37 protein-coding genes are annotated in these 45,673 nt (G+C 74.8%); 8 read left to right on the forward strand and 29 right to left on the reverse strand.

Annotated features, from left to right (window positions below; translation table 11 throughout):
- Positions 1–64: 64 nt before the first annotated feature.
- Positions 65–1,204, reverse strand: a complete 1,140-nt coding sequence (locus tag PSD17_RS21380) for an 8-amino-7-oxononanoate synthase (RefSeq protein ID WP_103382735.1) — start codon at positions 1,202–1,204, stop codon at positions 65–67.
- Between the two features lie 120 nt (positions 1,205–1,324).
- On the opposite strand from PSD17_RS21380, the gene PSD17_RS21385 reads away from it, so the two are divergent.
- Positions 1,325–2,104 carry a class I SAM-dependent methyltransferase gene (locus PSD17_RS21385; RefSeq protein WP_013674960.1) on the forward strand — a complete coding sequence of 260 codons (780 nt, stop codon included), beginning with the start codon at positions 1,325–1,327 and terminating at the stop codon, positions 2,102–2,104.
- A 105-nt stretch (positions 2,105–2,209) separates the two neighbouring features.
- Here the strand turns inward: PSD17_RS21385 and PSD17_RS21390 are convergent, their stop codons facing one another.
- A complete protein-coding gene (locus tag PSD17_RS21390) occupies positions 2,210–3,523 on the reverse strand; it encodes an adenosylmethionine--8-amino-7-oxononanoate transaminase (RefSeq protein ID WP_339124279.1) in 1,314 nt (437 codons plus the stop codon).
- Between the two features lie 53 nt (positions 3,524–3,576).
- On the opposite strand from PSD17_RS21390, the gene PSD17_RS21395 reads away from it, so the two are divergent.
- Positions 3,577–4,440, forward strand: coding sequence for a PaaX family transcriptional regulator (locus tag PSD17_RS21395; protein WP_041761226.1), 864 nt, complete (start codon positions 3,577–3,579; stop codon positions 4,438–4,440).
- Between the two features lie 131 nt (positions 4,441–4,571).
- Entirely contained in the window at positions 4,572–5,918 is a 1,347-nt protein-coding gene (locus PSD17_RS21400) for an MFS transporter (protein ID WP_339124280.1), read from the forward strand.
- A 68-nt stretch (positions 5,919–5,986) separates the two neighbouring features.
- Here PSD17_RS21400 and dnaE read toward each other — a convergent pair whose 3' ends face one another.
- From dnaE to PSD17_RS21440, 8 genes are all read right to left on the reverse strand, one after another.
- The gene (dnaE, locus tag PSD17_RS21405; RefSeq protein ID WP_013674955.1) at positions 5,987–9,544 is read right to left on the reverse strand and encodes a DNA polymerase III subunit alpha; all 3,558 of its coding nucleotides are present in this window, start codon (positions 9,542–9,544) and stop codon (positions 5,987–5,989) included.
- Positions 9,545–9,829: 285 nt separating this feature from the next.
- Positions 9,830–11,011, reverse strand: a complete 1,182-nt coding sequence (locus tag PSD17_RS21410) for a glycosyltransferase (RefSeq protein ID WP_339124282.1) — start codon at positions 11,009–11,011, stop codon at positions 9,830–9,832.
- A gap of 61 nt (positions 11,012–11,072) precedes the next feature.
- Positions 11,073–12,026: a hypothetical protein gene (locus tag PSD17_RS21415; protein ID WP_013674953.1), complete on the reverse strand. Its 954-nt coding sequence runs from the start codon at positions 12,024–12,026 to the stop codon at positions 11,073–11,075.
- Positions 12,023–12,742 (reverse strand): DUF998 domain-containing protein, encoded by a 720-nt coding sequence (locus tag PSD17_RS21420; RefSeq protein WP_339124283.1) that lies wholly within the window; start codon positions 12,740–12,742, stop codon positions 12,023–12,025. The genes PSD17_RS21415 and PSD17_RS21420 overlap by 4 nt, the downstream gene beginning before the upstream one ends.
- Positions 12,743–12,838: 96 nt before the next feature.
- A complete protein-coding gene (locus PSD17_RS21425; protein WP_103383164.1) occupies positions 12,839–13,519 on the reverse strand; it encodes a hypothetical protein in 681 nt (226 codons plus the stop codon).
- Between the two features lie 10 nt (positions 13,520–13,529).
- Complete coding sequence (locus PSD17_RS21430; protein WP_049803676.1) at positions 13,530–14,417, reverse strand: RluA family pseudouridine synthase; 888 nt, start codon at positions 14,415–14,417, stop codon at positions 13,530–13,532.
- Positions 14,418–14,586: 169 nt separating this feature from the next.
- Positions 14,587–16,104, reverse strand: a complete 1,518-nt coding sequence (locus PSD17_RS21435) for a potassium/proton antiporter (protein ID WP_013674949.1) — start codon at positions 16,102–16,104, stop codon at positions 14,587–14,589.
- 98 nt (positions 16,105–16,202) lie between these two features.
- Entirely contained in the window at positions 16,203–17,381 is a 1,179-nt protein-coding gene (locus PSD17_RS21440) for an acyltransferase family protein (protein WP_013674948.1), read from the reverse strand.
- A 71-nt stretch (positions 17,382–17,452) separates the two neighbouring features.
- Between PSD17_RS21440 and PSD17_RS21445 the strand changes: the two genes are divergently transcribed.
- From PSD17_RS21445 to PSD17_RS21460, 4 genes are all read left to right on the forward strand, one after another.
- Positions 17,453–18,187: a CPBP family glutamic-type intramembrane protease gene (locus tag PSD17_RS21445; protein ID WP_103383162.1), complete on the forward strand. Its 735-nt coding sequence runs from the start codon at positions 17,453–17,455 to the stop codon at positions 18,185–18,187.
- A gap of 247 nt (positions 18,188–18,434) precedes the next feature.
- Positions 18,435–19,742, forward strand: coding sequence for a sensor histidine kinase (locus PSD17_RS21450; protein ID WP_339124286.1), 1,308 nt, complete (start codon positions 18,435–18,437; stop codon positions 19,740–19,742).
- Entirely contained in the window at positions 19,739–20,413 is a 675-nt protein-coding gene (locus PSD17_RS21455; protein WP_013674945.1) for a response regulator, read from the forward strand. The genes PSD17_RS21450 and PSD17_RS21455 overlap by 4 nt, the downstream gene beginning before the upstream one ends.
- On the forward strand, positions 20,413–21,234 hold the full coding sequence (locus tag PSD17_RS21460; protein WP_339124287.1) for a DUF4097 family beta strand repeat-containing protein: 822 nt from the start codon (positions 20,413–20,415) through the stop codon (positions 21,232–21,234). Before PSD17_RS21455 ends, PSD17_RS21460 begins: the two co-directional genes overlap by 1 nt.
- Before the next feature lie 6 nt (positions 21,235–21,240).
- Here PSD17_RS21460 and PSD17_RS21465 read toward each other — a convergent pair whose 3' ends face one another.
- The gene (locus tag PSD17_RS21465; RefSeq protein ID WP_339124288.1) at positions 21,241–21,999 is read right to left on the reverse strand and encodes a class I SAM-dependent methyltransferase; all 759 of its coding nucleotides are present in this window, start codon (positions 21,997–21,999) and stop codon (positions 21,241–21,243) included.
- On the reverse strand, positions 21,996–22,808 hold the full coding sequence (locus PSD17_RS21470) for an ABC transporter permease (protein WP_013674942.1): 813 nt from the start codon (positions 22,806–22,808) through the stop codon (positions 21,996–21,998). Before PSD17_RS21470 ends, PSD17_RS21465 begins: the two co-directional genes overlap by 4 nt.
- A gap of 152 nt (positions 22,809–22,960) precedes the next feature.
- Between PSD17_RS21470 and PSD17_RS21475 the strand changes: the two genes are divergently transcribed.
- Entirely contained in the window at positions 22,961–23,590 is a 630-nt protein-coding gene (locus PSD17_RS21475; RefSeq protein ID WP_013674941.1) for a DedA family protein, read from the forward strand.
- Positions 23,591–23,789: 199 nt separating this feature from the next.
- On the opposite strand, the gene ileS is transcribed toward PSD17_RS21475, so the two are convergent.
- From ileS to PSD17_RS21560, 17 genes are all read right to left on the reverse strand, one after another.
- A complete protein-coding gene (gene ileS / locus PSD17_RS21480; RefSeq protein WP_013674940.1) occupies positions 23,790–27,080 on the reverse strand; it encodes an isoleucine--tRNA ligase in 3,291 nt (1,096 codons plus the stop codon).
- 362 nt (positions 27,081–27,442) lie between these two features.
- Positions 27,443–29,158: a hypothetical protein gene (locus PSD17_RS21485; protein WP_339124289.1), complete on the reverse strand. Its 1,716-nt coding sequence runs from the start codon at positions 29,156–29,158 to the stop codon at positions 27,443–27,445.
- A gap of 64 nt (positions 29,159–29,222) precedes the next feature.
- Entirely contained in the window at positions 29,223–30,083 is an 861-nt protein-coding gene (wag31, locus tag PSD17_RS21490) for a DivIVA-like cell division protein Wag31 (protein WP_013674938.1), read from the reverse strand.
- 46 nt (positions 30,084–30,129) lie between these two features.
- On the reverse strand, positions 30,130–30,417 hold the full coding sequence (locus PSD17_RS21495; RefSeq protein WP_013674937.1) for a YggT family protein: 288 nt from the start codon (positions 30,415–30,417) through the stop codon (positions 30,130–30,132).
- A 3-nt stretch (positions 30,418–30,420) separates the two neighbouring features.
- Entirely contained in the window at positions 30,421–31,167 is a 747-nt protein-coding gene (locus PSD17_RS21500; RefSeq protein WP_013674936.1) for a cell division protein SepF, read from the reverse strand.
- Between the two features lie 54 nt (positions 31,168–31,221).
- The gene (locus tag PSD17_RS21505; RefSeq protein WP_013674935.1) at positions 31,222–31,962 is read right to left on the reverse strand and encodes a YggS family pyridoxal phosphate-dependent enzyme; all 741 of its coding nucleotides are present in this window, start codon (positions 31,960–31,962) and stop codon (positions 31,222–31,224) included.
- 358 nt (positions 31,963–32,320) lie between these two features.
- Positions 32,321–33,040 (reverse strand): peptidoglycan editing factor PgeF, encoded by a 720-nt coding sequence (gene pgeF / locus PSD17_RS21510; RefSeq protein ID WP_339124291.1) that lies wholly within the window; start codon positions 33,038–33,040, stop codon positions 32,321–32,323.
- Positions 33,041–33,061: 21 nt separating this feature from the next.
- The gene (gene ftsZ, locus PSD17_RS21515; RefSeq protein WP_339124292.1) at positions 33,062–34,510 is read right to left on the reverse strand and encodes a cell division protein FtsZ; all 1,449 of its coding nucleotides are present in this window, start codon (positions 34,508–34,510) and stop codon (positions 33,062–33,064) included.
- 172 nt (positions 34,511–34,682) lie between these two features.
- Positions 34,683–36,065, reverse strand: a complete 1,383-nt coding sequence (locus PSD17_RS21520) for a cell division protein FtsQ/DivIB (protein ID WP_339124293.1) — start codon at positions 36,063–36,065, stop codon at positions 34,683–34,685.
- Positions 36,062–37,492: a UDP-N-acetylmuramate--L-alanine ligase gene (gene murC, locus PSD17_RS21525; RefSeq protein WP_013674931.1), complete on the reverse strand. Its 1,431-nt coding sequence runs from the start codon at positions 37,490–37,492 to the stop codon at positions 36,062–36,064. The genes PSD17_RS21520 and murC overlap by 4 nt, the downstream gene beginning before the upstream one ends.
- Positions 37,489–38,574, reverse strand: a complete 1,086-nt coding sequence (gene murG, locus PSD17_RS21530) for an undecaprenyldiphospho-muramoylpentapeptide beta-N-acetylglucosaminyltransferase (RefSeq protein WP_013674930.1) — start codon at positions 38,572–38,574, stop codon at positions 37,489–37,491. The genes murC and murG overlap by 4 nt, the downstream gene beginning before the upstream one ends.
- Positions 38,571–39,944, reverse strand: coding sequence for a putative lipid II flippase FtsW (ftsW, locus tag PSD17_RS21535; RefSeq protein WP_013674929.1), 1,374 nt, complete (start codon positions 39,942–39,944; stop codon positions 38,571–38,573). The genes murG and ftsW overlap by 4 nt, the downstream gene beginning before the upstream one ends.
- The gene (gene murD, locus PSD17_RS21540; RefSeq protein WP_339124294.1) at positions 39,941–41,338 is read right to left on the reverse strand and encodes a UDP-N-acetylmuramoyl-L-alanine--D-glutamate ligase; all 1,398 of its coding nucleotides are present in this window, start codon (positions 41,336–41,338) and stop codon (positions 39,941–39,943) included. The genes ftsW and murD overlap by 4 nt, the downstream gene beginning before the upstream one ends.
- Positions 41,338–42,408 carry a phospho-N-acetylmuramoyl-pentapeptide-transferase gene (gene mraY / locus PSD17_RS21545; protein ID WP_013674927.1) on the reverse strand — a complete coding sequence of 357 codons (1,071 nt, stop codon included), beginning with the start codon at positions 42,406–42,408 and terminating at the stop codon, positions 41,338–41,340. The genes murD and mraY overlap by 1 nt, the downstream gene beginning before the upstream one ends.
- Positions 42,405–43,871, reverse strand: coding sequence for a UDP-N-acetylmuramoyl-tripeptide--D-alanyl-D-alanine ligase (locus PSD17_RS21550; protein WP_339124295.1), 1,467 nt, complete (start codon positions 43,869–43,871; stop codon positions 42,405–42,407). Before PSD17_RS21550 ends, mraY begins: the two co-directional genes overlap by 4 nt.
- Positions 43,868–45,424 (reverse strand): UDP-N-acetylmuramoyl-L-alanyl-D-glutamate--2,6-diaminopimelate ligase, encoded by a 1,557-nt coding sequence (locus tag PSD17_RS21555; protein ID WP_339124296.1) that lies wholly within the window; start codon positions 45,422–45,424, stop codon positions 43,868–43,870. Before PSD17_RS21555 ends, PSD17_RS21550 begins: the two co-directional genes overlap by 4 nt.
- Positions 45,425–45,435: 11 nt before the next feature.
- Positions 45,436–45,673: hypothetical protein (locus PSD17_RS21560; RefSeq protein WP_339124297.1), on the reverse strand; the 238-nt coding region annotated here is incomplete at its 5' end.

Below are 45,673 nucleotides of genomic sequence, written 5' to 3' on the forward strand. Positions count from 1 at the left end.
GCGACCGCGGCGGTGACGACGGTCTTGCCGACGTCGGTCCCGGTCCCGCTGACGACCAGGACGCTCACGAGGCCGCCAGCACCTGCACCAGCACCCGGCGGGCGAGGTCGAGGTCGGCGTCGGTGAGGTCGGCGCGCGCGGTCAGCCGCAACCGGCTCGTCCCCGCGGGCACCGACGGTGGCCGGAAGCACCCGACCCGTACCCCGAGCTCGGCGCAGCGCTGCGCGGCGGCGAACGCACGCTCGGGCTCCCCCAGCACCACCGGCACGACGGCCGACGGCGGGGCCGCCACCCCCGCGGCGTCGGCGAGCGCGGCCGCGGCGGCGAGGACGGCGGCGGGCAGGCCCGGCTCGTCCTGCAGCACCTGCAGGGCCGCCAGCGCGGCGCCGACGGCCGCGGGCGCCAGACCCGTGTCGAAGATCATCGTGCGGGCGGCGTCGACGAGGTGCTCGACGACCCGGCGCGGCCCGAGCACCGCCCCGCCCTGGCTGCCGAGTGCCTTGGACAGGGTCACCGTGAGCACGACGTCGTCGGCGCCCGCGAGACCCTGCTCGGCGGCCAGCCCGCGGCCCCCGGCCCCGCGCACTCCGAGGCCGTGCGCCTCGTCGACGACGAGCACCGCCCCTCGCGCCCGGCACACCGCATGCAGCTCCGCGAGCGGGCAGAGGGTGCCGTCGGCCGAGGTCACGGCGTCGGTGACGACGAGCGCCCGCGGTTCGGCGCGGGCGGCGAGGGCGGCGTCGACGGCTGCGACGTCGGCGTGCGGGGTCACCACGACCCGGGCCCGGGAGAGCCGGCAGGCGTCGACGATCGAGGCGTGGTTCGCTCCGTCGGACACGACGAGCGAGCCCGCGCCCGACAGCGCCGTCACGACCCCGATGTTCGCCGCGTAGCCCGAGGAGAAGACGAGCCCGGCCTGGGTCCCGACGAACGCGGCCAGCGCGTCCTCCAGCTGCGCGTGCAACGTCGTGCTCCCGGTGACCAGGCGCGAGCCCGTGGAACCGGCACCCCACGTGCGCAGCGCGGCGACCCCGGCGTCGACGACGCGCTTGTCGCGGGAGAGCCCGAGGTAGTCGTTGCCCGCGAGGTCGAGCAGGGGTTCCTCGGCCGGGCGGTGGCGCAGCGCGCGGCGCAGGCCGGCCGTGCGCCGCCGCGTCGCGGCCTCGTCCAGCCAGTCCAGCGGGTGCTCCGGTGCGGCGTCCACGTCGGCGACCCTATGTGCCCGCCGCCGCCTGGCGCATGTGACGTCCGAGGCGTTCGGGTGGGAGTCATACTCACCGGGTGATCGCCCGCGGGCGGGCCCGGGCGGCGGCGAAGGAGCGCGATGAGCTGGCAGATGGTCGACGAGGGCTGGGGCCGCAGGGCCGTCGACTGGGCGACGCTGGCCGAGCCGCACGCCGTGCGGGAGTACGTGTTCGTGCACCGGCTGCTCGACGTCCGCCCCGGCGTGGACCTGCTCGACGTCGCCTGCGGCGCGGGGCTCGCCCTGGAGCTGGCCGGGATCGCGGGGGCGCGGTGCGCGGGCATCGACGCGTCCCCGCGCCTCGTCGAGGTCGCGCGGCTGCGCAACCCGGGCTGCGACATCCGCGTCGGCGACATGGCCGACTCCGGGTTCGCCGACGCCTCGTTCGACATGGTCACGAGCTTCCGCGGCATCTGGGGTACGACCCCTGGCGCGATCGCCGAGGTCGCCAGGGTGCTGCGCCCCGGCGGCACCGTGGCGCTGACGTTCTGGGGCGACATGGCCGCGACGCCGGGTGGCCGGCTGCTGGCCCCGTTCCGGCTCGCGACGCAGGAGCAGGTCGGTCACCAGTCGGCGATGGTCGCGCTCAAGCAGCCCGGCGCCGCCGCCGCGTTCCTCTCGTCCGCCGGGTTGGAGCCCGGTGAGCTGTTCGAGGTCCCGTTCGTCATGGAGTACGCCGACCCCGAGCACTACATCCGCGGGCTCACCGCCAGCGGCCCGGCCTACGAGGCGATCCAGACCGCGGGCGAGGAGGCCTTCCGGGCCGCCTGTCTGGAGGCGGTGCAGCCGTTCGTGCGCGACGGCTTGCCGATCCGGGCGACGGTCCGGCTCTTCGGGATCGTCGGGACCAAGCCGGCCTGATCCCCCGCGCCGTCGCGCCGATGAGGTCCGGCGCTGACGTCCGCCACTCACCGGACCGGGACTCGCGCAGGTTCGGGCAGGCGGCCGTCGGGCCGTGGCCCCGACTCACCCCGCCGCGGCGGCGGCGCACACGCCCGCGGCGATCGTCGCGATCTCGGCGGGGGTGCAGACGTAGGGCGGCATCGTGTAGACGAGGTCGCGGAACGGGCGCAGCCACACCCCGGCGCCGACCGCCGCGGCCGTGGCGGCGGCCACGTCGACCTCGTGGTCGAGCTGGACGACGCCGATCGCGCCCAGTACGCGCACGTCACGCACTCCCGGCAGGGACCGCGCGGGCGCGAGCCCGGCACGCAGGCCGTCGGCGATGGCGCGCACGCGCCCGCGCCAGTCGCCCTGGCGCAGCAGGTCGACCGACGCCTTCGCCACCGAGCACGCCAGCGGGTTGCCCATGAACGTCGGGCCGTGCATCAGGACGCCGGCCTCGCCGTCGGAGATGCCGCGCGCGACCTCGGGGGTGCACAGCGTCGCCGCCAGGCTGAGGTACCCGCCGGTCAGCGCCTTGCCGACGCACATCACGTCGGGCGCGACGCCCGCGTGCTCGGCGGCGAACAGCTCACCGGTGCGGCCGAACCCGGTCGCGATCTCGTCGAAGACGAGCAGCACGTCGTTGGCCAGGCACAGCTCGCGCAGCACGTGCAGGTACCGCGGATCGTGGAAGCGCATCCCGCCCGCGCCCTGCACGACCGGCTCGACGACGACCGCGGCCAGCTCGTCGGCGTGCGTCTCGACGAGCCGGGCCAACTCGGCGACGTAGCCGGTCTCGAACGCGACCGGCGGCGCCGGGGCGAAGACCTGCTGCGGCAGCACGTCGCGCCACAAGGAGTGCATCCCGCCGTCGGGGTCGCAGACGCTCATGGCACCGAAGGTGTCGCCGTGGTAGCCGCCGCGCCAGGTCATGAGCCGGTGCTTGGCGGGTCGCCCGCGCGAACGCTGGTACTGCAGGCACATCTTGATCGCGACCTCGACCGACACCGAGCCGGAGTCGGAGAAGAACACGTGGGCCAGCTCGCCGGGGGCGATCTCGACGAGTGTGCGCGCGAGCGCGACGGCCGGCGCGTGGGTCAGGCCCCCGAACATGACGTGGCTCATCGTGCCCAGCTGGGCGGTGACGGCGGCGTCGAGCGCGGGGTGGCGGTAGCCGTGGATCGCGGCCCACCACGACGACATCCCGTCGACGACCTCGACCGGCCCACCGGCGGTCGCGAGCCGCAGCCGCACCCCGGTGGCCGACTCGACGACGAGCGGCGCCACCGTCGCCGGCATGGGCGCGTAGGGGTGCCACACGAGGTCCCGGTCGACGGTCGAGAGGTCGAGGGCAGAGGGGGCGACGGGGCCGGTGCCGACGTCGTGAGAGGTCACGGCACACGAGCCTAGTGAGCGACGCGGGCGGGGCCGACTACCCTGCACGGACCATGTCCGTCGCAGCCGAGGAGTCGTCCGGAACCCGTCCGGCGTTGTCCCGTCGTCGTGAGCTGGGTGCGGCGAGCGCGCGGTCGATGCTCCTCACCGTGCTCGGCGAGTTCGTGTTGCCGCGCGAGGAGCCGGTCTGGACGCAGGTGCTGGTCGACGTGCTCGGCCGGCTGGGCATCGAGCAGAAGTCGGCACGGCAGGCGTTGGCGCGCACGGCCGCCGAGGGCCTGCTGACCTCCGACCGCGCGGGCCGCCGGGTCCGCTGGTCGCTGTCCGCGGCGGGCCGCAGGCTGCTCACCGACGGCGCCGCGCGCATCTACGGCTTCGGCACCCCCGGTCCGGAGTGGGACGGGCGCTGGCTCGTACTGCTGGTCAGCGTGCCCGAGTCGCGCCGGCAGCTGCGGCACCGGCTGCGCACGCGGCTGGCCTGGGCCGGGATGGGCTCGCCGTCGGCGGGCGTGTGGATCTCCCCCGACCCCGGCAAGCAGGACGAGGTCGCCGAGGTCGTCCGTGATCTGGGGCTCGACGAGGTGACCAGCTCGTTCGTCGGGCCGTTCGGCGCGATCGGCGAGCAGGCCGCGATGGTCGCCCAGGCGTGGGACCTCGCCGAGCTCGAGTCCGCCTACGAGGAGTTCATCGCCGACTTCGGCGACGACGGCCCGGCGGACCCCGACGCGATCATGGTCCGGCAGATCCAGCTCGTGCACGCGTGGCGCCGCTTCCCGTTCCTCGACCCCAAGCTGCCCGGCGAGCTGCTCCCCCGGGCCTGGGCGGGGGCCAGGGCGGCGGAGCTCTTCGAGTCGCTGCACTCACGCTGGGACGGGCCCGCGACCCGGCACTGGCAGCAGCTCTCGGCACTCGACTGACGCGTTTCGTCCGGAAAGCACGTTTCGCCCGACCTTCCGTTTGACACTCGATCGGGTGGCGCTGAGCCTCGCAGCACCCGGCAGCGCCGCCGTGGCCCTGCCGGCTCGTGACAGCTGATCGGGGAGCTGCGATGACCAGTGCGGACGCCGGCCCGACGACGACAGGGCCCCAGACCCTCCACAGAACGCAGCGACGACGCGCAGTCGTCGCCAGCACCGTCGGTACCACGATCGAGTGGTACGACTTCTTCCTCTACGGAACTGCGGCGGCACTCGTCTTCCCACACGTCTTCTTCCCCGGCTCGGAGCCGTACGCCGGGATCATCGCCTCGTTCGGCACCCAGTTCGTCGGTTTCGCCGCCCGGCCGGTCGGTGCCGCGATCTTCGGCCACTACGGAGATCGGATCGGCCGCAAGGCGACGCTCGTCGTGACCCTCCTGATCATGGGGATCGGCACCGCCCTCATCGGGGTGCTGCCCGGCTACGTCGCGATCGGCGTCGCCGCACCGATCCTGCTCACCGTGCTGCGGCTGCTGCAGGGTGTCGCGGTCGGTGGTGAGTGGGGCGGCTCGGTCCTGCTCGCGATGGAGTGGGGCTCGCAGAAGCGCCGCGGGTTCATGGCCAGCTGGCCGCAGCTCGGCGTGCCGCTGGGGCTGTTGCTGTCCACCGGGATGGTGCAGCTGCTCTCGTCGACGACCGGCGAGTCGTTCACGACGTGGGGCTGGCGCATCCCGTTCCTCGCCAGCATCGTGCTCGTCGGCATCGGGCTCTACGTGCGGCTGCGGGTCCTGGAGTCGCCGGAGTTCACGGCGGTCCGGCAGAAGCAGGCCGTGGCACGCCGGCCGTTGCTCGAGGTCATCCGCACCCAGTGGCGCGACATCCTGCTCGCGGCCTTCGTCCGGATGTCGGAGCAGGCGCCGTTCTACCTGTTCGTCACGTTCGTGCTGACCTACGGCACGAGCAAGCTGAAGCTCGAGCGCAGCGGTCTGCTCAACGCCACCCTCGTGGCCGCGGCGATCGGGCTGGTCAGCGTGCCGCTGTTCGGCTACCTGTCCGACCGGATCGGGCGGAAGCTGATGTACGGCATCGGGGTCGTGGCGACGGGCGCCTTCGCCTTCCCCTACTTCGGGCTGCTCGACTCGAAGATCTCGGGGCTGATGCTGCTCGCGATCGTCGTCTCGCTGATCTTCCACGACATGCAGTACGGCCCGCAGGCCGCGCTGATCGCGGAGGTGTTCGGCACCAACGTCCGCTACTCCGGCGCCGGGCTGGGCTACCAGCTCGCCTCGGTCATCGCGGGCGGCCCCGCGCCGCTGATCGCGGCGGCCATCCTGGCGAGCACCGGGTCGAGCACCGGAATCTCCTGGTACATCGTCGGCTGCGCGGTGGTGTCGATGATCGCGCTGGTCCTCATGCCCGCCGCGGGTGCCACCCGCACACCGGCGCCGGCAGCGCAGGCGGCGAGCACGAAGACCTGACCCCGGCGACCGCCGGTGGGCCCGTGGCGTGCCCCGCGTCGGGACGACGCCGCGCCGCCCGGGGGCGCTCAGCCGCCGAGGCAGCCCGGTCCGAGCAGCGCCTTGAGGTCGCCCATCAGCGCGGAGCTCGCGGTGACGCGCAGCGCGTCGTCGAGCCGTAGGACCGTGGTGCGGGTGCCGTTGACCAGGCTCAGGTGCACCGGCCGCGAGCCGGGGTGACTGGAGAGCACGTCCTTGAGCTTGGCGACGACGGGCGGTGTGCACCGGGTGGCCGCGAGGCTCACCGCGACCGGCGAGGAGTTCTCCTCCCCCGCCGCCGCCAGGTCGGGCACCGCGAGGTCGTTGGCGATGAGCGAGACCCGGTCGTCGCGCTTGGAGACGCGGGCCTTGACCAGCACGATCGCGTCCTCGGCCACGTCGATCCCGACGACCTGGTAGCAGCGCGGGAAGAACAGCACCTCGATGCCACCGGCGAGGTCCTCGATCTGCGCCGACGCCCAGGGCTCGCCGTTCTTGTTCACCCTCCGGTTGACGCCCGCGAGGATGCCGCCGACGGTGACCTGCGCGCCGTCGCCGACCGTGCCGTCGAGGATGTTCTGGATCGGGGTGTCGGCCTTCGCCGCCAGCACCCCCTCGACGCCGTGCAGCGGATGCCCCGACACGTAGAGCCCGAGCATCTCGCGTTCGACGGCGAGCCGGTGCTTGGTGTCCCACTCGTCGGTGGGGACCTTGACGTCGAAGATCCCGGCCAGCGCGGGGTCGGAGTCGTCGCCGTCGCCGCCGTCCATCGAGCCGAAGAGGTCGAACTGGCCCATCGACGCGGCCTTCTTCGTGCTCATCACCGCGTCGATCGCGTCGGCGTGGACGAGCAGCAGGCCCTTGCGGGAGTGCCCCAGCGAGTCGAACGCGCCCGCCTTGATCAGCGACTCGATGACCTTCTTGTTGCAGACGACCGCGTCGACCTTGCGCAGGAAGTCGGAGAAGTCGCTGAACGCGCCCTTCTCCTTGCGGGCCGCCACGATCGCGTCGACGACGTTGAAGCCGACGTTGCGGATCGCGCCGAGGCCGAACCGGATGTCGTCGCCGACGGGGGCGAAGTTGCGCACCGACTCGTTGACGTCGGGCGGCAGCACGGTGATGCCCATGCGGCGGCACTCGGCCAGGTAGACGGCGGCCTTGTCCTTGTCGTCGCGGACGGACGTGAGCACCGCGGCCATGTACTCGGCCGGGTAGTTGGCCTTGAGGTAGGCCGTCCAGTAGGACACGACGCCGTACGCGGCGGAGTGCGCACGGTTGAAGGCGTAGTCGGAGAACGGCAGCAGGATGTCCCACAGCGTCTTGACCGCGTCCGCGGAGTAGCCGTGGTCCTTCATGCCCTGGGCGAAACCCTCGTACTCCTTGTCGAGGATCTCCTTCTTCTTCTTGCCCATGGCCCGGCGCAGCAGGTCGGCCTTGCCGAGGGTGTAGCCCGCGAGCTTCTGGGCGATCGCCATGACCTGTTCCTGGTAGACGATCAGGCCGTAGGTCTCGCCCAGGATGTCCTTGAGCGGCTCGGCCAGCTCCGGGTGGATCGGAGTGACCTCCTGCCGCTTGTTCTTGCGGTCGGCGTAGTCGTTGTGCGCGTTGGCACCCATCGGGCCGGGCCGGTACAGCGCGCCGACGGCGGAGATGTCGTCGAACTCGGTGGGGGCCATGCGGCGCAACAGGTCGCGCATCGGGCCGCCGTCGAGCTGGAACACCCCGAGGGTGTCGCCCCGGGCGAGCAGGTCGTAGGTCTTCGGGTCGTCGAGCTCGACGTCCTCGATGACCAGCGGCGGCTTGCCGTTGAGCTCGATGTTCTCCAGCGCGTCGTCGATGATCGTGAGGTTGCGCAGGCCGAGGAAGTCCATCTTGAGCAGCCCGAGCGTCTCACAGGCGCCCATGTCGAACTGCGTGATGATCGCGCCGTCGGCCTCGCGGCGCTGGATCGGGATGACGTCGAGCAGCGGCTTGCTCGACATGATCACGCCCGCCGCGTGCACGCCCCACTGCCGCTTGAGGCCCTCGAGCCCGCGTGCGGTGTCGATGATCTCGCGGACCTGCGGGTCGGCCTCGTAGAGCGCGCGGACCTCGGTGGCCTCGGAGTAGCGCTTGTGCCCCGGGTCGAAGATGCCCGACAGCGGGATGTCCTTGCCCATGATGGCGGGCGGCATGGCCTTGGTGATCCGGTCGGCCACCGAGTAGCCGGGCTGGCCGAAGAGCACGCGCGCCGAGTCCTTGATCGCGGCCTTCGCCTTGATCGTGGAGTAGGTGATGATCTGCGCGATCCGGTCCTCGCCGTACTTCTCCGTGGTGTAGCGGATCATCTCGCCGCGCCGACGTTCGTCGAAGTCCATGTCGATGTCGGGCATCGAGATGCGCTCGGGGTTGAGGAAGCGCTCGAAGATCAGCTTGTGCTTGATCGGGTCGAGGTCGGTGATCCCGAGGACGTAGGCGACGAGCGAGCCGGCGGCCGAGCCACGCCCGGGCCCGCACCGGATGCCGACCTTCTTGGCGTGCTGGATGAGGTCCGCGGTGACGATGAAGTAGCCGGGGAAGCCCATCTGGATGATGACCGACAGCTCGTACTCGGCCTGCTTGCGGTACTGCTCGGTGACGCCGTTCGGGAAGCGCCGGTGCAGCCCCTTCTCGACCTCCTTGACCAGCCACGACTCCTCCGTCTCCCCCTCGGGGACGGGCGCGCGCGGCATCAGGTCCTGGCCCTCGGTGAACGAGACGTCGACGCGCTCGGCGATCAGCAGCGTGTTGTCGCAGGCCTCGGGGTGGATCGGGTCCCACTGGGCGCGCATCTCGGCGGCGGACTTGAGGTAGAAGTCCTGCGCGTCGAACTTGAAGCGGTTGGGGTCGGCGAGGGTCTTGCCCGTCTGCACGCACAGGAGCACCTCGTGCGGCTTGGTGTCCTCGGCGTAGGTGTAGTGCAGGTCGTTCGTCGCGAGGCCCGGCAGCCCGAGCTCCTTCTTGAGCCGGAACAGGTCCTCCTGGACCCGCTTCTCGATCTCGATGCCGTGGTCCATCAGCTCGCAGTAGAAGTTGTCCCTGCCGAAGATGTCCCGGTAGTCGCTCGCGGCCTGGCACGCGTCGTCGTAGCGGTCCTGCTGCAGCAGGCGCGCGACCTCGCCCGACGGGCAGCCCGTCGTCGCGATGATCCCCTTGCCGTAGGTCTCCAGCAGCTCGCGGTCCATGCGGGGCTTGTAGTAGTAGCCCTCGAGGCTGGCCAGCGACGACAGCCGGAAGAGGTTGTGCATCCCCTCGGTGTTCTCGGCCAGCAACGTCATGTGGGTGTACATCTCACCCGGGTTGTCGTCGCTGACCGTCTGCCCGCCGAGCGTGGCGCGCTTGCGTTCGTGGCGGCTGCCCGGCGACAGGTAGCCCTCCATGCCGATGATCGGCTTGACCCCGGCGGCCTTGGCCTTGCGCCAGAACTCGTAGGCGCCGTAGACGTTGCCGTGGTCGGTCATCGCCAGCGCCGGCATGCCCATCTTCGCCGACTCGCGGAACAGGTCGTCGAGCCGCGCGGCCCCGTCGAGCATCGAGAACTCGGTGTGGGTGTGCAGGTGGACGAAGCTGTCCGTGCTGGCGGCTGTCATGGGGACCCGTCTGCTCCGTCCTCGCGCCCGGGAGCGCGGTGCCGTCGGGCGCCCTCGGGGCGCGTGCCGTGATGCCGTGCGATGACCTCCCGCCGGCGTGCCGGGGCGACCGGTGGAAGGGCTTCAGATTAGCCCCGCGCACCGACGGTTCCGGCCACCCCCGGCGCCGTGGCGGGTATCCCCTGCTGGCGGCCCCGGCCCGCGTGTCGGGGGCGGGCGCCGGCCCCGCACGGCCCCGTCACGGCACCCGGCACGACGCCGTCGGAGCGCCCGTCACCACGCCCGTCACGCCGCCCGGACCGGCACCTCGACGCGCCCGGCGGCCCGCGCGTAGACCTCCTCGAAGCGGTCGAGCGTGGCGTCCAGCGCGTGCCCGGCGACGATCTCGCGGCTCGCCGCGCCCATCCGCGCCCGCGTCGCCGGGTCGGCCAGCAGCGCACCCAGGGCGGCGGCCAGCCCGTCGACGTCACCGGGGGTGTAGAGCCACCCGTTGCGCCCGGGCCGGACCAGGTGCGGCAGCGCCATCGCGTCGGCGGCGACGACGGGCTTGCCCGCGGACATCGCCTCCAGCGTCACCAGGCTCTGCAGCTCGGCGATCCCCGGCATCGCGAACACCGTGCAGCGGCGGTAGGCCTCGACGAGGGTCGTCTCGTCGACGAACCCGTGGAACGTGACCCGCTCCGCGAGGCCGAGCTCGCCGGCGAGCGCGGTCCACGCCGCGCGCCGCGACCCGTCGCCGACGATCTCCAGCCGCGCGCCGAGGCCCGTCGGCAGCGCCGCGACGGCGCGCAACAGCTCGTCGACGCGTTTCTCCTCGTCGAGCCGTCCGACGAACAGCACCGTCGGCGTCGGCGACTCGACCCCGCCCGCGTACCGCGCCGAGTCGATGCCGCAGGAGATCGGGAGTACGCCGTCGATGCCCGCCGCGTCGGCGAGCAGGCCCGCGGCGCGTTCGGTCGGCGCCGTGACGACCGAGGCCCGGGAGAACACGCGGGCCAGGTCACGCCACGCCCAGCGGGCGGCGGCCTGCTGCAGCGCGGCCGGGACCCGGGCGTGGCCGAAGAGGTTCTCCGGCATGAAGTGGTTGGTCGCCACGAGCGGCACCCCGGCCCTCGACGCCGCGACCGCGGTCCCGCGGCCGACGACGAAGTGCGCCTGGACGTGCACGACGTCGGGCGCGAGGTCGGCGACGAGCGCCGCCGTCGCGGGCGAGGCCTGCCAGGGCAGGCAGACCCGGAAGGTCTCGTGCAGCGGGTAGCGGTGCGAGCGGACCCGATGCACCCGCACGCCGTCGGCTCCCGGGCGGGCGGGCTCGCGGTGGGCGGTCGCGTCGGGCGACGGGGCGACGACGTGCACGTCGTGCCCGCGGCCCGCCAGCCCGCTCGCGAGTCGCTCGGCGAAGCGGGCGGCCCCGTTGATGTCGGGTGGGAAGGTGTCGGCGCCGATCAGGATCCGCAGCGGACGCACGGCGGTACCTCGCTCTCTCTCGGATGGTTCTGGACGTCGGTGCAGGTGGGGAGCGCGGGGGTCAGGAGCGACCCGCGGGGACCAGGGAGCCGGACACGGCGGCGCGGGCGACCCGCTGCTGCGCGCGGCGGTGCACGGCGTCGGGGTGGTGGCGGGCCAGTGCGAGCACGCCGGTCGCGGCGGCCACCGCGCACCCGGCCATGCCGAGCGCGGTGCCGGTCGCGGTGGCGGCACCCTCACCGAGCAGGACGACCCCGAGCACGACGGCGACGACCGGGTCGACCACCGTCAGGCACGCGACGACGAGCTCCGGGGGACCGGCCGCGAACGCCTGCTGCACCAGCCACCCGCCGGCGAGCAGCGCGACGGCGATGCCGCCGACGAGGCCGGCGAGGTCGAGGGCCGGCGCACCGGCGGCGACCCGCTCGGCGAGCGCCCGGACGAGCGTCGAGACCAGGCCGAAGGCCGTCGCACCCGCTGCGGCGCAGGACACGCAGCGCACTCCCGGGGTGCGGGCCCGCGCCGCGAGCGCCGCGAGGGCGAGTACGACGATCCCGACCCCGGCACCGGCGATCGCGAGCACCCGCGGGTCGGCGGCGCCGCTGACTGCGCTGCCCGCGGCCAGCGCCACGAAGCCCGCGACGCCGGCGACGCACAGCGCGACGGCCAGGACCACGGCTGTCGGTACCCGGGCCCCGGAGGCCCTGGCGGCGAGCAGGACGGCGATCGGGACCGCCAGCACCCCGATCGGCTGCACCACCGACACCGGCGCGACCACCAGCGCCAGCGCGTGCAGCGCCGCGCCGGCGGCGGCGAGGCCGAGACCCACCAGCCAGCGGGGGCGGCGCAGCAGCGCCGCGAACCCCCTGGGATCGAGCCGCCCGGTCGCCGCGCCGTGACCGGCCGGCACCCGGGCCTCGCCGGCGACCGCGCGGTGCTGCAGGACCCCGCCGACGGCGAAGCACCCCGCCGCGACGACCGCCGCGGCCACGGCGAGGACCGTCAGCGTGCTCATCGACCCGCCCCCACGGACGACACGGCGGGCACGGTGGCGGCGGGCACGGTGGCGGCGGGCCCGGCCGGGAGCAGCGCGGGACGCGGGCGCAGGGCGCGCGCGATCACCGGCAGCAGGACGATCACCAGGGCGTAGAGAACACGCTCCACCAGCCCGAGCAGGGGGAATCCGGGTGAACCCAGCATGACGATCGGGACATGACCGAGCAGGAACGCCGCGTCGAGCGCGGCCGTCGCGACGGTCAGCCGGACCAGTAGCACCGGCCGTTCGCCCCGGGCCACGAGCCCGCGGGCGACGACCAATGCGAGCACCGGGGCGAGCCCGAGCACGAGCGCGCCGCCCCAGCGGTGGACGACCGCGGACACGTCGGCGGGCGCGCCGGCGACGTTCGTCGGGAACGCCGCGACCAGTCCGAGCCCGACGACCCACGCGGCCGTCAGCGCGGCCAGCACCGGCGCCCCCGGCAGCCGGGAACGCCACGCCGCGACCGCGACGAACAGCCCCGCGAACGCCAGCGCCGCGGCCGACACCGCCAGCAGCGCGTAGCCGTCGGGCGCCGCGACGTAGTCGCTGACGGTCTGTGCGAGCGGGTTCACCGACCCGGCCCCGACGACGTGCAGCACCAGCACCGGGACGGCCGCGACGAGCGCCGCGACCGTCACCGCGCCGGCGAGGCCGGATGCGTGCCCGGCCGTCGAATCCCCCCGAGTCGCCATGCCGCCGACGCTTCCAGCGGACGGCTCGCTACGACATCCGGGTGACCACCCAGTCGGACTCCGGAATTCCCCCGGTCCGTCTCGGGGGTCCGCTGGTCAGGAGGTCGGGACCGGGCCGTCGTCGGGCAGCGGGTCGGCCCGCTCGGTCTGTTCCGGGAGCAGCGGCGCGAGCGCGAGGTCGGCGAGCCGCGCACCTGCGGGAGCGGCCTGCACCGCACGCACCCCGGGCCGGGTGGCGAGGGCCTCGAGGACCGTCCGGTCGGCCTCCACCACCAGCGCGACGACGCAGCCGCAGCCGGGCCGGGCGAGCGCGGCCTGCTCGGCGGCGGCGACGGCGCCGGGACGTCCGGTGCGGCGGTCGGCGTCGGCCTGCGCGGCCAGCGCCGCGCGCTGCCGCGCGGTGTCGACGGCCGTGGCGGGCGGGACGCCGTCGTCGAGGGGCTCGAAGCGCAGCGCTGTCTGCACCCGCGGCAGCGGGACCCGCCACACGACCTCGGCGAGGGTCCCGTCGGCGGCCAGCGCGACGGCCTGCGGACCGGTGACCTCCGCGTCGAGCTGGACCAGCGCGGGAACCGTCACGCCGGGTGCGGGCAGGTCACCGGGCAGCGTCGCGAGGTAGTCGGCGACGGCGGTGCCCGGGTCGGGCCCGAGGCGGACCGAGCCCGTCGCCGACGGCGGCGGACCCGACGACGAGGGCCGCGATCCGGCGTACCACGCCACCCCGAGCAGCACCGCGAGACAGGTGACGTACAGCAGGATGCGACGGCGCGTCGTCACGGCCGGTTCCTCAGTCCTGCAACAGATCCAGGGCGCGAGCGAGGTCGGCCGGGTAGGGGCTGGTGAACTCGACCCGGCGACCGTCGGCGGGATGGGCGAAACCGAGCTCCCGCGCGTGCAGCCACTGCCGGTCCAGGTGCAGGCGCTTCGCGAGCGTCGGGTCGGCGCCGTAGGTCAGGTCGCCGACGCAGGGATGGCGCATCGCCGAGAAGTGCACCCGGATCTGGTGCGTGCGGCCCGTCTCGAGCCGGATGTCGAGCAGCGACGCCGCGCGGAAGGCCTCGATGGTGTCGTAGTGCGTGACGCTGGGCCGGCCGCCCTCGACGACGGCGAAGCGCCAGTCGTGGCGGGGATGGCGGTCGATGGGCGCGTCGATCGTGCCGCGGCTGGGATCGGGATGCCCCTGCACCACGGCGTGATAGCGCTTGTCGACGGTGCGTTCCTTGAAGGCGCGCTTGAGCTCCGAGTACGCCGACTCGGACTTGGCGACGACCATCACCCCGGTCGTGCCCGCGTCCAGCCGGTGGACGATGCCCTGCCGCTCGGCCGCCCCCGACGTCGCGACCCGGACACCCAGTGCCGCGAGCCCGCCGACGACGGTCGGGCCCGTCCAGCCCGGGCTCGGGTGGGCCGCGACGCCGACGGGCTTGTCGACGACGACGATGTCGTCGTCCTCGTGGAGGATCGTGAGCCCGGCGACGACCTCGACCGGACCGGTGATGCCATCGGACTCGCGCTCCGGGTCGGGCAGCTCGATCTCGAGCCAGCCGCCGGCGGCGAGCCGGTCGGACTTGCCCGCGGCGCGCCCGTCGACGGCGACCCGGCCCTCCTCGGCCAGCGTGGCGACGACCGTGCGGGACAGGCCGAGCAGCCGGGAGAGCCCTGCGTCGACCCGCATGCCGTCGAGGCCGTCGGGGACCGGGAGGCTGCGCAGCTCACCCACGGGCACCCCGCGGCACCACGACGGGACCGGCGGCGGCCGGGCAGGGATCGCTCACCGGACCATTATCGCCGGGCCCTCCCGTCCGCCCGTCCCCGGCCGTACCCGCGGCCGCCCGGACCCCCCGTCAGCCGCGGCCGTCGGTGCCGTCGGTGGCCCCCGCGGCCGGCTCCTGTCCGACCCCGAACCAGCGCGCCAGCCGGCCGGCCCGGTCGACGGCGCGGATCCGGTCCTCCGCGGCGCGGCGCGCCTGCGCGGTGGTGACGACGAGCAACTGGTCGTGCTCGCGCAGCCGCGTCTCCAGGTCCGGGGTGAAGCCCTGCCCGTCGCGCACGACGAGGCTGACCGTCGCGCCCCGCGGCAGCCGCAGCTCCCGCAGGTAGACCCCGCTCAACTTCGACCCGACGGGCACTCGCACCTGCAGCAGGTCGGCGTCGAGCTCGTCGAGCGGTGCGGAGTCGACCTCGACCTCGCGCATCTCGGTCGACTGCACGACCTTCAGCCGGGCCGCCACCCACGGCAGTGTCGTGCCCTGCAGCAGCGTCAGCACGACGACGAGCACGAACACGACGTCGACCAGCTGCGACCCGCTCGGGGCGCCCTCGACGAGGGTGATCAGCGCCAGCACGATGGGAACGGCTCCGCGCAACCCCGACCAGGACAGGAACGCCTGCTCCCGCCAGGGGACCTTGAACGGCAGCGCCGCGGCGACGACCGACAGCGGCCGACCGGCGAACAGCAGGACCGCTCCGGCGATCAGCGCGGGGACGACGGCCTCGCCGAGCCGCAGCGGTGAGACGTAGAGCCCCAGCAACACGAACAGCCCGATCTGGGCGAGCCAGCCCGTGCCCTCGGCGAACGACAGCACGCCCCCGCGGTGGGGCAGCCGCGAGTTGCCCAGCACGAGCGCGCAGACGTACGTCGCGAGCAGGCCCGACGCGTGCGCGAGCTGCCCGCCCGCGAAGGCCAGCACGCAGACCGACATCGTCGCCAGCGGGTAGAGACCGGTCGACGGCAGCGCGGCACGGCGCAGCGCCCACGCCCCGCCCAGGCCGAGCACCGCGCCGATGGCCCCGCCCGCGGCCAGCTCGTAGACGACGAGCGCCGGGGTCCACCAGTGGATCGGGTCGCCGGAGGCGAGCAGGACGACGGCGAGGACGACGGGGGCGTCGTTGAGGCCGGACTCGAGCTCGAGGGCACCGGCGAGACGCCGGGAGACACCGACGCCGCGCAGGACGCTGAACACCGCCGCCGCGTCGGTGGACGACAACACCGCGCCCCACAGGAACGCGACCCGCCAGTCCAGGCCCAGCAGCAGGTGCAGGAGCACGCCGACGACGCCGATGCTGACGACGACGGCCACGGTCGACAGCGCGATCCCCACCCCGAGCGAGGGACGCACCGCGTCCCACCGGGTGGTCAAGCCGCCCTCGATGAGGATCAGCACGAGGGCGGCGATGCCGAGGTTCTCGGTGAGCAGCGCGTCGGAGAACTGCAGGCCGAGTGCCGACTCGCCGAGCAGGACCCCGATGCCGAGATAGAGCAGCAGCGAGGGCAGGCCGAGGCGCACCGAGACCCGCACCGCCAGTACGCCCACCAGGACGACCGCGGCGACGACGCCGAGTGCCACCTCCAGACCCGCCATCCCCCACCCCTCCGGCGGATCACTCTATTCGGCGCCGCATTCGTCACGTTCGGTGGCCGAACAACGATGGCCCCCATCACATCCCGGGCCAGGTGCGGTCAGGGTGCGGCGACCCGCGGGGAGCCGCCGGTGGGGCGCCGGTGGCCGAAGCGGGCGAACAGCCAGATGACCGGGAGCGTGCAGGCCAGCGACAGCGCGATCCAGAGGGGACGCTGCAGCCACCACGCCGTGTCGGGCACCTGCTTCTCGGCGATCTCGCCGGTCAGGGCGTAGAACAGGCCGCGCCCGATCGCCATGCCCGTGGTGTGGAAGAGGAACACGGGCATGGCGAAGCGGTTGACGACCTCGACCACCCGGCGAGGGCCGGGCCGCTCGAGCCAGCGCTCGAGCGAGGGCCGGGCCATCTCCGCGACCCCGATCTGGAACACGAGCAGCGCGACGATGCACAGCGTCGGCGGCGCCATGTTCGACGTCTCCCCCGGCACACCGACCATCGAGCCGGGGTAGAGCCCGGAGAACACGAGCCCGACCAGCCCGAACAGCCCCGCCCACATCAGCGCCGCGTCGAACTGGCGCGGGGCGCGCACCACCTGCTCGTAGGAGAAGCCCGCCTGGAACGCCAGCCCCCACACGAGGACCATGTTCACGTAGGCGAGCTCGTCCATCCCGGCGCGGAACCGCAGGATGTCGACGACGACCACCATCCCGGCGAACCACACGAGCGGGACCGCGCCGAAGTGCTCGCGCAGCCACAGCCAGGCCGGCATCAGGGCGATCAGGCCGAGGTACACGGCGATGAACCACAACGGGCTGATGACGAGCAGCACCGCGCGCCCGACCCACGCGACGTCGAAGACCGCCCCCAGACCCGCGCCCATCCCGATCCAGACGACCGCGAGCAGCAGCGCCGGCAGCGAGAGCCTGCGGATGTTGCGCCACACGAAGTGGCCGAGGTGCTCACCTCGCGCGCAGGCCCGCTGCCAGGCCCGCAGGTGCACGTAGCCCCCGACGTAGAAGAACAGCGGCAACACCTGGAACAGCCACGTGAGCACCCACAGGCCCGATGTGAAGCCCAGCGGGCTCGTGGCCGACGGGCCGCTCGGGCCCCACACCAGGATCGTGAAGGCCCAGTGCCACAGCACGACGACCAGGATCGAGAACGCCCGCAGGAGGTCGACGTAGCGGTCGCGCGCCACGAGACCCTCCGCGTCGCCCGCCGCGGCGGTGCCGCCGGTACCCCGACCTGCGGTTGCGCCGGCCGGGTCTACCTCGGTCATCGTGCCCGTCCCCCTGCGCGCGCTCGGGTACCGTCGACCGGGATGGCCCCCACCACGGCGGGACGGTCGTGATGGCGACGGTCCTGCGGACGCACCCCGACCAGCCCCTCCGCCCCGGGCGCGCCCTTCGGCGACGGCTGGGTCTGGTCTCGGTGATCGCGATCCTGGCAGCGTCGAACGTCGTCAGCAACCGGCTGTGGCCGGAGGCGTACATCCCCTGGAACCTCGCCGTCGCCGCGCTCCTGGTCGTCGTCGCGCGCGGGTGCGGGGTGACGTGGGCCGATCTCGGGCTCTCGCGGGCGACGGTGCGCCGCGGCCTCGGGGTCGGCGCGATCGCGTTCGCGGCCGTCGCGGTGCTCTACCTCGTCGCGCTCGCCATCCCGGCGACCCGCGAGGCGTTCCAGGACTCCCGGGCGGCCGGCCCGCTCGGCGCGATGCTCTTCGCCGCGCTGATCCGGATCCCGCTCGGGACGGCCGTACTGGAGGAGGTCGCGTTCCGCGGGGTGCTGCCCGGGCTCGTCGGCGGGTCGTGGTGGCGGCGGACGCTGGTGTCGTCGGGGCTGTTCGGGCTGTGGCACGTGCTGCCCTCGATCGGGATGGCGGGCGCCAACGCGGCGGTGGCGGCGTCGGTCGGCGGCTGGGGCACGGTCGCGACGTGCGCGGCGGCGGTCGTCGGCACCGCGGCAGCGGGGGTGCTGCTCAGCGCCTGGCGACGTTGGGGCGGCCACCTCGTCACGCCGGTCCTCGCGCACGTCGCCACCAACTCCCTCGGCGTGCTGATCGCCTGGTGGGTCGTCACCCACTGACCGTCGTCGCGGCGGCCGGGACGACCGCGAGGTTGCGCCCGAAGACCCGGCCGCAACCTCACCGCTCCGAACCCGACGCCCCACGACCGTCAGGTTGCGCGCGTCGGGGCCGGCGCGACCTCGTGCGTCCTCCGGCGCAGCGCCGGTCGCGGGTCGGTGCTTGACGGGCGACCGGGGGTTGTCCCCCGGGTGGGACCGGGAACCTTCCGGATGGTGCCGCGGCACCGTGGATCAATAGGTTCGTCGCATGTCCACGGCTGTCCCCCCATCGGCGCGGGCCGCAGGCGGCGCCCGGCCGTCCCCGGCCGACCCGCTGCGGGCGTTCGCCTCCCCGGCGACCTGGCTCGGCGCGGCCCACCTGCTGCTCGACGCGTTCATCGGGGCCGCGACCTGCTTCCTCCTGCTGGCCGGGCTGTTCTGGTCGGTCCTGCTGCTGCCGTTCGCGCTGCTCGGGGTGCCGGTCTGGTTGCTCACGGCCTGGGTCGGCGCCGGGCTCGGCGCGATCGAGCGGGCCCGCTACCGGCTGCTGCTCGGGGTCGTCATCGACCCGCAGCCGATGCCGCCCGCACACCGCAACCCGCTGCGCTACGCGGGTGTGCTGCTGCGCGATCCCGGGGTGCAGCGGCGGACGGCCCACCAGGTGCTGGCGGCACCGCTCGGCATGCTCACCTCGGGGATCGTCTACGGGCTGCTGGCCTTCGGCGCGACGCTGCTCGTGCTGCCGGTGGCGGTCCTGATGTCCGGGAACCCCGACGCCCACCTGTTCGGCATTCCGCTGGCCTCCGGCACGGTCCGCGGGCTGCTCGCCGGGCTCGGGCTGATCCTGCTGCTCGTGACGCCCGCCGTCGTGCGCGCGCTGGTGGCCCTCGACGTCGCGGTCGCCCGGGCGCTGCTCGGGCCGGTCCCCGGGGCGCTGGCCGCGCGGGTCGGGGAGCTCGAGCGCAGCCGCGCCCGCGTCGTCGACTCGGTGGAGGCCGAACGCCGCCGCATCGAACGCGACCTGCACGACGGTACCCAGCAGCACCTGGTGTCGCTGGCCATGACGCTGGGCCGGGCCAAGGCGCGCTACCGCACCGAGCCCGACGGCATCGGCGACCTGCTCGACGAGGCCCATCAGCAGGCCAAGGACGCCGTCGTGGAGCTGCGCGGGCTGATCCGCGGACTGCACCCGCCGGTGCTCTCCGACCGCGGTCTCGACGCCGCCCTGCCCGCCCTGGCCGCGCGCTGCCCGGTGCCGGTGGACCTGACCGTCGACGTGCCGGTGCGACCGGCACCCGCCGTCGAGGCGATCGGCTACTTCGTGGTCTCCGAGGCGCTGACCAACGTCGCCAAGCACGCCGGGGCCGCGCGCGCGACCGTCACCGTCGTCGAGTCGGACCGGACGCTGTGGATCACCGTGACCGACGACGGCCGCGGCGGCGCCGACCCCGCCCACGGGACCGGGCTGCGCGGGCTCGCCGACCGGGTGTCGGGCGTTGACGGCCAGCTGTCGGTCGACTCCCCCGTGGGCGGGCCCACCGTGCTGACCGTCGAGCTGCCGGGCCGGCCCCTGTGACCGTGTCGCCGGGCCTGCAGGACGCGCCGCGCGTCGTCATCGCCGAGGACTCGGTGCTGCTGCGCGAGGGGCTGGAGCGGCTGCTCACCGAGGCCGGGTTCGACGTCGTCGCCGCGGTCGGTGACGCGGAGTCGTTGCTGCGCACCGTCGGCGACGACCAGCCCGACGTCGTCGTCGCCGACGTGCGGATGCCCCCGACCCACTCCGACGAGGGCCTGCGCGCCGCGCTCGTCATCCGGGCCCGCTGGCCGTCGGTGGCGGTCCTCGTGCTCTCGCAGTACGTCGAGGAGCGCTACGCCACCGACCTGCTCGCCGGCGACACCCACGGCGTCGGGTACCTGCTCAAGGACCGGGTCGCCGACGTCGAGAGCTTCGTGGAGGCGCTGCACCGGGTCCGCGGCGGCGGCACCGCGCTCGACCCGGAGGTCGTCTCCCAGATCCTCACCCGGTCCCGGCGCACCGCGCCGCTCGCCGAGCTCACCCCACGCGAACGCGACGTCCTCTCGCTCATGGCCGAGGGGCGTTCCAACAGCGGCATCGCCGAGGCGCTCGTGGTGTCCGACGGCGCCGTCGAGAAGCACGTCAGCGGCATCTTCACGAAGTTCGCGCTGCCCGCCGTCCCGACCGACCACCGCCGCGTGCTCGCGGTGCTGCGCTACCTGGAGAGCTGATGTCCACCCCGACCGTCCCGACCGCCGCCGCGTCCGCGGACCCCGGCGCGCCCCGCCCGCCCGCGCGCCCGCACCCGGTGCTGGTGGTCGTCGCCGTGCTGGTCGTGCTGGTCGCGGCGGTGGGCGGGGTCCTGCAGCTGCTGAGCACCGCTGTGCACGCGACGACGACCACGGACACCACCTACGCGCCCACCTCGCCGAGCCTGGCGGTCACGACGCCCTCCGGCGACGTGTCGCTCGTCCCGAGCGCCGACGGCCTCGTGCACGTCAGGACGCAGGCCCGGCACGGCCTGACCACCCCCGACCTCCAGGCCCACGACGGGCCCGCCGGGCTCGTGCTCGACGCCGACTGCCAGGGCTTCGCCGGTGACTTCTGCCAGGTCACCTACACGATCGCGCTGCCGGCGACCATGGCCGTCACGGTCCGCTCGGGTGGCGGTGACGTCGTCGCGCGCGACCTCACCGGCCGCGTGGCCGTCCAGCTCGGCGCGGGCGACGCGACGTTCACCGGCCTTGCCGGCGACCTCAGCGTGCACACCGTGTCCGGCGACGTCGTCGGGACCGGGCTGCGGTCGCCGTCGGTGCTGGTCCAGACGACGACGGGTGACGTCACACTCGCGTCGGCGACGGCACCGAGCGGCGTGACCGTCACCAGCCGCAGCGGGGACGTCGACGTCGCGGTGCCGGCCGGGAGCAGCTACCGCGTCGTCGCCGACTCGCCCTCGGGCCGCAGCCGGGTGCTGCTGCCGCCCGACCCGGCCGCGACGGCGACACTGTCGGTGACGTCGGACCACGGCGACGTGACGGTCCGCCCTGGCTGAGCGCGTTCAGCTGCGCCAGGTGAGCGTCGCGGCGTGCCGGGGCCGCGGGGGCAGCCCGGCGAGGGCGTCGGCCACCTCGCCGACCCGCTCGGGGGGCAGGCACAGCCGCCGGGTCACCCACTCCGGATCCTGGCGCGGCGGGTTCTCCCGCTCCCAGCGGGCGACGTCCGGCGCGATCCCGAGCTCGGCGAGCACCGCGACGGCGTCGTCGGTGCGGGCCGGCTCGGGCCTGCGCAGGCCGTGGAAGCGCAGCCACAGCGGATCGAGCCAGGCCATCGGGTGCTCGTCGAACATCTCGACGACGACGCCCGTGCGCGCGGCCGCCGTCAGCGCCTCGACGAACGGCGGCATGTCCACCACGTTGTGCAGCACGTGGTGCGACACGACCACGTCGGCGCGACCGGCCTGGTCGGCGACGTCGGGCCAGCGCCCGGCGACGGTCGTGTACGGGATCCCGCGCCGCCGTGCGCCCTCGGCGAAGATCTCGAGCATGTCCGGCTGATGGTCGACGCCGGTGACCGCCTTGAGCGGGCCGACCAGCGCGAACGCCGCCGCTCCGCCGCCGCAGCCGACGTCGAGGACGGTCCCGGAGTCGCCGAGCAGCGCCAGCGCCGACACGCGCGACGGGGTGTCGGCCGGCTCGTCGGGGGCGGCGAAGTCGCGCGGCTCGTGCGTCCACGGGCTCGCCGACGCCTGCGCGAGGATCTCCGGCGGGATCCCCCGGCCCGACTGCAGGTCGTGCCATCGCCGGGCCGCGTCGATCACCGCGTCACCCTACGGCGCAATCCGGGACGGCGCGGGTGTGACCCCCGTCGCCGACCCGGACGGTCCGCCGTCGCCGGTCGGACGCGGCGGATCACGTCGCGCGCCACGAGCTCGACCGTCACGACGACGGCGATCGTCTCCGCCGCCAGGAGCCCGACCAGCACCAGGACCTGCGCCGCGCCCGCCGCGACGGGACTGCCGCCGCCCAGCAACACGCCCACGAACGCGCCCGGCAGGGTCACCAGACCGACGGTGCGGGTCTGGTCGAGCGCGGGGACGAGCGCCTCGGCACCCGACGGCCGCACCACGATCATGGCCGCGTCGCGCACCCCGAAGCCCAGCGACAGTGCCGCCTCGTACTCGCCGTGCCGCGTGGCCAGCCCGTCGAGCGCCCGGCGCCCGGCCAGCGACGCCGCCGACATCGCACCGCCGACGACGATCCCCGTGATCGGCACGACCGCGATCCCGGTCAGCGGCACCGCGCCCGACCCGAGCACGACGGCGAGTACCGGCAGCGCGCCGGCCAGGATCGCGGCGCCCACGGCGAGGCCGCCGCGGTCGGGCGTCAACCGCCGCGCCGACGTCCAGGTCGCCACCCCCAGCATGAGCAGCATGAACGCCGCGGTCGTCCACCACGAGCGGACGACGGCGAGGATCACCAGCGACACGACGCCCAGCTGCAGCACCGCCCGGACCGCCGCGACGGCGCTCTGCCGCGCCGTCCCGACATGGCCGAGAAGGCTCGCGCCCACGGCCACCGCGACCAGGGCGACGAGCGCGACGGCAAGGGGCCATCCGATCCCGATCACGCCGCCGAGCGTCCCACCTGCCCGTGCCGCGGGGGACGTCCCGCGGGGTCCTTACCGAACGTTTGCCCGCCGCTGGCCGGACCGGAGGGCGCGGGTTCCTACCGTCGACGACGGCCGCCCCGACGCGGCGCACCGCCGACCCCGGAGACCACGTGACCCACGTCCTCGCGCTGAACCCGTTGAGCGCCCACGACCTGCTGTCGTCGTTCGGCACGCTGGGGATCCTGGTCGTGCTCTTCGCCGAGACCGGTCTGCTCGTCGGCTTCTTCCTGCCCGGCGACTCCCTGCTGTTCACCGCCGGCCTGCTGTGCGCAACCGACGGCGGCGTGCAGCTGAGCCTGCCGTGGGTGCTGGTCGCGGCAGCGGCCGGCGCGCTGTCGGGGGCCCAGACCGGCTACCTGATCGGCCGGCGCGCAGGGCGTGCGCTCCGCACCCGGACGACGCGGCCCAGGGTGCAGGCCGGGATGCGCCGCGCGCAGGAGATGTTCGACCGCTACGGGCCGGCCAAGGCCGTCGTGCTCGCGCGGTTCGTGCCCGTCGTGCGGACGGTGCTCAACCCCGTCGCCGGCGCCCTGCACACGCCCCTGGCCACCTTCACGACGTGGCAGGTGGTCGGCGGCCTCGCATGGACCGTCGGGCTCGTGCTGGCCGGGTACGCCCTCGGCGCGAGCGTGCCCGGGATCGACGCCTACCTGCTGCCGGTCGTCGCGCTCGTCGTCGTCGTGTCGCTGGTGCCGCTCGCGCTGGAGATCCGACGCGAACGCCGCCGCGGCGCCGCCTGAGCCCCCGCCCCGGACACCGGCGTCGACCGGTCGCCACCGCCGTCGGGCTGATCGTCTTCTTCCGTCGCGACTGGGCCCGCATCGTCCTCGTGACGAGCGTCGTTCGCCGCGAGGTGTGCTCCACGGTTTCCGGAATGCAGGAACGGCACTTTCCCGCAACGGGGTTGCGGGAAAGTGCCGTTCCTGCGTGAGGGAAGCGTCAGGCTCGGGCCACGTGCACCGCGACCCGGTGCGAGCCCGTGCCGTCCGCGGCCGCCGCCGCCGTCCCGACGAGCGTCGGCTCGGCCGGCTCGGCGTGCACGACCGACGTCGCCAGCACCTCGCCCGCGACGAACGCCTCGTGGGCGCCGACGGCGGCGAGCACCTCGTCGTCGCCGCCGATCGTCAGCACGATGCGGTCGGAGACGTCGAGGCCCGCGTCGCGCCGGGCCTGCTGCACGACGCGCACGACATCGCGTGCCGCGCCCTCGGCCGCGAGCTCCGGGGTCACCGCGGTGTCGAGGACGACGAGCCCGGTGTTGCCGGGCAGGGCCGCGGTCTCCGCCGGGTCGGCGGCGACGAGCTTCTCGGTGAACTCACCCGGGAGCAGCTGGATGCCGCCCGCGGTGACCGTGCCGTCGGGCTCGGCGGTCCACTCCCCCGCCTTGACGGCCTTGATGACCTTCTGGGTGTCGCCGCCGAGGCGCGGCCCGCAGGCACGCGCGTTGACGGCCAGCTCGAACCGCCCGTAGGTCGCGACGTCGGTCGTCAGCGTGACGTCCTTGACGTTCACCTCGTCGCGCAGGATGTCGGCGAACGGGGCGAGCGTCTCGGCGTCGGCAGCCGCGACGGTCAGCCGGGCCAGCGGCAGCCGGACCCGCTTGTTGCGCGCCTTGCGCAGCGACGACGCCGACGACGCCACCTGTCGCACCCGGTCCATCGCCGTGACCAGCGCCGCGTCGTGCGGGAGCTCGTCGCGGGCGGGCCAGTCGGCCAGGTGCACCGACCGGCCGCCGGTGAGCCCCTGCCACACGCGTTCCATCGCCAGCGGAAGCAGCGGCGCCGCCACACGGGCGGTCACCTCCAGCACGGTGTGCAGGGTGTCGATCGCGTCTGTGTTGACCGCAGGGTCGCCGTCCCAGAAGCGCTGCCGCGAGCGGCGCACATACCAGTTGGTGAGCACCTCCGCGTGGTCGCGGACCTGCTCGCACGCCCCGGCGATGTCGTAGACGTCGAGCGCGTCGGTCACCCCGTCGACCAGCTCCGCGGTCTTGGCCAGCACGTACCGGTCGAGGACGTGGGTGGAGTCGGTGCGCGTGACGCCCCGGCGCCCGGCCGCCCCCGCGTAGAGCGACAGGAAGTACCAGGTGTTCCACAGCGGCAGCAACGCCTGACGCACGCCCTCGCGGATGCCCTGCTCGGTGACGACCAGGTTCCCGCCGCGCAGGATCGGGCTCGCCATGAGGAACCAGCGCATGGCGTCGGAGCCGTCGCGCTCGAAGACCTCGTTGACGTCGGGGTAGTTGCGTCGCGACTTCGACATCTTCGTGCCGTCGTCGCCCAGCACGATCCCGTGCGCCACGCACGAGCTGAACGACGGCCGGTCGAACAGCGCCGTGGCCAGCACGTGCAGCGTGTAGAACCAGCCGCGGGTCTGGCCGTTGTACTCGACGATGAAGTCGCCCGGGTAGTGGTGCTCGAACCAGTCCGCGTTCTCGAACGGGTAGTGCACCTGCGCGTACGGCATCGAGCCCGACTCGAACCAGCAGTCGAGCACCTCCGGCACCCGGCGCATCGTCGAGCGGCCCGTCGGGTCGTCCGGGTTGGGACGCGTCAGCTGGTCGATGAAGGGGCGGTGCAGGTCGGTCGGGCGCACGCCGAAGTCGCGCTCCAGCTCGTCGAGCGAGCCGTACACGTCGACCCGCGGATAGGCCGGGTCGTCGGACATCCACACGGGGATCGGGCTGCCCCAGTAGCGGGTGCGCGAGATCGACCAGTCGATCGCGTTCTCCAGCCACTTGCCGAACTGGCCGTCACGCACGTGCGAGGGCACCCAGGTGATCTGCTCGTTGAGCTCGACCATCCGGTCGCGGAACGCCGTGACCCGCACGAACCAGGAGTCGACGGCCCGCTGGATCAGCGGGTTCCCGCAGCGCCAGCAGTGCGGGTAGGCGTGGTCGTAGGTCTCGCGGCGCAGCAGCACACCGTGGACGTACGGGGCCCCGTTCTTGAGGTCGTCGATGATGTGCGGGTTCGCGTCGAAGACCTGCATGCCCTGGTAGGGCGGCACGGTCGCGTCGAACTTCCCGGCGCCGTCGACGGGGACGACGACGTCGATGCCCGCCGCGTCGGTGACGACCTTGTCCTCCTCACCGAAGGCCGGCGCGATGTGCACGACGCCGGTGCCGTCGTCGGTGGTGACGTAGTCGGCGGCCAGGATCCGGTGGGCGTTCGGACGGCCGACGAAGAAGTCGAACGGCGGCGTGTAGCCCGTCCCGACGAGCTCGGCGCCGCTCAGCGTCCGCAGCACCTCGGGCTCCTCACCCAGCTCGCGGGCGTAGGCGCCGACCCTGGCCGCGGCCAGCAGCCACTTCTCCCCCTTCGCGGCGACCAGCGCGTACTCGACCTCCGGGTTGACCGCCATCGCGAGGTTCGACGGCAGCGTCCACGGCGTCGTCGTCCAGATCAGGGCGAGCGCGCCGTCGAGGTCCGTTCCCGGCGCGGTCAGCCGCAGCCCGACGGTGACGGCAGGGTCCTGCCGGTCCTGGTAGGCGTCGTCCATCTTGGTCTCCGACGCCGACAGCGGGGTGCCGTCGTGCCAGCAGTACCAGAGGACGCGGAAGCCCTGGTAGACGTAACCCTTGTCGTACAAGGTCTTGAACGCCCACATGACGCTCTCCATGTAGGACAGGTCGAGCGTCTTGTAGTCGTTGTCGAAGTCGACCCAGCGGGCCTGGCGGGTGACGTACTCGCGCCACTCGTCGGTGTAGCGCAGCACCGACTCCTTGCAGGCCGCGTTGAACTCGGCGACACCCATCGCGTCGATGTCGGACTTGCCCTTGAGCCCCAGCTGCCGCTCCGCCTCGGTCTCGGCGGGCAGGCCGTGGGTGTCCCAGCCGAACCGGCGCTCGACGTGCTTGCCACGCATCGTCTGGTAGCGGGGGACGACGTCCTTGACGTAGCCGGTGAGCAGGTGGCCGTAGTGCGGCAGGCCGTTGGCGAAGGGCGGGCCGTCGTAGAAGACGAACTCGTTGCTGCCGTTCTCCCCCGCGGGCCGGGCCTCGACCGATGCGCGGAACGTGTCGTCGGCTGCCCAGAAGTCGAGGACCTCACGCTCGAGCGCGGGGAACGACGGGTGCGCCGGGACCGCGGGGTAACCCGTCTCCCGGTCGTCCGGCGCGGGGTGGTTCGGCGCGGGATCGCCCGGCGCGGGATCGTTCGGCGCGGGATCGTTCGGCGCGGGATCGTTCGGCGCGGGATCGTTCGGCGCGGACGCGGGTCGGTCGGCCATCGTGGTGGGGCTCCTCGTGCGGCTCGTGGATCTGCCTGCACGGGGACGACGGCCCGTCACCGGGCGCCGCGGTACCACCCCGCTTGCCTCGTGGCCGCCGTGGTACCGGCGACCGCGTGGCCTCTCGTTCGACGGCTGTGACGGGCCGCACCCGTCCGGTTCTACTCCGGGCCGCGCGTTGCTGCGCGGTACCCGTTTCTTCCGGAGGCTCCCCGGTGATGGCCGGATCGACGCCGCTGGTCGTGCGAGTGAGTCGTGCGTGTAGTGAGTCGTGCGTGTACTGCCAGGGTAGCGTGCCCCGGCCCGCGAATATTCCGCGGTCCCGTCCCCCGGCGCGGTCCTCCCGACGGTGCGGGTACCGGTCAGCGGACCTCGGCGTGGTGGCGGGCCGCGATGGTCCGGCTCGGGCTGCACACACCGCACGGGGTGAACCCGAGCTCGACGGCCTCGCGCACCGGCAGCGGGATCAGTGCCTGCCCGCCGAGCGTCCGGCAGCCGGTGACGTGGAAGCGGGGCTGCTCGTCGACCACGACGACCTCGTCCTCCAACGTCGCCACCTGGGCCGCGACCGCATTGTCCGGCTGCTCCTCCGGGGGCTCTCCGGCGTCCGCGGCGAACGTCTCGGCACGGGGCTGCTCGGCCGGCGGCTGACCGGCACCGACCTGTCCCCCGGGACCCTGACCGCCCTGAGCCTCAGCGCCGAGCGGCTGGGTGCCGCCGGCCGCCTGACTGCCGGGCTGGTTGCCGGCGGGCTGGCTGCCGGCCGCCTGACTGCCGGACTGGTTACCGGCCACCTGGCTGCCGGGCTGACTGCCGGCCGCCTGACTGCCGGGCTGGTTACCGGCCGCCTGACTGCCGGCCTGGTTGTGGGGCGGCCGGCTACCGGCCTGCGTGGTGGGCTGCTGCCCCGCGGGCCCGCCGACGACGGTGGTCGCCTCGGCGGCCGAGCCGCGCCCCTGGGCAGGGTTGCCCACGGCCTGCCCCGCGAGGGCGGTCGTGGCGGCCACAGCCGATCCGCCGCCACCGGCGACGGGCGATCCCGCGGCGCCCTGGTCCGCGCCGACCCCGCCCGTGTTCGCCTTCCCCGTGGCGCGCGGGTCCGCCGGACCCGTGTCCTCGGTCCCGGCGCCGGCGGTTCCGTCGCGCGCGGCGCCGCTGCCCGCGGGACCCTGGTCGGCCGAGCTCGTCCCGGTCGGGCGCTCGCCCGCCGAGCCTCTCCCCGACGGGTCCGTGGTGTCCGCGCCCGGCTCACCCGAGGTCCGGCCGGCAGCACGTTGCTCGTCCTCGGCCGGTCCGGACACAGCGGCGGACCGGGCCGCGGCGGCCGCCGCGGCAGGGACGGCCACGGTCGGACCGTCGACGGCCGCCCCGGGAGCGGCCGGGGCCGAGGTGCCCGAGCCGTCCCTGGGTTGCGTCGGTGCCGCGTTCCCGGCGGAGCCCGCAGCCGCGGCGTCGGCCGCACCCGTGGCAACCGCCGCGGACCCACCGGGACCCTTCGGCCCGGCACCGGTCCCGGGTCCGCGATCCGCCTCGGCAGGCGGGCGCGACCCGGCATCGGCACCGCCGCCGGGACCGTGGCCCGCGGCCGGGACGACCGCGGTCTCCTGGCCCGACCCGGGCGGGAAACCCGGACCCGAGCCGACTACGCTGGGTGACGATTTTCCGCTCGATGGAGTGAACCCGCCGTCAGCGCCGGGCGGTCGCCCGCCTGAGCCGGACGGTTGGCCCGACGGCAGCAGGGCCGTCGACCCGCCGTCACCGGCGGGACGACCGCTCGGCGGCACGGGCGGCGGAGCGGACCCTGCCGGCCCGACCACCGGCAGCACCTGCGTGGCGGCGTCCGAACCCTCGAACGAGGGCGGGGTGGGCCCCGCCGCAGCACCCGCGGCGTCGCCCTGACCGGCCACGGGACCGGTGCGTGCGGCCCGTCGTCCGCGCAGCCAGTCGACGAGCAGCACCACTGCGGCGCCCGCGCTGACGGCCACGGACACCCACGCCCAGAGGACGCTGCCCGTCAACAGGGCGACGACGAGCAGGGCGAACGCGATCAGGACGAGGATCAGGACGAGCAGCAGCACTATTCACTCCCAGGTGGGCGATGCCGAGGCACCGCCCACCGTCCGGGGACCGTTCAGCGGGTCGTCAGCTACCGGCGTCGGCCCGCTGCCCGTATCCGCTGGCGGCGTAGCCACCGTTGGACGCGGAGCGGCCGTCGGCCGGCGCGGCCGAGCCACGGCCCTCGAGGTCGCGCAGCTGCGATTCGAGGTAGGTCTTGAGCCGGGTGCGGTACTCGCGCTCGAAGGTGCGCAGCTCGTCGATCTTCTTCTCCAGCACCGACTTGTCACGCTGGATGGTGCCGATGATCTCCGTCTGCTTGCGCTCGGCGTCGCTGACCAGCGTCGCAGCCTTCTCACGCGACTGCCGCTCGAGCGTCTCGGCCCGGGTGCGCGCGTCGTTGAGCATCGTCTCGGCGCGGGCGCGGGCGTCGTTCACCAGGCCGTCGGACTTGGTCCGGGCGTCCGACAGCAGCTGCTCGGACTTGGTCCGGGCGTCGGCCAGCATCGAGTCGGCCTCGTTCTTGGCCTCCGCGGTGAGCCGGTCGGCCATCTCCTGGGCGAGACCCAGGACCTTCGCCGCCTGGACGTGGTGGTCACCGCCGCCCATGTCGCCACCGTCGGCCAGCTGCGGCGCGGGGGCCGACAGCGAGCGCGGGGGCTCCACCGGACGCGGGGGCTCGACCGGCCGCTGGATCTGGGCCGTCGGGGGCGCGAGAGCGGGCTGGGGGCGCGAACGCGCCTCCTCCAGGTCGGCCTGGGCGCTGCCGAGCTGGGACTCCATCTGGGACACCTGCTCGCGCAGGTCGTCGTTCTCCTCGATCAGCCGGGCGAGCTCGGCCTCGACCAGGTCGAGGAACGCGTCGACCTCGTCCTCGTTGTACCCCCTCTTACCAATAGGGGGCTTGCTGAACGCGACGTTGTGAACGTCGGCGGGCGTCAGCGGCATCGGATCACCTCATGCAGTCCTCGGCGGCAAACCGGGTGACTGGGGCTCACTCCGGCCTGACAACGTCCATCAGTATGAACACTGCCAGGAGCAGAACCATAATCGAGAGGTCCAGTCCCACTCCCCCGATCCGGACCGTGGGGATCACTCTCCGCAACAACTTCACGGGCGGATCGGTCACGGTGAAGATCGCTTCGAGGGCGATGGCGCTCTGCCCGGCAGGCCTCCACTTGCGTGCGAAGGCGTGCACGAGCTCGACCACGATGCGCGCGGTCAGCAGCAACCAGAAGACGAACAGGACGTAGTACAGAACGAGGCGAACGGCGTCGGGCACGGCTCAATCCTGGCGGAACAGCTCACGTTCTGCGAGCCTGCGGGCGTCGTCGGCGGACACCTCGACGTCCGCGGGTGTGAGCAGGAAGACGCGGTTGGTCACCTTGTCGATGGAACCGCGCAGCGCGAATGCGAGGCCCGCGGCGAAGTCGACGAGGCGCTTCGCCGACGCCGCGTCGAGCTCGGTGAGGTTCATGATCACGGGCTGGCCGTCGCGGTAGCGCTCGCCGATCGTGCGCGCCTCCTTGTAGCTACGAGGCTGCAGGGTCGTGATGCGCGACAAGGCCGCCGCACCGCGGTCGCGCTGCTCCGGGACGGCCGCACGCTCGTGCGGACGGACCTCGCGCAGGCCGACCGGCTCGCGGGCGGGCTCGCGCAGGACCGGCTCGCGCAGGACCGGGTCCGAGTCGACGGCGAGCGCGCCGCGGACGCTGCCCGTGCCGAGACCGGCCGAGCCCGCACCGGCGGTGCCGACGGCGCGCACCGGCTCGCGGGTGGGACGAGTGTCACGCGGGGTGCGCTCCATGCCGCCGGGGCGGCCGGGGCGGCGCTCCCACGCCTCGCCGACCGACGCCGGGGGCGCGGGACTCTGGTAGGACTCGTCGATCTCGTCGTAGCGGTCCGCGGTGTCGTCCCAGCGTTCCTCACGACGGCGCGGCGACGCGTAGGCCGGCTCGTCGACGAAATCGGTCATCTCGTCGGCGGGCACCATTCCGAAGTAGGCCTTGAGCCGGTACATCGCGCCGCCCATGTCGCAGTCCCCTCGTCGTCGCCCGCGAACCGACGGCCGCCCCGCGACCGGCGATCACCGCGAGGCTAGCCGCCGTTCCCCCACAAGAGCCGTTCCGACACGCACACACGTCGATCCGTGACGGATCGCCACGTCGAGGTCACCGGACATGCCCGCCGACAGGACCGTCGCCGCAGGGTGCTCGGCGCGCAGCACCTCCGCTGCGGCGGCGACGTCGGCGAAGGCCTCCTCGGGGTCGGCGTGCAGCGGCGCCACGGCCATCAACCCGTCGAGCCGCAGTCCCGCACACCCCGCGACGTGCGACGCGAGCGTGAGCAGCCCGTCGCGCGCGACTCCCCCGCGGCCGGGGTCGCCGTCCACGCTGTACTGCAGCAGCACCGGGAGGGGACCGTCGCGCTCGCCGTCGTCCGCCGCGCGGCGGGCCTGCGCGTCGAGCGCGTCGGCGAGCCGGGCCGAGTCGACCGACTCGACGCGTGTCACCCACGGGGCCACCAGCCGCGCCTTGTTCCGTTGCAGTCCGCCGACGAAGTACCAGCGCGGCGCCGCGCCGGCCGGCGGGTTCCCGAGCAGCTCGGCGACCTCCACGACCTTGGCCGCCGCCTCCTGTGCGCGGTTCTCGCCGAAGTCGCGCAGGCCGAGGCCGTGCAACAGCACGACGTCGCGTGCCGGGATCGTCTTGGTGACCGCCAGCATCGCCACCTCGCCGGGGTCGCGTCCGGCGGCGGCGCACGCCGAGGCGATGCGCTCCCGCACCTGCGCGAGCCGACGCGCCAGCTCCTCGCGGCGATCGTCCACCGTGGCTCCTCCCCTCGTTCCCGCCCCCGCCTCCGGGGTGTCCCGATCATCCCCGACTCCCGCCGCGGCCCCACCCTGCCACCGGGACGGGTCACACCCCATCGTCGGCGCACGTACGACGGACGACCACAGGGTTGCGCCCAGCGACCTCGGCGACGGCGACTCCGCCGTGGGCGCGAGGCTGCAGGACAGCCGTGACGTTGCCCCCCGCCCCCGGGCGCAACCTCACCGTCGGCACCCCGCCGCGGGAGAGCGCTCAGGTTGCGCTCGACCCCCCGGGCGCAACCTCACCGTCGACACCCGAGGGCCGCGGGCGAGCACTCGGGTTGCGCTCGGGGTGGGTGCGGCGGGACGGGCGTCAGCGGTCGGACGGGTCGAGCCAGACGACACCTGCCTGCCGGCCGGTGCGCTGCTCGCGGCGGTGGCTGTAGAGGTCGGGGTCCTCCATCGTGCAGCGGGGGTCGACGCCCACGCCGTGCACGCCGAGCGCACGCAGCTGCCGGTGCAGCCCGGCGCGGATGTCGAGACCCGGCGTCCCCCGGCGCGTGCGTCCCCCGCTGCCGGGCAGGGCGGCACCGACCTCGTCGCGCATCGCGGCCGGCACCTCGTAACAGCCGCCGCAGACGGCGGGGCCGAGCAGGACGTCGACGTCCTCGACGTGCGCGCCGAGCGCCGTCATCGCCTGCAGGGTCGCCGGGACGATCCCCGCCGCCGCACCGACGCGTCCGGCGTGGGCGGCGCCCACCACCCCGGCCTTCGGGTCGGCGAGCAGTACCGGCACGCAGTCGGCCGCGAGCACCGCGAGCCCCACCCGCGGCTCGGCGGTGACGGAGGCGTCGGTCCCGGGCATGTCCTCGCGACCGGTGGCGGAGGCGTCGGCGCCCACCGTCGCGACCCGGGTGCCGTGCACCTGTTCGAGGAAGACCACGCGGGCCAGCCCCAGCTCGCGGGCGAGCCGGGCACGGTTGGCCCCGACGGCCGCGGGGTCGTCGCCGACCCCGCGGGACAGGTTGAAGCTGGTGAAGGCGCCGGTGGAGCGACCGCCGGCGCGGGTCGTCACGACCCTGCGAACGCGCACGCGTTCAGCGTCGCACGGACCTCAGCGACGCATGAACGGCGGGACGTCCACGTCGTCGTCGAGGTCGTCGAAGTCGTTGTCCGACACCGGCACCGCCGATCCCGCAGGTGCCGCGGACGATCCGGGCAGCGTGCTCATCGCCGGCTCGCTGCGCCCGGCGTCGGGCGTCCGCGGGGCGGGCGGCACGTGCGACGGCGCCGACTGCGACGGGACCGGCGCGGCAGGCGGCAGCGTCCCGGCCTGGTTGTGTCCCAGGCCGTGGGCGGGCGCCTGGGTCACGGCGGCCGGCGGGGTCGCGGGGGCCGAGATCGTCGACGGAGGCGTCGACAACGGGCTCGACGGCGCGCTCGGCGGGTGCTGTCCCGACGGGTGCTGGGCCGACAGGTTCTGGGCCGACAGGTTCTGGGCCGGCGGGCTCTGCACCTGCGGCGTCGGCGCCGCAGGCGCCGGTGCACCCGGGGCGGCGGCCGTCGACGAGCCCTCCGCCCGGTAGGCGCCCGGCTCCAGCTTCTTGTGCGCGGGCGTGCCGCCCTCGAAGCCGGCCGCGATCACGGTGACGCGGACCTCGTCGCCGAGCGAGTCGTCGATGACCGTCCCGAAGATGATGTTGGCCTCGGGGTGCGCGGCCTCCTGGACGAGCGAGGCGGCCTCGTTGATCTCGAAGAGCCCGAGGTCGGACCCACCCGCGATCGACAGCAGGACGCCCTGCGCGCCGTCCATCGAGGCCTCCAGCAGCGGCGAGTTGATCGCCGAGCTCGCGGCCTGCACCGCGCGACCCTCGCCACGCGACGAGCCGATGCCCATCAACGCACTGCCCGCCCCCGACATCACGCTCTTGACGTCGGCGAAGTCGAGGTTGATGAGGCCGGGCGTGGTGATCAGGTTGGTGATGCCCTGGACACCGGAGAGCAGCACCTCGTCGGCGGAGCGGAAGGCGTCCATGAGCGAGACGCCCACGTCGCCGAGCTGCAGCAGCCGGTCGTTCGGGATGACGATGAGGGTGTCGCACTCGTTGCGGAGCTGCTGGATGCCGTCCTCGGCCTGCCCGGCGCGACGCTTGCCCTCGAAGGTGAACGGACGGGTCACGACGCCGATCGTCAGCGCCCCGAGCTTGCGCGCAATCGAGGCGATGACGGGCGCGCCACCGGTGCCGGTGCCGCCGCCCTCGCCCGCCGTCACGAAGACCATGTCGGCCCCCTTGAGGACCTCCTCGATCTCCTCGCGGTGGTCCTCGGCGGCCTTGCGGCCCACCTCCGGGTTGGCCCCCGCGCCCAGGCCGCGGGTCAGCTCCCGGCCGATGTCGAGCTTGACGTCCGCGTCGGACATCAGCAGCGCCTGGGCGTCGGTGTTCACGGCGACGAACTCGACGCCCTTGAGACCGACCTCGATCATGCGGTTGACGGCGTTCACGCCGCCGCCACCGATACCGACGACCTTGATCACGGCCAGGTAGTTGTGCGGGGGCGTCATGCGCGGCACCTTCCAGTTGCTCGGGTCCGGTCCAGCTCCGGTTGGTCCGGGCCTTCACGCGAGAACGCTAGGTGCGGGCAGGGTGCGGGTCCATTAGGCGCGCCGCACGTCGGCAACCCCCCAGGCGGGTGCATCGCGTGGTTGTGACCTCTTCGTGACCGGACGTGTGCGGTCAGCGACGGATCGTGGGCAGATCGGGGCTCGCGACGTCGTAGACGGTGCCCTTCTCCGTGAGCAGCGCGGCGAGCACCGCCGCCTTGCGCGGCCCGTTGTCGGGGGTGCCCCAGACGACGCGGCGGCCGTCGGAGAGCGCCAGCTCGATGCGCGGCTGCGCGCCCGTGCTCGCGGGCGGGGTCACCGTGATGGTCTGGACCTGTCCGCGGACGGCGTCGCTCAGCGCGGCGAGGACGTCGAGACCCGCGGTCGTCTGGACGTCGCCGGGGGCGACCGTGCCGGCGATGCCGACGTCGAGCCGCGGCAGCGCGGGCGGCACCTCGGGAGCGACCTCGTACGGCAGACCCGTCTTGTCGACGAGCATGAGGCCCTTCGGGGTGTCGGCCAGCATCACGGCGACCCGCTCGGTGACGGTGATCGCGATCGTGTGCGGCCAGTCGCGGTCGACCGACACCGCCGCGACGCCCGGGAGCGCGGCGATCCGCTTCTCGGCGTCGGAGGTGTCGACGCCCGCCAGGGGGCCGCCGGTCGGGATGGCCGCGGCGTCGAGCACCTGCTGGCGGTCGACGGCGAGCGTGCCCTGCACGGTGACATCCTCGACGTCGGCCAGGCCGCTGCCGTAGAGCAGGTACGCCACTCCCGTGGCGAGGCCGCCCAGCAGCACCAGCACGACGACGAGCAGCGCGATCCGGCGCCGGCGCAGGATGTGTGGCGCGGGCCGGACGGGACGTGGCCGGGCCGCGGTCCGGGCGGCGCCCGAGCCGGTCCCGACCGCGCGACGCACCCGCTCGGAGTCGGTCGCGGTGGTCCCGGACCCGTCGGACGGGTCGGGGGAACCCACGTCCACCCTGTCGCCGGCCGGGTCGACGGCCGGGTCGTCGCCGCGGCCGGGCCGGCGATTCGAGCTGCCGCCGCTGGAGCCGGGGATCGCGGCGATCCCGCCGGCGCCGATGCGGCGACCCCGGCCGTCGGTGTGCGCGGTGCGGCCCCGCGCGGGGCGGGAGCCGGTCGCCGACGCCGCGGACCTGCGGGCGGCCGTCCGGCCGGCGGCGGCGCGGGTGCGGTCGCCGGCCGCACGGGCCGCGGCGGTGCTGCCACCGGCGACGTCACGGTCGGCGTGGCCGGGCTGGGTCGGCACGTCGTGGTGGACGTCCCCGTCGTCGGCACTCGCACCGCGCTCGGCGGCGGCACCCCGGGTCGCCCCGCGGCCCCCGGCGGCACCCCGGTTGGCGCCGCGGTCCGCGGCGGCGCCCCGGGTCGTGCCGGCGTCCGCGGCGGTGCCGCGGGTCGTGTCCTGCCCGGCGTCCGTCCGCCCGGCACCGGCGCGGCGGTCACGACCGCCGCGCTCGCCTGCCGAGCCGGGGACCGCCGGGCGCTTCACCCGCCGTCCCCGCGGGGACCGTCCTCGGGCTCCTCGAGCTCGCGGAGCACCTCGGGGCCCAGGACGGTGACGTCACCGGCGCCCATGGTCAGGACCAGGTCGCCGGGGCGGGCGAGGCGGGCCAGCACCGCCGGCACCTGCGACCAGCTCGGGACGTGGTGCACGACCTGCGGCGGGAGCGTGACGGCGTCGGCGACGAGCGCGCCGGTCACGCCGGGCTCCGGGTCCTCGCGCGCGCCGTAGACGTCGAGCACGACGACCTCGTCGGCCAGGGCCAGCGCCCGTCCGAACTCGGTGGCGAACAGCCGGGTGCGGGAGTAGAGGTGCGGCTGGAACGCCACGACGACGCGCCCGGTCGGTCCGGCGACCGACCGCGCGGCACGCAGCGTGGCGGCGACCTCGGTCGGGTGGTGGGCGTAGTCGTCGTACACCGCGACACCGGCCGCGCGGCCCTTGAACTCGAAGCGGCGGCGCACCCCGTCGAACTCGGCCAGGCCGGCGAGCAGCCCGTCGACGGGCGCACCCAGCTCGACACCGGCGAGCAGCGCGGCGAGCGCGTTGAGGGCCATGTGCTCGCCGGGTACGGCCAGCCGCACCGCGAGCTCGGCGTCGCGGTGCCGGGCGCGCATCCGGGCGCCGGGCCCGTCGGGCACGTGGTCGAGCAGGACGGCGTCGTCAGGGCCGGTCGCGGTGCGGCCGTAGCGGCGGACGGTGAGCCCGCGCGCCTCGGCCTGCTCCCCCAGCGCGGCCGCGCCGGCGTCGTCGGCACAGACGACGAGCGTCCCCTTCTCCGCGATCCGCCCGACGAACGCCTCGAAGACGGCCCGGTACGCCTCCTCTGTGCCGTGGTGGTCGAGGTGGTCGGGCTCGACGTTGGTGACGACGGCGACCTCGGGGGCGTAGGCGGTGAAGGACCCGTCGCTCTCGTCTGCTTCGACGACGAACACGTCGCCCCCACCGTGGTGGGCCCCGGCACCGGACGCGGCGAGGTCGCCCCCGATCGCGAACGACGGGTCGAGCCGGCAGTGCTGGAGCGCGACGGTGAGCATCGAGCTGGTCGAGGTCTTGCCGTGGGTCCCGGCGACCGCGGCGACGCGACGGCCCGTGGTGAGGTCGGCCAGCGCGTCGGCCCGGTGCACGACGAGCAGGCCCCGTTCGCGGGCGGCGGCGAGCTCGGGGTTGGTCTCGCGGATCGCCGTGGACACCACGACCGTGGGCGGGCCGCCGAGCAGGTCGAGATTCGCGGCGTCGTGCCCGAGTGCGACCTCGGCGCCGAGGGCGCGCAGCGCCATGACGGTGCGGGAGTCCTTGGCGTCCGACCCCGACACGGCCACCCCGCGGGCCAGCAGGATGCGCGCGATGCCGCTCATCCCGGCGCCGCCGATGCCGATGAGGTGGACGCGCTCGCCCAGCAGAGGACCGCTCATCGTGACCCCGCCCGCTCCGCCACCCCGACCGCGATGCGGGCCAGCCGCTCGTCGGCGTCGGCGTGTCCCGACGCCCGCGCGGCCGCACCCATGGCCGCGAGCCGCTGCGGATCGCGCAGCAGCGGCACCAGCTCCGCCAGGACACGGTCACCGGTGGCTTCGGCGTCGGGCACGAGGATCCCGCCACCGGCGGCGACGACGGGGCGCGCGTTGAGCTCCTGCTCGCCGTTGCCGTGCGGCAGCGGCACGTACAGCGCGGGCAGCCCGACGGCGGTGACCTCGGAGACCGTCGTCATGCCGCAGCGGCCGAGGACGGCGTCGGCGGCGGCGTAGGCGAGGTCCATCCGCTCGATATAGGGCAGCGGGACGTAGCCGGGCGTCTCGGGGCCCGGTGTGCCGGTCGCGCCGTGGGCGTGCAGGACCGCGATGCCGGCCGACGCGAGCCCGGGCAGGGCGTCGGCCACCGCCGTGTTGAGCGTCCGGGCGCCCTGCGAACCGCCGAACACCAGGAGGACGGGCCCGTCGGCCGGCAACCCGAAGTGGGCCCGGCCCTCGGCGCGCAGCGCCGCCCGGTCGAGGCCGGTGATGCTGCGCCGCAGCGGCATCCCGACGACCTGCTCGTGCGGCAGGCCGGTCCCCGCGACGGCGGTGGCGACGGCCGCGGCGAACCGGGCGCCGACCTTGTTGGCCAGCCCGGCCCGGGCGTTGGCCTCGTGCACGACGACGGGCACCCGGCCCCGGGCGCCCAGGTAGGCGGGCAGCGCGACGTAACCGCCGAACCCGACGACCACGTCCGCGTCGACGTCGCGCAGCACCTCCCGGACGGTCCCGACCGCCGTCCGGACCCGGCCCGGCAGCCGCAGGAGGTCCTTGCTCGGCTTGCGCGGCAAGGGAACCGGCGGGATCAGCCGCAGCGGGTAGCCGCGCGCGGGGATGAGCCGGGTGTCGAGGCCGCGCTCGGTGCCCAGCGCGGTGACGAGGGCGTCGGGGTGTTCGCGGCGCACCGCGTCGGCGAAGGCGAGGGCGGGCTCGATGTGCCCGGCGCTCCCCCCGCCCGCGACGACGACCGACAGCGCGGTCATCGTCGGACCCGCTGGGCCGGGGTGCGCGGCGCGGGCGCACGGTAGGGCTCGGGGGCGGGCAGCCGCAGCAGCCGCGCGATGCGGCCCTGGCCGCCGTTGCGCAGCACCGCGACCGCCTCCGGCTCGTGCCGGGCGGCGTTGGCCAGCACGCCGAACGCGAACATGGTGATCACCAGCGAGGTGCCTCCGGACGAGATCAGGGGCAGCTGCAGCCCGGTCACCGGGAGCAGGCCCACGACGTAGCCGATGTTGATCGCCGCCTGCGACACCATCCACGCGGTCAGCGTCGCGCAGACGAGCCGCAACCACGGGTCGGCGCTGCGGGTCGCGATCCGCAGGCCCGTGTAGGCGAGCACCGCGAACAGCGCGAGGACGGCGAAGGCCCCGATGAAGCCCAGCTCCTCGCCGATGATCGCGAAGATGAAGTCGTTGTGCGCGTTGGGCAGGTAGCTCCACTTGGCCCGGCCCTGGCCGAGCCCGACGCCGAAGAGGCCGCCGTCGGCCAGCGAGTACAGCGCCTGCGTGGCCTGGTAGCCGGGACCGAGCGGGTCGGATCCCGCCGAGAGGAACGACGTGATGCGGCTCTGCCGGTAGCCCGCCGTCAGACCGAGGATCACCGCGCCGGCCAGGCCGCCGCCGGCCAGCGCGACGAGCAGCCGGCCGCGCGCCCCGGCGAAGTAGAGCAGCGCGATGAGCACGATGCCCAGTGACACGGTCGTGCCCAGGTCGGGCTCGAGCACGAGCAGCGTCGCGAGGACGAGCGCGACCGGGACGACGGGCAGCAGGGCGTGCTTCCACCGGTGCATCACCTTGCGACGCAGCACCAGCACGTGCGCACCCCACAGCGCGAGCGCGACCTTGGCCGGCTCGCCGGGCTGGAACGCGAAGGGGCCCAGGGTGAACCAGGACCGCGAGCCACCGCGCACGGTGCCCAGCCCCGGCACCAGGACCGCGGCCAGCAGCACGGCGCAGACGATCAGCAGCAGCGGGGAGAGCGCGCGCAGCGTCCTGGGCTTGATCCGCAGGCCGACGTAGAACACGACCAGGCCGACCGCGCAGAACAGGACCTGGCGGGTGAACACCGAGTACGACGAGCCGTCGGAGGTCAGCGACTCGACCGACGACGCGGACAGCACCATGACCAGGCCGAACGTCGTGAGCAGGCCGAAGACGCCGAGGATCAGGTGCAGCGACGTGAGCGGGCGGCGCAGCCACTGGGCGAGCGCCGTCCCGGCGCGCCCGACGGCGGCCCGGGCCCCGTTGAGGTCGGCCCGGGCGCTGCGCCGGCCCTTCGCGGTCCGGACCCCGGTGCCCGCTGCCCGGGTGCCGGCTGCACCGGTGCCCGGGGCGACGCGCTCGGCCGGGCTCACCGGGGCGCCCCCGCGGTGAGGGCACGCACGGCGTCGGCGAACGCCCGGCCGCGGTGCGCGTAGTCGCGGAACTGGTCCATCGACGCGGCGGCCGGGGCGAGGAGGACGACGTCGCCCGGTCGGGCGAGGGCGGCGGCGCGGCGCACGGCGGTCGTCATGGGCTCATCGTCGCCCGAGTCGACCTCGGCGACGGGGAGATCGGGCGCGTGTCGCGCGAGGGCCGCGACGATCTCGGCGCGGTCGGTGCCGATGACGACGGCCCCCGCGAGGCCGGGGGCCCGGCGGGCGACGAGGTCGTCGACCGAGGCCCCCTTGAGCAGTCCACCCACGATCCACACGACGCGCCTGCCCGCGCGGGCGGCGAGCGAGGCGTCGGCGGCGTGGGGGTTGGTGGCCTTCGAGTCGTCGACCCAGTCGATCCCGCCGACCGTCCCGACCACCTCGGCGCGGTGCGGCCCGGGCGCGAACCCGCCGAGCCCGGCCGCGACGGCCCCGGCGGCGACACCGTGCGCGCGGGCGAGCGCGGCGGCGGCCAGCGCGTCGGTGAGCCCGGGCGGGCCGCCGGGCGTGATCGCGGCGGCGTCGACGAGGTCGACCGCGGACGGACCGAACGCCCGGTCGACCAGCACTCCCCCGACGATCCCGAGCTCGCCGGGGCCCGGCTCACCGAGGGTCACCGCGACCTTGCGGGCCGCGGGCGCCGCGGCGAGCAGCGTCGCGGCGCGCGGGTCGTCGACACACGCGACGGCGACCGCGCCGACGAGCGCACGGGCCTTGGCCGCGGCGTAGGCGGTCATGCCGCCGTGCCAGTCGAGGTGGTCCTCCGCGACGTTGAGGACGACGCCCGCGTCGGGCCGCACGGAGGGCGAGCGGTGCAGCTGGAAGCTGGAGAGCTCGACGGCGAGCACCCGGTGGCCGGCCTCGACCGCAGAGACGACGGGCAGCCCGATGTTGCCGCAGGCCACCGCGTCCTCGCCGGCGGCGGCGAGGACGGCGGCGAGCATGCTGGTCGTGGTGGTCTTGCCGTTGGTGCCCGTGACGACGAGCCAGCGCGGCGGCGCGGCCGTGGCCGCGCCGAGGCGCCAGGCCAGCTCGGGCTCGCCGATCAGCTCGATCCCCCGCGCGGCGGTGGCCGCCACGAGGGGATGGTCGGGCCGCAGCCCGGGACTGCTGACGACGAGCTCCGCCCCGTCGAGGTGCGCCTGCGGCAGCCCCTCGCCGGCCCGGGCGCCGACGGGCAGGTCGGTCAGGCGCTCGGGCGAGTCGTCGGTGACGACGACGTCGGCGCCGTGCGCGACCAGCACCTCGGCGGCCGCCAGCCCCGACACGCCGGCACCGGCGACGACGACCCGGCGTCCGCGCACCGGGTCGGGAGCGGGCCCGCGGGCAGCCACTAGACCCCCGCCGAGGCCGTCAGCCACTCGCTGTAGAACAGCCCCAGGCCCAGCGCCGCACACATCGCCGCGAGCAGCCAGAACCGGATGATGACGGTCGTCTCCGCCCAGCCGGCCAGCTCGAAGTGGTGGTGGAAGGGCGCCATCCGGAACAGCCGTCGTCGCGTCGTGCGGAAGACGACGATCTGCAGCGCCACCGACAGGATCTCGACGACGAACACACCGCCGATGACGATGAGCAGCAGCTCGGTGCGGGTGACCATCGAGAGGCCGGCGAGCAGGCCGCCGAGGGCGAGGGAGCCGGTGTCGCCCATGAAGATCCGCGCGGGCGCGGCGTTCCACCACAGGAACCCGATGCACGCGCCCATGGCCGCGGCGGCGACCACCGCGACGTCGAGCGGGTCGCGGACCTCGTAGCAGCCGGCCGCCGCGGTCAGCGCGCAGCTGTTCCGGAACTGCCAGAAGCCGATGATCGTGTAGGTGCCCAGCACCATCGCCGACGTGCCTGCGGCGAGCCCGTCGAGGCCGTCGGTGAGGTTGACCGCGTTGGACCAGGCCGACACGACGAGGTAGCAGAAGATGACGAACCCGATGGACCCGAAGCTCAGCACCGCGATCTCGCGGACGAACGAGAGCTGGTCGGACGCCGGGGTGAGGTTGCGCGCGTTGGCGAAGCGCAGCGCGAGGATCGCGAAGACGACCGCCGTCAGCAGCTGGCCGACGAGCTTGGACGTCTTGTTGAGGCCGAGGTTGCGGTGGCGGCGGATCTTGATGAAGTCGTCGAGGAACCCGACGAGGCCCAGCGCCGTGGTGAGCATCAGCACCAGCAGTGCCGACGCGGTCATCGGCTCCCCGCTGAGCAGGTGCGCGCCGAGGTAGCCGATCCACAGCGCCAGGATGATCGCGACGCCGCCCATCGTCGGCGTCCCGCGCTTGCTCTTGTGGCTGGCGGGGCCGTCGGCACGGATCTCCTGGCCGAACCCCTGCCGGGCGAAGAACCGGATCAGGTACGGCGTCAGCAGGATGGACACCGCCAACGCGATACCGGCGGCGACGAAGACGCTCCTCACCGGGACACCAGCTCGTTCTCCTGTCGATCGTCGGGGCGCAGGTCGTCGAGGAGCGCGGCGGCGACCCGGTCGAGGCCGACCGCGCGCGACGCCTTCACCAGGACGACGTCGCCCGGGGTGACCTCCGCCCGCAGCAGCGCGAGCGCGGCGGCCGGGTCGGCGACGTGCCGTGCCGCCGAACCGTATCCGGGCTCTCCGACGGCCAGGAGCGTGCCCACCCCCAGCTCGCCCGCCGCGGCGGCCACCTCGGCGTGCGCGGCGGCCTCCTGCGCCCCCAGCTCGGCCATCCGGCCGAGGACCGCCCAGGTCCGGCGGCCGCGGCCGAGGTCGGTGAGCGCGGTGAGTGCGGCGCGCATGGACTCCGGGTTGGCGTTGTAGGCGTCGTTGACGACGGTGACGCCGTCGGCCCGGTCGGCCACCTCCATGCGCCAGCGCGACACCGGTCCGGCGGCACCGAGCGACGCGGCCACGGAGTCGGGCGTCGCGCCCAGCTCGAGCGCGACCGCGGCGGCGGCCAGCGCGTTGCCGACGTGGTGGGTCCCGACCAGCCGCAAGGCGACGTCCGCCTCCCCGGCGGGCGAGACGAGCCGGAACCGGGCGCGGCCCGCCTCGGAGCCGACGTCGACGGCGCGGACCGTCGCACCCGCGGACCGGCCCACGGAGACGACCCGGGCGGCGGTGCGCGGCGCCATCCCGATCACGGCGGGGTCGTCGGCGTTGAGGACGGCGACGCCGCCGTCGCCGCCGGCGGGCAGCGCCTCGACCAGCTCTCCCTTGGCCTGCGCGATCGCCTCCGGCGAGCCGAACTCGCCCAGGTGCGCGCGCCCGACGTTGAGGACCACCCCGATCCGCGGCGGCGCGACCCGGCACAGCGCGGCGATGTGCCCGGACCCGCGGGCCGAGAGCTCGAGCACGAGATGGCGCGTCGAGGCGTCGGCACGCAGCGCGGTCCACGGGTGGCCCAGCTCGTTGTTGAACGACCCGGGGGGCGCGACGGTCGGGCCCAGCGGGGCGAGGACGGCCGCCAGCAGGTCCTTGGTGGAGGTCTTGCCAGAGCTGCCGGTGACCCCGACGACGGCGAGGCCCGGCGGCCCGCCGGCGGTCAGGGCGTCGACGTTGTGCCGGGCCAGGCGGGCCAGCGCGGCGAGGACCGCGGCGCCCGCACCGTCGGGGTCGTGCTCGGCGAGATAGGTCCCCGCCCCGGAGCGGGCCTCGGCAGGCGGCACCACGACCGCGGGCGCGTCGACGGCCCGGGCCGCCAGCACCCCGGCAGCACCGGCCGCGACGGCCGCCGCGGCGAAGTCGTGCCCGTCGACCCGCTCGCCCGGCAACGCGAGGAACAGGCCGCCGGGGCCGATCGCGCGCGAGTCGAACTCGACCGCGGTGACCCGCTCGTCGCCGGAGGCACGGTGCAGTCGGCCCCCGGTCGCCGCGGCGACGTCGGCCAGCCGCATCTCGATCATCCGTGCACCCCGCCGGCGGACCGCAGTGCGGCCCGTACCTCGTCGACGTCGTCGAACGGGTGCTTCACGCCGTCGATCTCCTGGCCCTTCTCGTGTCCCTTGCCGGCGACGACGACCGCGTCGCCGGGCCGGGCCGCCGCGACGGCCGCGGCGATGGCCGCCCGCCGGTCGCCGATCTCGACGATCTCGCCACGGCGCGGCTCGGCCTCCGCGCCCTCCCGCACGGCCCGGCGGATGGCCGCCGGGTCCTCGGTGCGCGGGTTGTCGTCGGTGACGACGAGCAGGTCCGACCCGGCCGCCGCGATCGCGCCCATCAGCGGCCGCTTGCCGCGGTCGCGGTCGCCGCCGCAGCCCAGGACGGTGACGATCCGGCCGCCGACCTGGCCGCGCAGCGCGGCCAGGAGCGCGCCGACGGCGGCGGGCTTGTGCGCGTAGTCGACGACGACGAGGAAGTCCTGTCCCGCGTCGACGCGCTGCATCCGGCCCGGGACGGCGAGCTCGGCCAGCCGCGGCGCCGCGACCTCGGCGGGGACGCCCGCCGCGTCCAGGCACGCGAGAGCCACCAGCGCGTTGGCGACGTTGTAGCGGCCGGGCAGCCGCAGCCGCACCGGGACCGTCCCGCCGGGCCGGGCGGCGACGAACGACTGCGTGCCGTCGTCGTCCTGGTGCACCGCCTCCGCGGTCCAGTCGGCCGGGCCGGTCGTCGCGACGGTGACCGCGTCCGGGTGGCGGTCGGCGAGCCGACGGCCCCACTCGTCGTCGACGCACACGACGCGACGGCGCGCGGCGCCCTGCCGCGACGGGTCGAACAGCAGCGCCTTGGCCTCGAAGTAGTCGTCCATGTCGCGGTGGAAGTCGAGGTGGTCCTGCGACAGGTTGGTGAACGCCGCGACGGAGAACCGGGTGCCGGCGACCCGGTCGAGCGCCAGCGCGTGGCTGGAGACCTCCATCGCGACGTCGGTGACGCCGCGCTCGGCCATCACCGCGAACAGCGCCTGCAGGTCGGGCGACTCGGGGGTGGTGAACAGGCTCGGGGCCTCGGCGCCGCGGATGCGCGTGGTGACGGTGCCGAGCAGCCCGGTGGCCCGGCCGCCCGCGGCGAGGCCCGCCTCGAGCATGTGCCCGACCGTGGTCTTGCCGCTGGTCCCGGTGACACCGACGACGTCGAGCCGGGCGGTGGGGTCGCCGTAGATGCGGGCGGCGAGGTCGCCGAGGACGCGGCGGGGCGCCTCGTGCACGAGGACGGGCACCGCGGCCTGCGCGACCGCCTCGCGGGCGGCACCGGCCGGGTCGGTGAGGATCGCGACGGCACCGGCGGCCAGCGCCGCGGCGGTGAAGTCCGCGCCGTGGGCGCGGGACCCGGGCAGCGCCGCGAACAGGTCGCCCGGGCGGACGTCGGAGGCGCGCAGGGTCGCGCCGGTCACGGGGCGCACCGCGGCGGCCGGGTCGCGCAGCTCGGCGTCGGCGGAGGCGGCGAGGACCGCGACGTCGACGGGCCGCACGTGATCGGGCCGCGGCGGTGCGGCGGTCACGGGGGAGCTTGCGGGCGGCACGTCGCGGAAGGCTACCGGCGCACCCGGACGGGCCCGACGGCACGGCCCACCTGCCCGGCACCGCCGACGACCCGCGTGCCACCGGTCGCGGGCAGCGTGCCGGTGGCCGCGTGGCGACGCCGCCGCAGGCCCCGTCGCGCGCCGGTCGGCGCCGCCGGCCGACCGACGGTCGACGCGTCGTCGCTGGTCGGCGGGCAGGCGCGCACCCCGGCCCAGCCGGCACCCGACGGGACCGGCGGGGGGCCCCCC

Source organism: Pseudonocardia sp. D17 (assembly GCF_036984265.1).
Classification (GTDB): domain Bacteria; phylum Actinomycetota; class Actinomycetes; order Mycobacteriales; family Pseudonocardiaceae; genus Pseudonocardia; species Pseudonocardia benzenivorans.

Excerpts from the sequence above, each read along its gene's own strand:
- PSD17_RS21385 (WP_013674960.1), top strand. The coding sequence starts at position 1,325 with ATGAGCTGGCAGATGGTCGACGAGGGCTGGGGCCGCAGGGCCGTCGAC.
- PSD17_RS21395 (WP_041761226.1), top strand. The coding sequence starts at position 3,577 with ATGTCCGTCGCAGCCGAGGAGTCGTCCGGAACCCGTCCGGCGTTGTCC.
- PSD17_RS21400 (WP_339124280.1), top strand. The coding sequence starts at position 4,572 with ATGACCAGTGCGGACGCCGGCCCGACGACGACAGGGCCCCAGACCCTC.
- dnaE (WP_013674955.1), bottom strand. The coding sequence starts at position 9,544 with ATGACAGCCGCCAGCACGGACAGCTTCGTCCACCTGCACACCCACACC.
- PSD17_RS21415 (WP_013674953.1), bottom strand. The coding sequence starts at position 12,026 with ATGAGCACGCTGACGGTCCTCGCCGTGGCCGCGGCGGTCGTCGCGGCG.
- PSD17_RS21420 (WP_339124283.1), bottom strand. The coding sequence starts at position 12,742 with ATGGCGACTCGGGGGGATTCGACGGCCGGGCACGCATCCGGCCTCGCC.
- PSD17_RS21430 (WP_049803676.1), bottom strand. The coding sequence starts at position 14,417 with ATGCGGGTCGACGCAGGGCTCTCCCGGCTGCTCGGCCTGTCCCGCACG.
- PSD17_RS21435 (WP_013674949.1), bottom strand. The coding sequence starts at position 16,104 with ATGGCGGGTCTGGAGGTGGCACTCGGCGTCGTCGCCGCGGTCGTCCTG.
- PSD17_RS21440 (WP_013674948.1), bottom strand. The coding sequence starts at position 17,381 with ATGACCGAGGTAGACCCGGCCGGCGCAACCGCAGGTCGGGGTACCGGC.
- PSD17_RS21445 (WP_103383162.1), top strand. The coding sequence starts at position 17,453 with ATGGCGACGGTCCTGCGGACGCACCCCGACCAGCCCCTCCGCCCCGGG.
- PSD17_RS21450 (WP_339124286.1), top strand. The coding sequence starts at position 18,435 with ATGTCCACGGCTGTCCCCCCATCGGCGCGGGCCGCAGGCGGCGCCCGG.
- PSD17_RS21460 (WP_339124287.1), top strand. The coding sequence starts at position 20,413 with ATGTCCACCCCGACCGTCCCGACCGCCGCCGCGTCCGCGGACCCCGGC.
- ileS (WP_013674940.1), bottom strand. The coding sequence starts at position 27,080 with ATGGCCGACCGACCCGCGTCCGCGCCGAACGATCCCGCGCCGAACGAT.
- wag31 (WP_013674938.1), bottom strand. The coding sequence starts at position 30,083 with ATGCCGCTGACGCCCGCCGACGTTCACAACGTCGCGTTCAGCAAGCCC.
- PSD17_RS21500 (WP_013674936.1), bottom strand. The coding sequence starts at position 31,167 with ATGGGCGGCGCGATGTACCGGCTCAAGGCCTACTTCGGAATGGTGCCC.
- ftsZ (WP_339124292.1), bottom strand. The coding sequence starts at position 34,510 with ATGACGCCCCCGCACAACTACCTGGCCGTGATCAAGGTCGTCGGTATC.
- murC (WP_013674931.1), bottom strand. The coding sequence starts at position 37,492 with ATGAGCGGTCCTCTGCTGGGCGAGCGCGTCCACCTCATCGGCATCGGC.
- murG (WP_013674930.1), bottom strand. The coding sequence starts at position 38,574 with ATGACCGCGCTGTCGGTCGTCGTCGCGGGCGGGGGGAGCGCCGGGCAC.
- PSD17_RS21550 (WP_339124295.1), bottom strand. The coding sequence starts at position 43,871 with ATGATCGAGATGCGGCTGGCCGACGTCGCCGCGGCGACCGGGGGCCGA.